We start from the raw sequence: 57,671 nt of genomic DNA on the forward strand, positions 1-57,671 counted from the left end.
GAAATGAACCATTGGGCTATTGATTTCTTATTCATGAAAAAATCCCCTAAATGTAAAAAAACAGGCTGACTATAATATCAAATATCTCCTATTGGGATATACTCTTAGATATTTTTGGCGACTCCGACGCAATTTAAATACCAATCCCGCATTATCTAAGTTGCTTAATTCTATTTTATTTAGCTTGGTTTTTATTATACCAGTTCCTGTGAGAATATATTTATACCAATCTAACTTCAAGATGCGTGTGATTTCTCCCCGCGAAGCGGGGAGAAATCAGGTTTCATATAGTGTTGTAAATTGCAACTTGAAGTTTAATGCGTATAAAGGAAGTCTATGTAAAACAGCATGGTTATATTAAATGTAAAAACAAACCTGTCTGAAAAGTACAGTTTTTGCAAAAAACATTGACTATTTCAAGACATAACTCTCCATATAAGCAAGAAAAAAGCAGGGTACACAAAATACCCTGCCCTAAACTCACTCTTTCTCTTTTCGTTGCTCTTGTTTCACCATGGCGCGATACCAACGTGGGTGATGTTTTTTCGCCCAGCCTCGTGTCACCCAACCCTCGACCATTGCCCGTACTGATCCCTTCACCCAAAACGCTGCATACGCATGGATGATAATCGTCAGGATCAGGCCAATGGCCGCCAATGAGTGGATCAGCAAAGCAACTCGAATCAATGGGATAGAAAAATACTCCGCAAAATACGGGCGCCAGATAATAATGCCGCTAATAAGCAACAGGAACAGACAAAGAGAGACTGACCAGTAAATACCTTTTTGGCCGAGATTATACTGCCCGATATCTCCCGCTTCCTCATTACGCAACACTTTGTGGATATTCTTCGCCCATTCGATGTCATCCCTGTCAATCAGGTTATGTTTGAAGTATCGGAAGAACATAAAAACAAACAGGAACAACATCACCGATCCCGCAAACGGGTGCAATATCCGTGACAGTTGCGGGGTGCCAAAGATATTCATCATCCAGTTCAGGGAGGGAAAGAAAAAACCTAACCCGCTGATGGCGGTAAACAGGAAGCAAATCACAACCGCCCAATGATTGACTCGCTCAACCGGGGAGTGGCGAATAATGATATCGTTGCGCTTTTTCATTTCTTCACTTCCTCATTGTTTGAATCCATATCGTTGAGTGCGCTCTCTTCCTCTTCTTTGGAAACGCGGTTCGGGCCAATACCCACGTAATGAAAAATGGAAGCCGCAAAAGTCGCGGCAAAACCGATTGCAGCCAATGGCTTCCAGATCCCTTTCCAAAACGTGACCGTCGGGCTGATTGCCGGATTATCCGGTAATCCATGATAAAGCTGGGGCTTGTTGGCATGGTGCAACACATACATGACATGGGTTCCACCGACGCCTTCAGGATCGTACAAACCGGCATTTTCATAACCACGCCCCTTAAGCTCTTCAACCCGGTCTGCCGCCAGTGTTTTCATATCCGACTTACTGCCAAAATGAATCGCACCGGTTGGGCAAGTTTTCACACAAGCTGGCTCCTGCCCGACACCAACACGGTCAACGCACAAAGTGCATTTGTAGGCGCGATTATCCTCTTTATTGATGCGGGGCACATTGAATGGGCAGCCCGCAATGCAATAACCACAGCCAATGCACTGTTCTGACTGAAAATCAACGATGCCATTGGCATACTGAATAATCGCCCCTTCCGCCGGACAAGCCTTCAAGCAACCGGGATCGGCACAATGCATACAGCCATCCTTGCGGATCAGCCATTCCAGCTTGCCATTCTCCTCCACTTCGGAAAATCGCATCACTGTCCATGACTTCGCGGTCAGATCGGCCGGATTATCATAAACACCAACGTTGTGCCCAACCTCATCACGAATATCGTTCCATTCGGAACAGGCCACCTGACACGCTTTGCAACCAATACAGGTTGTCACATCGATCAGTTTTGCCACTTCTTGCTGGTGATCCCGCACACGAGGTGCGGGCGTCAGTGAATCGGTGGCAGAGCGACGAATGATGTCTTGGGATTGCAATGACATAATTTTTCTCCCTTACACCTTTTCCACATTAACCAAGAATGCCTTGAATTCCGGTGTCTGCGTATTGGCATCACCGACAAACGGCGTCAGGGTATTCGCAAGGAAGCCTTTCTTCGCCGCGCCCTCAAAACCCCAGTGAATCGGAATACCGATGGTATCCACTTCACGGCCGTGAACATTCAAGGTGCGAATGCGTTTCGTCACCACGGCCTTGGCCTTGATATAACCACGACTGGAGCTGACTTTGACGGTATCTCCCTGTTTGATCCCCTTCTCTGCCGCCAACCGTTCACCCATTTCCACAAATTGTTCTGGTTGGGCAATGGCATTTAGCAATGCATGTTTTGTCCAGTAATGGAAATGCTCCGTCAGGCGGTAGGTGGTTCCTACATAGGGGAATTTATCGGCTTTACCCATAGACTCAAAATCACTTTTGAACACGCGGGCGGCCGGATTAGAAACCACATTCGGATGCAGCGGGTTGGTTCCCAACGGTGTTTCAAACGGCTCGTAATGCTCAGGGAACGGCCCTTCTGCCATTTTGTCGATGGCAAACAAGCGCCCCATTCCTTCTGGCTGCATGATAAATGGCCCGACATCCGTTCCCGGAGCCGCATTGCTGTAGTCTGGAATATCTGTCCCGCTCCATTTATCGCCATCCCAGGCAATCAACGGGCGTTTAGGGTCCCACGGATTGCCCTGCGGATCGGCAGAAGCACGGTTATACAGGATGCGGCGATTCAATGGCCACGCCCATGCCCAACCCAATGTATTACCCATACCGGATGGATCGGCATTATCACGGCGCGCCATCTGGTTACCTTCTGGCGTCCAACTTCCGGCAAAAATCCAGCAACCGCTGGCGGTTGTGCCATCATCACGCAATTGTGCGAAAGAAGATAATTGCTGGCCTTTTTTCACCCATACATGGCCATTTTCATCCAGCAAATCCGCCAAAGCTCGACCGTTATTTTCCTGGGCCACTTCTTCCGGTGTAGGAGCTTCGGGGGTGAAATAATCCCATGTCATGCTGAGGACTTGTTCTGGTACAGCGCCGCCTTCTTCGCGGTACAAATCCCGCAAGCGGTTGAAAATACCCGACAGAATTTCGCCATCCCCAATCGCTTCCCCTGGGGCATCAGCGCCTTTCCAGTGCCATTGCAACCAACGCGCTGAATTGACTATCGAGCCATTTTCTTCTGCAAAACAGCAGCATGGCAGGCGGAATACTTCAGTTTGAATGGTGGCAGGATCAACGTCATTGAACTCACCGTGATGTTGCCAGAAAGAGGATGTTTCGGTGTTAAGAGGATCAACCGTCACCAGGAATTTCAGCTTCGATAACGCCGCGACGACTTTGTTCTTGTTCGGGAATGAGGCTACCGGGTTGAAGCCCTGACAAATATAGCCGTTCACTTCCCCTTTCGACATCATTTCAAAATATTGCAGGACGTCGTAAGGCTTATCCCATTTCGGCAACAGATCGAAGCCCCAGTCATTCTCTTTACGGGCATTATCACCATAGAAGCTCTTCATCAGGCTGACAAAGAACTTAGGATAATTGCCCCAATAGTTGACCTGCCCTGCAACGGTGGCTTTTGGCGTGTTGGCCTGCAAATAGGTTTGCAAATTGGCCTGTTTCTCCGATGGCAAGGAGAGATACCCCGGCAGGCTTTGCGACAACAACCCTAAATCGGTCAACCCCTGAATATTGGAGTGACCACGCAGCGCGTTAATACCGCCACCGGCCATGCCCATATTACCGAGCAGTAACTGGATGATCGCCATCGTGCGGATATTTTGGGCGCCGGTGGAGTGTTGCGTCCAACCCAGTGCATACAAGAACGAAGCCGTTTTGTCTTTCGCACTGGTTTCAGCCAGATATTCACACACCTTGAGAAAATCTTCCTTCGGTGTACCACAAATATCAGTCACAACTTCCGGTGTATAACGGCTAACGTGGGCTTTCAGCAGATTCCAGACACAACGTGGATGGGTCAAGGTTTTGTCGCGTTTGGCAAAACCATTTTCATCCAACGCATAGTTCCATGTCGTCTTATCATACTGACGGTTTTCAGCATCATAACCGCTGAACAGGCCATCCTCGAATGAGAAATCATCCCGCACAATCAGGCTGGCATTGGTGTAAGCCTCAACATAGTCACGATTAATTTTTTCATGGGTGATCAGGTACAAAATCACCCCTGACAGGAAGACAATATCAGTACCGGAACGGATAGGCGTGTAGAAATCCGCCACGGATGCCGTACGGGTAAAACGGGGATCGATAACAATCAATTTAGCGTTGTTATGAATTTTGGCTTCCATCGCCCAACGGAAACCGACAGGATGTGCCTCAGCAGCATTCCCGCCCATCACGACAATCAGGTTCGCATTCTTAATATCCACCCAGTGGTTGGTCATCGCACCGCGACCAAATGTTGGAGCAAGACTTGCTACCGTTGGTCCGTGTCAGACACGCGCCTGGTTGTCTACGGCAAGCATGCCGAGAGCGCGACTAAATTTCTGTGATAAAAAACCGGTTTCGTTACTGGCCGCAGAAGCACACAGCATGCCCGTCGTCAGCCAGCGGTTAACCGTCACACCCGCTTGATTGGTTTTGATAAAATTGGCATCACGATCTTGTTTCATTAATCTCGCGATACGATCGAAGGCTTCATCCCAGCTTATTCGCTGCCATTGACTGGCGCCTGGCGCCCGATATTCTGGATAGAGCAGGCGACTTTTGCTGTGAATAAAATCCACCAACCCAGCGCCTTTAGGACATAGGGCACCACGATTTACAGGATGATCCGGGTCCCCTTCGATATGAAAAATAGTAGACTTGGCATTTTTGGCGCCATCACCAAGGCTGTACATTAATAATCCACAACCGACAGAGCAGTATGTACAGGTATTTCGGGTTTCACGCGCACGCAGCAATTTATAGTGACGTGTTTGTGCCATCGCGGCGGTTGGGGCAAACCCCAGCGCGGCTGCCGTCGTACCCGCCATACCGCCAGCGCAGATCTTAAAGAACTGTCTTCTGCTGACTTGCATGGGGATCTCCTCACTCACATTGCTCATTAACGCCCGCCTAACAGGAACTCTGCGGGTGTATTTGCTTCTTATCAAGATAGAACTGGATAATAACTTAATGAATCGTTTTTGATTCTGAATACTGTCTGTTATAAACCGTCCTATATCCACACAAACAGTATTATGAATCAATCTACTGGGGAATACACTAATGGATAATAAAAGGCCAGAAAATAAGTTAACTATGGCAAAAACCAACGGCGCTTTTCGTATCAATGTACAACAAAAGAACGTCAAACAAAGCGCACAATTGGGTGGTTTACAACCGGATTGGGTAGCCGAAGAAGTGCCTGTCGCATTAGTCTATAACGGTATTTCCCATGTCGTGATGATGGCCAGCCCGAAAGATCTCGACCATTTCGCCATCGGATTTTCTTTGTCGGAAGGGATCATTACATCGCCACAAGAAATTCGGGGTATTGATTCGAAAGTGAGTTGTCACGGGGGCATCGAACTCCACATTGAACTTGCCAGCCGCCGTTTTGCAGAATTGAAAGCGCGCCGACGCAGTATGGCTGGGAGGACGGGTTGCGGCATTTGCGGCACCGAGCAATTGGCAGAGATCTTTCATCCCATTGCGCCCCTGCCTTTCACGCAAACATTTTCTCTCTCTCACCTTGATGCCGCCCTTGCTCAATTACCCCAGGTTCAGGAAATTGGCGCTCTCACTGGCTGTACTCATGCGGCGGGTTGGATTGATCCTGAGGGAAAATTACTGGGTGGTTGTGAAGATATTGGCCGCCATGTTGCACTGGATAAGTTGCTGGGAATGCGGGCAAAAACGGGTTGGCAACAAGGTGCTGTGTTGGTTTCCAGCCGCGCCAGTTATGAGATGGTACAAAAATCGGCGACTTGTGGGGTAGAAATTTTATTTGCTGTTTCTGCCGCAACTTCATTAGCCATTGAAGTCGCACAAAAATGTAATCTAACGTTAATCGGGTTTTGCAAGCCGGGACGAGCCACCGTGTATACCCATCCTCAACGATGGGTGGATTAATTGAGATGGTGAAACCCTAAAATTCGTTTACTCATCAAAAAAATAATCTTTTTCAATACGTTAAATTATAGTTTCCGCAAAAAACAAAAATTAACAAATACAAAACATAACGACAACCTATAGTTTACAACTTTGTTTATCCAACATACATTTTATTTGCTATGCGTTTTTTAAGCACAGCTAACCCCAAAAGTTCAGGACGTTCTTATGGCAAAATAACAAGTATTCAATACTCAGTGAGGTTGAACATGAAACAGATCAGTATATTAATCGCTATATTAGGAGTTCTCGGATTTACTACACAGGCTCAAGCAAAAGTTGGGTATGGCATAAGCCAACAAGAAACTGATCCGCATCTTCTAATCGGAGAAGTCGATGGTGAACCCGCCCTGGGTATCTCCTCTTTACCTATAGTAGGGGGAAAATTATATACCGCCTCTCAACTGAAAAAGCTCGCCGAACAAGACAATAATGGCATCTATAATAAAAATTTTGATGGCTCACGTTTAAGTATCGAGAATCAGTACATCAGTATCGCTCAAGTTCCCGATGCGGAAGTTTATTTTGGCGAATGGGCACAAAAAACGCCCGATAAATCGGATGTTACCCATACTGTTTTTTATGTAGGCAAAGATGTTACAACCAATATGCCAAGCGGTGGTACTGCGACCTATATAGTAAAAGGCCTTAGCCAATATGATGGCTCAAATCTCCTTTCCGGTAAACTTGAGGCAAACTTTGATACCAATAAACTTGGTGGTTCACTGAGCAATAATTCACTCAGTATAGGCATTGATGCCAATATAAATGATGACGCCGGATTTTCGGGTAAAGCCACAGCCAACGGCAATATTAATGGAGTCACCGAAGGGAAATTTTATGGTGATTCTGCCTCTTCTATAGCAGGAATTGCCAAATTCGATAGTGACAGACGCAAAGATACGGCTTTCGGCGGTGCTAAAGAATAATGATTAATTTCCCAGAAAACAGTGTCATTTTTGGCACTGTTTTTCCATTCTCTTTTTGCCTTCCTTACCTTTTATTTCAATAAATTACTTTACGATTTACGTAACTTTAATTTACGTATGCAATAAAACTCAACAGATACAAAACATAATGACATCTTATTATTTACACTGATTTTCAACCAGTATACATTTCATTTGCTGTGTATTTTTTGTTCAAAACTTTCACCCAAAAAGTTCTGCTCGTTTTTATAACGGGATAATAAAGCATTCAATACCCTACGAGGCTACTTATGAAAAAGCGCAATATATTAATCGCTATGTTAAGCATTATTGGATTTACTACGCAGGTTCAGGCAAAAATTGAAGATGGCATAAGCCAGCAAGAAACCAACCCATACTTTCAATTCGAGAAAGAAAAGGGGGAAATTTACTTTGGGGAATGGGCACAAAAAACGTCTGATAAATCAGATATCTCCCACACCGTTTTGTACGCAGGCAAGGAGGTGGCAACCAAGCTGCCAGATAGCGGTAATGCAATCTATAATGTACGAGGCATTAGCCACGATGACCGTAACAATCCCCTCTCCGGTCATTTTGTCGCAGATTTTGGTAACTACGTATTGAGTGGCTCCATGAGCAATAATACACAAACTGTAGGTATTGAGGCCAAGATAAATGAGTACGGCAACTTTTTAGGTATAGCCAGATCCAACGGCCTTATTGGGCATACCTATGGAACATTATTATCTGGTGACAACATTAACTCTTTGAAAGGAGAGATCTTATATTATAGCGACAGAACAAAAGACACTGATTTCTATGGTGAAAGAATAAAATAATTAATTCCCCAGAAAACAGGGTCATTTTTGGCACTGTTTTCTCCTCATCTTCTTTATCCTATTTATTTTAAAAACTGTTTATTTCAAACTGTTTATTTCAAATAAATATAGCCATTATGAATTGAGTTTTGCTATGTCTGACAAACAAAAAGTGACTAAAAAGGAAAAAGTTCTAATACTCTTTATAATATTGCTGATCCCATTCCTTTCTCCGACAGTTTGTGCCAATGAAGATATTAGCCACAAGATTTGGCAAGAGGCACGAGACAATCAACAGAAAAATGAAATTCCAAATGTCATTTCTATAAAAGATGGCATCCCATTAGCCGTGACTCATGGGCAAGAACTTAAAATTGGGAACAATCTTAAGGAAATAGGCCAAGCACTGTACCTTGCCATTAACTATCGGCAATGGCAGGAAGTCAGACGTCTTCTACCGATTTATCAAAAAATTCCGGGATATGCTCCCTGGCTCATTGATTTTGCCCAAGGCAAGCTAGCCTATATTACAGGGAATTTGACGCTCGCTACCTCTTATTATCAAAAGATCTTACGGCAGAAACCGAATTTTACCCGTATCAAACTGGAGCTGGCTCGTGTCTATTTTGAAGATCGTAAGAACCAGGAATCCAAGCAATTATTCGAAGACATCAGGAAACAGCAACAGTTACCAGAAATGGTCTTGAAGAATATTAACCTGTATCTGGCAGCAATAACCTTAAGAAATAGCTGGCGCGGTTCGTTTTCATTGAGTTTCATCTATGACGACAATATCAATATGTCGCCAAATCAAAAACCGATCTGCCTGCTTTTTGAAGAGGGACAGTGCATAATCGAAAGGGGTGTACCGAAACCTATCAAAGCATGGGGTGATACTTACAACGCCACCTTAAGCCGACGTTACCAACTTGTCGGCCATCACGGCATTTTTGGGCGTGGCTTGATTTATGGAGAAAATTATCCCCATTACCATGACGATAACGAAAATATGTTCCTGCTGGTTAGTGGCTACAATTATAAAAGCAGACTTCATGATTTTTCCTTTGGTCCTTTGTTTGAATATCAACAGCGTGCAGGAAATACCGAATACCATGCCATTGGAGCACAGGCAGAATGGCAGTGGAATGTTACCGAACAAACCACCCTCAATGTTGAACTTAAGCATAAGAAATTGAGGTATCAGCCGCCTTATGACAGGAAAGACGGTGAACTTTCTTCATCCTATCTCAGCCTATCCCATGTCATCAATGACAAATTAATCTTGTTTGGTGGGGGTAATTGGAGCTATAAAAATAATCAACAACCAGCATCTCGCTATCAACAATGGGGAGTCAATGCAGGAATAGCCGGACAACTTTATCCCCAAATTAATGCTTCATTGGTGGCCTCGCTAAGGCAACAACGTTTTGGTGCTTACAGCCCACTATTGGGCGCCAGACGTCAAGATAGTGAACAGACTTATACTGCTACCGTTAAATTTCCTGCCGCTAAGATATGGGGAATGACCCCCTCTTTAATTTTCCGCCATCGGCACAATCGCAGTAATGTAAGCTGGCTGTACAATTATGATAAGAATGAAATACAGATACAGTTAGAAAAATATTTCTAATTTAATCCAGGCTATGGTACATCCATAAATTAGGCTCTATGTAATAAGCCATCTGCTTTTCAACATCGACGACCAATGGCACTAATCCCCCCGGAATGACATACTCCCCGCTTTGCGGAAACTTCATGCCTGTCCATTCCTGCCACTGTTCCAGCGTGCCATGAATATCCATAGAGCGAAGGGCAGGCTTGATGATTTTCGCCCCTAAACGATAATGGGTGCGAACCCACGGATCAAACGGCTCACCTTTGTCATTTTTCCAACCACAATATTCGATAAAATCTTGCAGGGGATATTGGCTTTTCAGGCTTGGTCTGACGGGCACGACCAGCCCCTGCAATCCTTCCTCTCTGGCTGTCTGTTTCAGGCTATTGAACAATAAGGCAGGAATATTTTGACCTCGGAACTCAGGACTCACTGTCACACCAAGGGCAGACACCATATTGGCTTGCACTTTTCCTTTGGCTGTTCCACCTGCGTCAAGTACAGCATCCCATCCCTCATCAGGCAATTGATCTAATGAGTGATTTTCCCAGGGAAAAGGAATTGAGGTCAGTAAGCCAATAAGGCGTTCTTCTTTCCCCTGCCGTAAAATGGCAAATTTTTGAAAGTGACTAAAACCAGGCTCATATAATTTATGCCAATGTTGTTCAGCGACTGCATCATAATTCATAAACAGAGGCCAATTATTACCAATAAGCTCCTCTATTTCATCATAAAGATCAGCCCTTTCCTCAGCAGACTGAATAACGATTTTTGCTTCCATAATAGGTCTCCCATTCGGTTTTTTTCAGTCAGATAGATAAAAACGAATATCCCCCACCCTTGCAGAGCGTGATTTCCTGCAACGCAGAAAATAAAAAGAGAGGTGAAAATTTATTTGATGGGTTCTTTGCTCGCAAATTTCATCATAAATTATTATTTTCCACAACAGGGCATGAACATTTCTCCACATCAAAAATAGGCATTAATTTTAATTATATAAATGGTTATACTAATCCAACTTCAAATTGCAGTTTACAAACCAATAAGCGTGTTTATATCTCCCCGCTGCGCGGGAAGATATAAGACGCATCTTGCAAAGCGAGTGATATATATAAGCCTATCAAATTAATTACATGCGAAATTTTTTCATGCTAATGATATTGTTAATAACAAAATAACCTCAGTAAATAAAATCTACTCATCTCACATTTTCAAAAAAAATCAGCGCGTTCAAACTTGCCCCAACTCCCAAAAAAATAAAATAAAAATCAATGAAATAAACAAATCCGATATCTAATAAACCCTATTATTACTGAAACAAATAATAATAATTATCATTTACATTATCATTTGAACGGTGTAAGTTTTTCTCGCGCAATAAATCTGGCCGTTTTTAAGATTGGGTAACGAGGGATCCCCCACTCCAAACGAGGATAATGATGAAAAAGTTCAACGTATTAATTGCTGCTTTAGGCACATTGGGATTTATGGCACAGGCTCAGGCAGAAGTGGGTTTTGGGCAGAGCCAAATAAGTTCACCATCATATATTAAGGTTGGTAAAACTGAAATAGGTTCAAATTCACATGGCGGTACGAGTGATGCCCCTGGCATTGGGGTCAGTTCAATTAATAATGCTCAACTCATCGGTTTTTCTGGCTTGACTCGCATGGCACAAGCGGACAGTAATGGGATCCATAACATCTCGAGAGCAGGTGCACCAGGCTCTCACGGCGGTATGGGAGTATTCCATTTCAGCAAAGTTGCCAATGCTGACGTTTACTTTGGTGAATGGTCAACTGGTAAAGCAGATGATGATACTCATACGGTTTACTATGCAGGCAAAGATATTACGACCAATATTCCAACCGACGGTACCGCAACTTATACAATAACAGGTATCAACCAGTACAGCGGTAACAATGCCCTGTCCGGTACATTTACCGCAGATTTTGGTGAGAAAACGCTGGTCGGTTCCATATCAAATACAGCTATGGAAATAAATATCGACGCGAATATCCAGTCTGATGCTCAATTTATAGGTTCTGCTACAACTGGCGGTCTTGAAGGAGAAACTCAAGGTCACTTCTTTGGCGACAGTGCATCCAGCTTAGCCGGATACGCCACATTTGAAGATGATAGATCTAAAGATACTGCTTTCGGTGGTTCTAAACAGTAATCCTTAATTTCTCAGAGAACAGTGCCGTTTTTGGCGCTGTTCTCTGTTTTATTTTTAATAACGTGAGCTTTGTGATCTGGTTTCCCCGATGTCTGACAATAGAATAATGCCGATATTATCAGTGGCACTGATGGCGCTATGCCTCTCCCTACCCGTTTATGCCGATGAAGATACTCCACGAACGATCTGGCAAGAGGCACAACATAATCAACAGGAAAATGAAACCAACCTGATTACGCCCGATCCTATTTTTGTCGAAAACACGTCATTGATTGTCATTAATGGGCAAACGTTTCAGGTCGAAAACAATATTAATGATATCGGCCAGGCGCTATTCCTGGCTATTAATAACCAACAATGGCCTGACGTCAGGCGCTTTCTCGCCGCCTACCTAAAATTACCTGAACACGATGTGATGTTGGTCAATTTTGCTCAGGGTGGGCTGGCACGTCTTGAGGGGGATTTAGATCTCGCCGCCTATTATTATCAGCAAATTCTAAATCAACAGCCTGATTTTCCCCGTATCGAACTGGAACTGGCCCGTGTCTATTTTGAGGATCATAAAAATCGGGAAGCCGAGCAACTGTTTACTGGATTGTATAAAGCACAGAAGCTACCCGAAATCGTGTTAAAAAATATTAACAGCTATCTGGAAGCAATAGACCTGAGAAACGGTTGGCGTGGCTCTTTCTCCGTTGGTTACGCTTATAACGATAACGTAAATATGTCTCCTGATCAGGAAACTATCTTTCGCTATTATAACCCCATAGAACAAGCGTTCTATCAAGGGCAGACACCAAAAGCCATCAAAGCATGGGGAATGTCTTATGACGCGACATTAAGTCGGCGCTATCAACTTGCCGGCCATCACGGCATTTTTGGTCGTGGCCTGATTTTTGGTGAAAACTATCGTGATTACCATGATGAGAACGAAAATACTTTTTTGCTGGTGGGTGGATACAGTTATAAAAATAAAAGCCATGATTTCTCTTTTGGCCCCTTGTTTGAATATAAGCAACGAGCAGGTGATACCTATTACCGCGCTACAGGCGCCAAAACAGAGTGGCGATGGGCATTCACTTCCCAAACCGCCGTTAATGTTGAAATTGAGCATAAACAACTCCGTCACCAGCAACTCCGGCGAAAAGATGGTGACCTTTCCTCAAGCTATCTCACCTTATCCCATGCCATTAACAAAAACTTTGTCTTGTTTGGCGGCGGCGATTGGCTCTATCGGGGCAACGATCAGTATGCTGTCGATCGCTATCAACAATGGGGAATTCGGGCAGGGATTGCCGGACAGATTTATCCCGGCATTAACGGTTCACTGTTTGCGACGCTGAAAGAACGCCGTTTTGGTGCTTACAGTCCGTCATTACGAGCCAGACGTCAGGATCATGAACAAATTTATATTGCTGTCATAAAAGTGCCTGCCGCTGAAATATGGGGCATGACACCTTCTTTCACTTTCCGTCACCGCCACAATCACAGCAATGTGGATTGGCTGTACAGCTATAACAAAAACGAAGTGCTAATCAGGCTGGAAAAATATTTTTGATCGAACTTATGTTTTTTTATTTGTGTGATGATAATCGATAAATCGAGGCAAGAGACATCAATGACATATCGAATTAAAACCCAGTTTACCCCTATCACAATGGCATTGTCGCTGACATTTTCATTGGCTGCACCGCCCTTGTTTGCTGAATCTAAACCTGCGGTCACAACGTCAAACAGCAAGACCGATCTCGGTAAGATCCATGTCTCGGATCACAGTGATAAAGATGAAGCTGGTTATGATGCGGTCTATGACAAAGATATCTCCACTATTTATATCGGTAAAGAACAGATAGAACGCTACAAGGGCACTTCTCCCGCCGATTTAATTAAAGGTGCCGTTGGCGTATATAGCGGTGATGCCCGCAATAGTGGTGCCTTAGATATCAATATCCGTGGCGTTCAGGGACAGGGACGCATTCCCGTCACCATTGATGGTACGGAACAGGCCATTACCGTCGGGCGGGGTTATCATGGCGCCAATAACCGCAACTACATCGATCCAAATCTAATCAGTAGCATTGAAATTGAAAAAGGTCCTTCACTGAGTCGTGGAATTAAAGGATCAATTGGCGGTGCCGTATCGATCAAAACCTTAACCATTGATGATGTGGTGCCGAAAGGGGAAACTTTCGGCATCAATACCAAACTGGAAACCAGCAGCAATTCGGTGAGAGAGCGCACACCGTCCTTATCATTGGGACAGGACTACCGCGATATTCCTAACTTTATCCAAAATAAGGTTGAAACCGATCCGGCGTTGCAAATTACGCCCCATTCATCAAAAGACAATAAACTGTTTGGCTTCAAAGATAATGCCTTCCGTTTCGCACTAGGAACACGGCAGGAATATTTTGATCTTATGCTGGCCTATGCATACCGTCGTCAGGGTAACTATTTTGCCGGAAAAGGTGGCGCCCATCGCTATGATGAACCCATTACGGAAAATGACAGGGAACTCATGAAAAATGTCCAGACAACACTGGATCCCTATCTGCCTTTTGCTGCCCGTATCTATCGCCCCGGCAATGAAGTTCCCAACACGTCCAGTGAAATGCGTTCTGTATTAATTAAAAATACTTGGCGTTTTACCGAAGATCAGGCGCTACAGTTGGGGTTCCGCAATACCCATATGGAATTTGGGGATATCATGCCTTCACGCCTGGGCTGGGTTAGGCCCGAAGAAAATAAAGTTCCTCAATGGCCATTAGCGAAAGTTCACCAGAAAGCAGCCAACCTGACCTATAAATGGCAGCCTGAGAATAATCCCTATGTTGACTTCGACATGAACTTATGGACAACTCGCACCACCAGCAATACCAACACCGCTGGCGGGTATCCTCGCACCCCCACCGATAGAGACTGGCGTTGGGAAGATGGTCTTGGGGACAGAAACACCAATATTGATGGCAGATTGGTCAATACCGCCATCACTCATTCCCAGAACAACCGCTGGGGTTTAGACCTCTCCAATAAATTTACCCTACACCCTCGTTTAGATCTGACCTTAATGGGGAATTTCCAACGGGAACGCCTCGATTCCAATGATGATTATAATTCAACCAGTCTATATTTCTTCCAGTCACCGGCGCGGAAAGGACAACGTCAGGAAATCAATCTCGCCTTTAACTTTAACTGGCGGCCAGCTTCATGGCTAGAGCTGAATGCTGGAGCCAAGCGCGTTTCTTATTGGTCTCAAGATGATTTGCTTAATGAACGGCGTGCCGCAAAAGATATCCTTTATCAAAAGCAGAGAGAAACCATCGGTCATAAGATGAGTTACTACCGAACACCAACAATAGAAGAGTCTGATTATGTCAAAAGATTGTATGGAAAAATAAGCAGAAAAGAACGTAAGGGTTTGAAAGAATTGATTATTAAATTAAAAGAAATGGGTTTAAACCGTTCCATCACTGTTCGTGATGGGCAAAAACGCGATATGGTTCAAAAAAAATTCACTTGGCTTTACGATCCCAACAATGGCAAGTTGAATAAAAGCGGTAACCCTTATTTCAATGGTCAACTGGATATGAATGAAAAGGTTATCGATCCAATCAGTGGCAAAGAAGTTTATCAATATGAGTACGGCGAAAAAGTTGACGCTAATGGCGTACTAGGCCCGGCTGTTGATGATCTTTGGGAGGCCGCGCCAAAACGTAAGGATCACGCTTGGGCACCGACTTTCTCTGCTACAGCCTATGTTACGGACAATTTCCGTATCTATACCCGCTATGCCGAAGCGGTAAGAATGCCCAGTATTTTTGAAGATACCGTCGGTTTTGCCGGCTCTACAACCCGCCAAATAGGGCATAAGTTCAAACCTGAGCGCGCCAAAACCGCGGAAGTGGGCTTAGTCTATGATGTCAGCCAATGGGTCAATGCTGAGCGCCATGCCGATATTAAACTTGCCTATTACAACACCACCATTGAAAATGTGTTCGACAGGGACAGTACCTATAAATTCTCCCAATTGGACAAACAAAAACTGGCCGGCCTGGAACTACAGGCACGTTATGATAACGGGAGTTTTTTTGCCGATATGGGGTTGGTCTATAACATGAAAAACAAGGTTTGTGACAATAATTCTGTTATGAGACTGGATTCCCAGAATCGTTATGGCATCCCAGAGTGTATTGATGGCGGTTTCCCTGGCGGTTTTTTACGCACCTCTATCCAACCTAAGTATTCAGCTAACCTGACTGTCGGCGGCCGCCTGTTTGATGAAAAACTGGAGTTAGGCAGCCGGATGCTCTATCACAGCAAGGCAGAAAACAAAGATGAAAAATGGCTGATGAATGCCTTACCAGACATTTATAAGGGACAATCCAATAACCCAATGCGCTGGAATCCGGTATTTACGGTTGATGCCTATATTAGCTATAAAATTACGCCCGCTATATCTATGGAGTTGACCGGTACAAACCTGACCAACCGTTATTATCTCGATCCGCTGACGCGTTCGATGCTCCCGGCACCGGGCAGAACGTTTAAACTCAGCCTGACCAGCCAGTTTTAACGGTTTGTTTTATTAGAGGCTTATTTATTAGAGGCTTATTTATTAGAGGATAGTATGACCAATACAGCCATATTCGATAATCCAGCCACTTGTTTTCCATTGATCCCCAGGAGGAGAGTGCTGGTTGGTATCCTAATCGCCATTTTATTGCATACCAGTCTGATATGGCTGTTTAACCGACACACTTCGTATGATGATGACACGGCACATCATATCAACAATAACGCTTCTACTACGGGGCTATCCATTACGATGGTTGCAGCCCCATCGCAGGAAAATAAGCCGGAGCCTGTTTCTCCTCTATCCCCACTTTTGACTGCACCGGAATCACCGACAAAACCGAAGCTCGTGCTGGATAAAGCTATACACCTTGAAAAGAAAGCAATAAAACCGCCGGAAACTCACCCAGCCCAAAAACGCCAAAAGCAGCGGAAAGAAATACAACAGGAAGTGGCAGATAAAAAATCGTCCCAATCACCGCAGGTACAGAAAGACAATCAGGTAGAGCAGGAAACGCACGGTAACGATCAGGCTAATTCAGAAAGCAGTATGAGCCGCGCGGCAACATCACAACCTTTAGTCGGGCAAGGAAATAGTGAAGTGGACAACTACTATGCAAGACTGCGGCAAGAAATTGAACGCCATAAACGCTATCCCCGCAAGGCAAAGAGGATGAAACAACAAGGTATTGTCACCGTTAGCTTTACCCTACTCGCTGACGGCACATTAACCGCTGCCAAGGTCGTTAATTCCTCCGGCAATAATATCCTGGATAATGCCGCACTTGATGCGATCAATCATGCCAATTCAGTTGGTTCTATACCCACGGGCACAGCGCCTAATGTGACACTGACACTTGATTTTACCTTGAGGTAAGTGCCACCTCGCTCCCAAAAGGGGCGAGGGTTGTGGAGAAAACATTTATCCCCGTCGTCTTTCAAATTGCCGCTTTGTTGGCGGCGCTGCATCTTGAAATCCATAGGGTATATACATTTTATAATCAACCTTATCCGTCAGAACACGCCAGATAATTCGGGTCAGTTTGTTGGCTAAAGCAACCACGGCTTTCATGGCACCACATCGGGTAATCATGGCTCTTAGCCACTCTCCTAAAAGATCATCCCGTTTTTGTACGCCCTGCATCACCGCGCGGACACCATGAATAATTAACGTTCGGATTTGTTCATTACCTGTTCCTCCCCAGAGCGGTTTTTGGTGAGCACCAAAACTTTGCTCCTGGAACAGGCAATTCGTCAATTCCTTATCCATAATTGAGGTTAGTTACTTATTAAAACCATAATATGATAAAAATTCGTTACGGATAAAAATAATCCATTAATTTATAATCATTTATACGCATTAAACTTCAAGTTGCAATTTACAACACTATATGAAACCTGATTTCTCCCCGCTTCGCGGGGAGAAATCACACGCATCTTGAAGTTAGATTGGTATAAATTCAAGATGCTGGTTTATCATGATATATAATTATTTAAAATCAATATAATAAAATTTAGGCATCATACATCTTCAGGTTTGTTGCGTATAAATACACGTTATTTTTAATAATCAGTTATAAGTAAAGAATTATTATTTATTTAACATTATCTATATGCAATGTTATTTCTCTGATTTTCATAAGGAGCTAATATGAGAAAAGTAATAGAAGTTGATGTGAAATCCCTAACAAGTAACCATCTCCGTTCACTATGCACTGGTGATGCATTAGCCATAAGAATACCTAATTTCGTTCAAACTTCCGTTATTGAGAGAGCAAAAGAACGATTATTTGTTCATCAGGATAAGGGAGCTCTCGGACATGCTAGAGAGTTTACTCGACTTGGTATAGCTTATGCTGAGATAAAGACAGACGAGGTAAGGAAAGAATATCATCAACAAGCAATAAAAAATATTCAACGGATACGTGATATATTTGGTGAATTAGCTTCACCAGTAGATTATTTCAGGACATTATTAGATGATATTTGGCCGGAAGGAGCACGTTTATTATCAGTTAAAAAACAAAAATGCTTTGTCGGTGTTTGCCGTTATCTTACTCCAAATGTTGATCTTGAACCTCATATTGATAGTTTAGAATGGACACTTCCTCCTGATACTGATTGGACATTACAATACCAACTTTCAGCCAATATCTACATGCAGGTTCCTGAACACGGTGGAGAGCTTGAAATGTGGGACATTCAACCTAGTACTTTAGAATATGAACGCCTAAAAGGAACACGGCATTATGGTATTAATCGCCACGATATGCCTATGCCTGATTTAATTATTAAACCACAAGTGCGTGATTTAATCATATTAAACCCTCGTTTTATACATGCCGTTCGACCAGTTAAAGAGCAAGATCGTATAACCCTTAGTTCTTTTATTGGAATTATATCTGAAAATGACCCATTAATTTATTGGAGTTGATAAATGTACAAAGTTTCATTACAAGCGCAAGGAAAATTTAAAGCTGATCATTATATAGATAAAACAGTGCTTCTACTTATCAGCGTGGGAAAAGAATATCATGAAGGAGAAAAACTTTCTGCAACAATAGATAAAATAAATCAATCCGGTTTTAGTAGATGTATAATTGCTATAGCAGATTCTTTACAACGACATAACTATAGTACAGGCACAGCTCGTGATAACTACCAGTACAGTTTGACAAAAGGAAATGAATGGCTTAAGAATAATGTAGAGACTCTGTCTAACTTAACAATACCTCATGAAATTATTCGCTGGGATGTCTATCTTAAACGTGAAGACTATAAATATTACTATAACCGTATTCTGAATGAATATTACTCTAATAAATACTATCGTTCATGCATTAATGAAACTATCAATGTATTTTCAGAAAGAAATAATATCAAATATGGAACAGCAGAATATGAAGGTACTTTTTATCGATCACTTTTTTACATACTAGAAGAATGTCCTGTCATTATGCCAATGTGGGCCAATGATGGCATTGACTTTATCATCTATCCAAAACAAATGACGGCGGCAATGAGTAAAACCAGAGAAATTTTTGTTGAAAAATCACATAATGAGTATGTTAACTGGCTTTCTTTAAAATTTAAGAAAAAATCGCAATTACTTATTAATATATACCCTATGGATTCCAAGATGCAGCGCAGCCAACAAAGCGGCAACTTGAAAGACGACAGGTATAGAACAAAAGGAGCTAGTTGATGAGTAAATCAGTTATTGCAACCCGAAAATATACCGGATTAATTGGAATATGTATTGCAAGTTTTCTTGGATGTATAGATCTCACCGTTGTGAATACTATTATTCCTGCCATTGGACGGGAATTTAATACCTCGTTGAGGGAAACACAATGGGTTACTTCTATATTTATGATAGCTCTTTCCGCCTTTATGGTCCCGGTCGGGACATTGGCTGATAGTCGCGGGCGCAAAAAAATATTATTGTGGGGATTAATTCTGTTTGGCACAGCATCATTACTGGTTGGCCTCGCAACAAATCTTGCCGCCATCACTACCTTTAGATTTATTCAAGGAATTGGTTGTGCCATTCTCTACACTGTTTCTGGGGCTATTATTTCTTACTTATTTGATGAACATGAACAAGGAAAAGCGCTTGGTATCTTATTTGGAGTTAATGGACTTGGGCTTGCAATAGGCCCAATTATCGGGGGTTTATTTGCAGGCATTATAGATTGGCGTTACGCATTCTTGATAAATATTCCTTTTATCATTATTAGTTTTATTCTATGTGCCTGGTCCATACCTGAATATAAAACCGAAAAAGTGAAAAAATTAGATATATTTGGTTGTGTTTTCTTGATCATTTTTCTAATAAGTTTAGTCAGTTATTTCTCTTTGGATGGAAATGCCCTGCAACAATGGAGTCTATTGGCTATTGCAGTTATAGCATTGTTGATCTTTATATGGCATGAGTTAAGAACACCAGAGCCAATTGTTGAATTCCATTTTTTCCGCAAAATGCGTTTTGTCTCTGCACTACTTGCAACATTTTTCCTTGCTTTTTTCTATTGCACAGTTCTGCTGACATTACCTATGTTTTTCGCAGGGCAATTGGGGAAAAATGATATCGAGATAGGTCTGTTCTTGCTCCCTGCCACCGTTATGTTTGCCTTAACTTCTCCCTGGGTCGGTAACCGCAGTGAAAAATTTGGCCCGCAACGAATCATTTTAGTTGGCTTGCTACTGTTTGTCGCCGCTGCCGCTTTCCTTGCACTCGCCTCAACACAGGTAAATGCCGGGTGGTTCATTGTCCCACTACTGTTATTTGGTATGGGATGGGGATCGATTCTTGGTCCATCAACATTAATTGCCCTGAATTCTCTGCCGCGTGCACAGGCTGCTGTTGCCATGGGAACTTCATGGACTATTCATAATGTAGGGGGAGCTTGTGGTATTGCTTTTGCTGTATTTGTGTTAGCTCGCTTCAATACATTGATCCAAGGTTATCAAGCCCTGATGTTATTTTTGGCTGGATTTGCATTAGTCTTTACTTTTATCTGTTATTTTCTCAATCGAAAATAATCCCAGTGGCTCATTATGGAAAAATAAAGCGTTACCAGATTAATGATAAAGCGCTGGTATTTTATCCAGCGCCTTGCTTTAATCAGATTTTCTTCACACAGTAGTAGAAGAGCCTCCGCAAGCGGACTTTATTTTTTGCAATCTTACTTCCCAATACAAAAACTGGAAAAAATCCGGCCAAGTAAATCATCGGAAGTGAATTCACCGGTGATTTCACTCAATGCTTGCTGTGCCAACCGTAATTCTTCTGCCAACAATTCTCCTGAACGGGCAAAAACGAGCTGTTGATGGCCTTCCTGCAAATGTTCCGCCGCCGTGTTTAATGCCTGCAAATGACGACGACGGGCAAGGAAACCGCCTTCTGTATTGCCGTTAAAGCCCATCGTCTCTTTTAGATGATCGCGCAGAAAATCGACACCTTGTCCATCACGGGCTGAAAGACGGATTAATGTATAACCCTTGATTTCTGCAAAGCCCGTTGCTTCCCCTGTCATATCGGTCTTATTACGAATGACGGTAATAGGCAGCGATTCCGGTAACTTAGCCATAAACTCCGGCCAGATTTGGGCAGGTTCAACGGCATCCGTTGTCGTACTGTCGACCATAAACAGCACCCGATCCGCCTGCTCGATTTCCTGCCATGCCCGCTCAATGCCGATACGTTCTACCTCATCACTGGCTTCGCGTAATCCTGCGGTATCAATCACATGCAGTGGCATCCCATCAATATGGATATGTTCACGCAAAACATCGCGCGTTGTGCCCGCAATATCAGTCACAATCGCCGCTTCACGGCCAGCCAATGCATTGAGCAAGCTGGATTTACCCGCATTCGGACGCCCGGCAATCACAACTTTCATGCCTTCACGTAACAAACTGCCCTGACGTGCCTGTGAACGAACGTGCCCCAGTTCTGCGATAACTTCATCCAACTTGGCTTCTATCTTGCCATCAGAAAGAAAATCAATCTCTTCATCAGGAAAATCAATCGCGGCTTCAACGTAAATCCGCAGGTTAGTTAGCGCTTCCACCATTTGATGAACTTGGTTGGAGAACGCACCTTGCAAAGAATTCATCGCAGAACGTGCCGCCTGTTCGGAGCTGGCGTCAATCAAATCCGCAATGGCTTCTGCCTGCGCTAAGTCGAGCTTATCGTTGAGGAACGCCCGTTCAGAGAACTCGCCAGGGTTGGCAATGCGTACACCGGAAATGGTCAAAATACGCTTTAACAGCAAATCCAGAATGACTGGACCTCCGTGCCCTTGAAGCTCCAGAACATCTTCCCCCGTAAATGAGTTAGGGCCAGGGAAGTAAAGCGCAATGCCTTGATCAAGTACAGAGCCATCTGCGTCACGGAAAGGCAGGTAATCAGCATAACGAGGTTTTGGGAGTTTGCCCAATACCACCTCAGCAACGTCTGCCGATTTAGGGCCAGAAATACGCAGAATGCCTACACCGCCTCGTCCCGGAGGCGTGGCCTGAGCGACTATCGTATCGGTGGTATTCATGAAATTCTCTCTTTTGACCTATATTCGTTATCTTTCAAAACTAAAATAATAAAGGCGGCCAATGACCGCCTTCCCGTTAAATTTTAAAAAGGAGTTCTTAAAAAAGAACTACTTCTTATCGCGAGTATGCAAACCACGTTTTTCCAGACCGCGATAAATCACTTGCTGCTGGATAATAGTCACCAAGTTACTGACGATATAGTACAGCACCAGACCAGATGGGAACCACAGGAAGAAGATCGTAAACACGACAGGCATATAGGTCATGATCTTCTGCTGCATTGGGTCAGTCACCGTAGTGGGTGACATTTTCTGGATAAAGAACATGGTCGCCCCCATCAGCAATGGCAGGATGTAATAAGGGTCTTGAGCAGACAAGTCCTTAATCCAACCGATAAATGGGGCATGACGCAATTCAACAGAACCCATCAACATGTAATACAGCGCCAGGAAGATTGGCATCTGAATAACCAGAGGCAGACAGCCACCCAATGGATTCACTTTCTCTGTCTTGTACAACGCCATCATTTCCTGGCTCATGCGCTGGCGGTCATCACCAATACGCTCACGCATCGCCGTGATTTTTGGCTGCAACAGACGCATTTTCGCCATTGAGGTATATTGCGCTTTAGTCAGCGGGTACATGATACCGCGCACGATAAAGGTGATCGCAATAATGGAGAAACCCCAGTTACCTATGAATTCATGCAGGAATTTCAGCAACTTGAATAACGGCTGAGAAATAAACCACAACCAGCCGTAATCAACGGTCAGATCGAGATGTGGTGCAACTGCCGCCATTTTGTCCTGAATTTCAGGGCCAATCCACAGGGTAGAAGAGATATTTTGCTGGCTATTTGCAGCAATATTGATGTTTTCACCCTTGTACCCGATGATCGCCATATTTTGGTTTTTCAGGTCAATGGTATAGAAAGTACTGGTTTTGCCTTCTCCCGGAACCCACGCAGTGGCGAAATATTGCTGGAGCATCGCTATCCAGCCGCCTTTTGTCGTCACGGAAAGCGCTTTACTTTCAATATCATCAAACTTGTATTTTTCGTATTTTGCTTCATCAGAAGAGTAAGCCGCACCACGATAAGTATGCAGAGCAAAGTTGCTGCTGGCAGTATCACGGTGTTTTGGTAGCTCAATGCTCTGCTTCAACTGACCGAAAAACGCCATCTGCAATGGCTTATCAGTGACGTTATTAATGTTGTAATCAACAGAAACCGTATAGTCACCCCGTTTTAGAACGAAGGTTTTGACATAAACAACGCCATCCGGCGCGGTATAAGTCATTGGAATACGCAATTCATTCTGACCATCAGCCAAAACAAAGCTATTCTGAGTGGTGTGATAAAGTGGGCGTTCAGCTTGATTATCTGGACCATTAGTACCCGTTAACCCGCTTTGAGCCTGATAGGTGAATTCAGGGGTTGTTTCCAACAATTTGAACGGAGTTTTGGAACCGAGTGTATCAGGATAGGCCAGCAAATCAGCCTCCTCGATATCACCGCCACGAACATTGATATGCAATGAAAGCACATCCGTTTTCACGGTGATCAGTTTACCTTGCCCACTGCTTGTTTCGTTACTCAGCGTAGTATTTGTTTGCTGCGTGATCTGGGTCGTTGGTTGTGGGTTTTTATCACTCTCCCACGCTTGCCAGATCAAGAACGAAACAAACAGCAAAGCGATGAGAAGAAGATTGCGTTGCGAATCCATCGTTAATGTTCTCTGTTATCGTCGTTTTTTCTAGGTGGGACAGGATCATCACCACCTTCGTGTAAAGGGTGGCATTTTAATATGCGTTTCACTGTTAACCAACTGCCTTTTATCAATCCAAACCTGCTCAATGCCTCTATACCATAGTGGGAGCAGGTAGGATTGAAACGACAACGAGGCCCCAGCAGTGGACTAATCACTAACTGATAGCCTCTGATCAAAGCAATCAGGAGGCGCGAGCCAAGCGACAGTGACGACGCCATAATTTGCCCAAAGCTTCCGTTAGCTCACGGTTATCAAGCTCAGCGACCCCTTTCCTCACCAAAACCACAAAATCCATTGGAGGCAATTCATGTTGGTTTAAACGAAAACTTTCACGAGCGAGTCGCTTGATACGATTACGCTCATGAGCGCGTTTAACATTTTTTTTGGCGACGGTTAGACCGATGCGGGGATGCCCCAGCTCATTCAAGCGCCCAAGAATCGTTATCTCTGCGGAGCTTGCCCGTTGCGGCTGCTGGAAAACATAAGTGAAACGCTCGGGAGTTAACAAACGTAACTCCCTCGGAAAAGCGAGCTTAACCACTTGGTATGGTTAGCTTTATTACTTAGAAACGGTCAAACGAGAACGGCCTTTCGCACGACGGCGAGCCAGAACCTGACGACCATTTTTAGTGGCCATACGAGAACGGAAACCGTGAGTACGGTTACGCTTCAGTACGGATGGTTGAAAAGTGCGTTTCATAGCGATTTCTACCTAGCTTAAAATTTGTTTACTGATTCAGCAAATGCGTTGGCGACCAGTGAGAATAAGTAGACACCGATGCCTCAGTCGCAACATCAATATAGAGAAAGAGGCAGGATTGTAATAAAATGTACTACCCCAAGTCAATCCAAGATGACGCGAGCCTAACCGCCTTTCTGTCGGATTTTTTTACTTCAATCAACCGCTAACAGATAGGGTCAGACTTTTTGCTACCCGAAGTGCTTATCCCAAATCCTCACCAGACATAACCGGAAAAATCGTTGGCATAACACGTAGGGTGCAAGATTATACGGACTGTGTAGTAAAGCGCAAGGATCATACACAGATCATTGTGTTTTACGTGCGCGAACATAACATTATTTCTCCATTGAATTTCAAACGCGAGTTAAATGAGGTTTGCTATATGCCATGATTACACTACAGTATCTCTTACAGGCCTTTATATTCTGCAAGTACCAATTAGCGTGGTGATCTCCCTGTGGATAAAAAGCGTCAAAGCTGTGTAAAAGAATGAGGATTTGTGTCGTCTTTTGCGTTATGATCGTTGATCCCGATCTCTCGATATGCAGATTATGTGGATCTTTGGGGGAGCGATGATGTTAAAAAATCGCCACAAGGTACGTGCTATCTTCCTCACCGATGGGGAATAACGCCTTGTGCCCAGTATAACGTATCTTTTATTTCGGTTTCTTTTATTGGTCTTGTTTTAGGGGAGTTCGCCGTGTCACTTTCGCTTTGGCAGCAATGTCTTGCCCGATTGCAGGATGAGTTACCTGCCACAGAATTCAGTATGTGGATACGACCCCTTCAGGCAGAACTGAGTGATAACACTTTGGCTCTCTATGCCCCCAACCGTTTTGTGTTGGATTGGGTAAGGGAAAAATATATTAATAATATCAATTTGTTATTAAATGATTTCTGTGGTCCTGAAGTACCGTTACTGCGTTTTGAAGTAGGGAATAAGCCTGTTTCACCAAATCGGTCTACCTCTCAGAGAATCATTGCCGATATGCCGGTGGCTACTGCACCGTCCAATTCATCAGTACGCCCAAGCTGGGACAATGCAAAAGCCCAGCCTGAATTATCCTATCGTTCCAATGTTAATCCCAAGCATACGTTCGATAACTTTGTCGAAGGTAAATCCAACCAGCTCGCCAGAGCGGCTGCCAGACAAGTGGCAGATAATCCAGGAGGGGCATACAATCCTCTGTTCCTCTATGGCGGAACCGGATTGGGTAAAACCCACCTTTTGCACGCGGTCGGCAATAGCATTATGGCACGTAAGGCTAATGCAAAAGTCGTTTACATGCACTCTGAACGCTTCGTTCAGGATATGGTAAAAGCATTACAAAACAATGCCATAGAAGAATTCAAACGTTATTATCGCTCAGTGGATGCCTTGCTGATCGATGATATTCAGTTTTTTGCCAATAAAGAGCGATCCCAAGAAGAATTCTTTCACACGTTCAATGCACTGTTAGAAGGAAATCAACAGATTATTCTGACATCAGATCGCTATCCGAAAGAGATAAATGGCGTCGAAGATCGGTTAAAATCTCGTTTTGGCTGGGGATTGACCGTTGCTATTGAGCCGCCGGAGCTGGAAACTCGCGTTGCCATTCTGATGAAGAAGGCTGACGAGAATCAAATCCAGTTACCCGGGGAAGTCGCTTTCTTTATTGCTAAACGCCTGCGATCTAACGTTCGTGAACTCGAAGGCGCTTTGAATCGCGTCATCGCCAATGCTAATTTTACCGGCCGTGCGATTACTATTGATTTTGTACGCGAAGCATTACGTGATCTATTGGCTCTACAAGAAAAGCTGGTAACCATTGATAATATCCAGAAAACTGTCGCTGAATATTACAAAATCAAGGTTGCTGATCTGCTTTCCAAGCGCCGTTCACGCTCTGTTGCCCGTCCGAGACAAATGGCAATGGCGCTAGCAAAAGAGCTGACAAACCACAGCTTGCCTGAAATCGGGGATGCCTTTGGTGGACGTGACCATACAACCGTACTTCATGCTTGTAGAAAAATCGAACAACTGCGTGAAGAGAGTCATGACATCAAAGAAGATTTTTCTAACTTAATCAGAACATTATCTTCCTAGCGCTATGAAATTTATCATTGAACGTGAGCAATTATTAAAACCTTTGCAGCAGGTTAGCAGCCCCTTGGGAGGTCGTCCCACTTTGCCTATTTTAGGCAATTTATTGTTGCAGGTAACAGAAGGTTCCCTGCTGCTAACGGGCACTGATTTAGAAATGGAGATGAGGGCGCGGGTTACACTTACCCAGCCACATGAACAAGGTGCAACCACTGTCCCGGCACGTAAGTTCTTTGATATCTGGCGCGGATTGCCTGATGGCGCAGAAATCAGCGTAGAACTGGATGGCGATCGCATTCTCGTCCGTTCTGGCCGCAGCCGTTTTTCACTCTCGACTTTACCCGCTTCAGATTTTCCCAATCTTGATGACTGGCAGAGCGAGGTCGAATTTTCGCTGCCCCAGGCCACACTGAAACGCCTGATCGAATCCACGCAATTTTCCATGGCGCATCAGGATGTTCGCTATTATTTGAATGGCATGTTATTTGAAACAGAAGGCGAAGAGCTGCGTACCATCGCCACAGACGGGCACCGTTTAGCCGTTTGTTCCATGAATATTGGGCAAAATCTGCCTTCCCATTCCGTGATCGTCCCTCGCAAGGGAGTCATTGAGTTAATGCGTCTGCTCGATGGCGGAGACAACCCGCTACAATTGCAGATTGGCAGCAACAACATTCGTGCCCATGTTGGTGATTTTACCTTCACCTCGAAGTTGGTTGACGGCCGTTTTCCCGACTACCGCCGCGTATTGCCAAAAAATCCCGATAAGATATTGGAAGCCAACTGTGACATGCTTAAGCAAGCATTTTCGCGGGCAGCGATTTTGTCCAATGAAAAATTCCGTGGCGTTCGCATCTACTTAAGCGAGAACCAACTTAGAATTACCGCCAATAATCCTGAACAGGAAGAGGCAGAAGAAATTGTTGATGTCAGTTACCCAGGCACTGAAATGGAAATTGGCTTTAATGTCAGCTACATATTGGATGTCTTAAACGCCTTGAAATGTGAGCAAGTGAGTCTCCTGCTAACGGATGCCACATCCAGCGTAAAAATTGAGAATTCAGCTAGTCAGGCTGCGACTTATGTCGTGATGCCAATGCGCCTGTAACAAATTTAACTCATAGATATGATTCTCTCGCGTTTGCTGATCCGTGATTTCCGCAATATCGCGGATGCTGACCTGCCATTGGCGACCGGTTTTAATTTTCTGGTTGGGCCAAATGGTAGTGGCAAAACAAGTATACTGGAAGCCATTTACACATTAGGCCATGGCCGTGCTTTTCGCAGTATTCAGGCAGGCAGGGTAATTCGCCATGATTGCGAAGAATTCATTCTGCATGGGCGGCTTGATCAGCAATCCGAACGTACGTTATCGGTAGGCTTAAGTAAAAACCGCCTGGGCGATAGCAAAGTCAGGATAGATGGCAGTGATGGGCATAGGATTGCTGAGTTGGCGAAAATACTGCCCATGCAACTCATCACGCCAGAAGGTTTCACGTTACTCAATGGTGGCCCAAAATATCGTCGAGCCTTTATTGATTGGGGCTGTTTTCATAACGAGCCTCGCTTTTTTACTGCCTGGGCCAACCTGAAAAGGCTACTTAAGCAACGGAATGCGGCATTGCGACAAGTCTCCCGCTATAGCCAAATCCAGCATTGGGATCGAGAGCTTGCCCCTCTGGCAACTGAAATTAGTCAATGGCGAGCTGAATATATTGCAGGAATATCCGAAGACATAGAAAAAACCTGCAAACAATTTTTACCTGAATTCACACTCAGTATCAGCTTCCAGCAAGGTTGGGACAAAGAGAGTGAATATGCACAACTGCTCGCGCGGCAGTTTGAGCGCGACAGATCGCTAACCTATACCGCTTCCGGCCCGCATAAAGCCGATCTGCGGATCAGAGCGGACGGTACACCAGTAGAAGATATGCTGTCCCGTGGTCAGTTGAAGTTACTGATGTGTGCTTTGAGGTTAGCACAGGGTGAATATTTCACCCGACAGAGCGGGCAAAAATGCCTGTATCTGCTTGATGATTTTGCCTCAGAACTGGATGCCGGCCGTCGTCAGCTATTAGCCGAGCGTCTAAAATCTACGCAAGCCCAAGTGTTTGTCAGTGCAATCACGGCCGGGCAAGTTACAGACATGATTGATGTAAATAGCAGGATGTTTCGCGTAGAACATGGCAAAATAGAGGTTCAACCACAGGATTAAGATGAGCGAGAAACGTTGATGTCGAATACATATGACTCCTCAAGTATCAAGGTATTAAAAGGGCTGGATGCCGTCCGTAAACGTCCAGGCATGTATATCGGTGATACCGATGATGGTACTGGCCTACACCACATGGTCTTCGAGGTTGTTGATAACGCTATCGACGAAGCCCTCGCAGGTCATTGTGACAAAATAGTTGTCACAATCCACGCAGATAATTCCGTTTCTGTGCAGGATGATGGCCGCGGTATTCCTACCGGCATACACGAAGAAGAAGGTGTTTCAGCAGCAGAAGTCATCATGACCGTGCTGCATGCGGGGGGTAAATTCGATGATAACTCCTATAAAGTTTCCGGTGGGCTGCATGGTGTGGGGGTTTCTGTTGTTAATGCCTTATCGGAAAAACTGGAACTGACTATCCGCCGTGACGGTAAGGTTCATGAACAGACCTATCGTTTGGGCGTGCCACAGTCACCATTGAAAGTCGTCGGTGATACTGAGCAGACAGGAACCACTGTCCGTTTCTGGCCAAGTATGGATACCTTTAAGGTGAATACTGAGTTTGAATACGATATTCTGGCAAAGCGTCTGCGTGAATTATCATTCCTCAACTCCGGTGTTTCCATTCGTTTAATCGACAAACGTACCAGTGCCGAAGATCACTTCCATTATGAAGGGGGGATCAAAGCGTTTGTTGAATTCCTAAGCCGCAATAAAAACCCAATTCACCCAAATGTCTTCTATTTCTGTACTGAAAAAGACGGTATTAATGTTGAAATTTCCATGCAATGGAATGACGGTTTTCAGGAAAACATTTACTGCTTCACCAACAACATTCCTCAGCGCGATGGAGGAGCCCACCTGGTGGGGTTCCGTGCTGCAATGACCCGTACCCTCAATAGCTACATGGACAAAGAGGGTTACAACAAAAAATCCAAAGTCAGCGCCACCGGTGATGATGCCCGTGAAGGTTTGATTGCGGTCATTTCCGTTAAAGTACCTGATCCTAAATTCTCTTCCCAGACCAAAGAAAAGCTGGTTTCTTCCGAAGTGAAGACCGTGGTCGAAACGCTGATGAATGAGAAACTGGTAGAATACCTGCTGGAAAACCCGAACGATGCGAAAACCGTCGTCAGCAAAATCATTGATGCAGCTCGTGCGCGTGAAGCCGCCCGTAAAGCCCGTGAAATGACCCGCCGCAAGGGGGCAATGGATCTGGCTGGATTACCCGGCAAACTGGCTGACTGCCAAGAGCGCGATCCGGCCCTGTCTGAACTCTATTTAGTGGAGGGTGATTCTGCGGGTGGTTCAGCAAAACAAGGCCGTAACCGTAAGAACCAGGCTATCCTGCCATTGAAAGGTAAGATCCTGAACGTTGAGAAAGCGCGCTTTGATAAGATGCTCTCCTCACAGGAAGTGGCCACCTTGATCACCGCTTTGGGTTGCGGCATTGGCCGTGATGAATACAACCCCGATAAGCTGCGTTATCACAGCATTATCATCATGACCGACGCCGACGTTGATGGTTCACACATCCGTACCCTGTTGCTGACCTTCTTCTATCGCCAGATGCCAGAAATCATCGAACGTGGCTATGTCTACATTGCCCAGCCACCGCTGTATAAGGTGAAGAAAGGCAAACAAGAGCAGTACATCAAAGATGACGATGCAATGGAAACCTACCTGATGTCCATCGCATTGGATGGCGCAGCATTGTATACCAATCCACATGCCCCAGCCCTGAAAGGTGAAGCACTGGAAAAGTTGGTGACTGAATTCAATACCACCCAGAAAATCATCCGTCGCATGGAGCGTATGTATCCGCTGGCTCTGTTAACCAACCTGATTTACCATCCAAAACTGGTTGAGGATGCGCTAAACGATCAAGCAAAAGTGGAAGAATGGGTCAGTGCGCTGGCTATTCGCCTGAATGACAAAGAGCAAAATGCCAGCACTTACAGCTATAAAATCCATGAGAACCGTGAACGCCAGATTTTCGAGCCAATTCTGTGCATTCGTACGCATGGCGTTGATACCAACTACAATCTGGATTTTGATTTTATCCACGGTGGCGAATATCGTCGCATCACTAAACTGGGTGAATTGATCGGGAATTTGATTGAAGAAGATGCATACATCGAACGTGGCGAACGTCGTCAAGTCGTCAGCAGCTTTGAACAGTCTCTGGAATGGCTGACCAAAGAGTCACGCCGTGGTCTTTCCGTCCAACGCTATAAAGGTCTGGGAGAAATGAACCCTGATCAGTTGTGGGAAACGACCATGAACCCAGAAACCCGTCGTATGATGCGTGTCACAGTGAAAGATGCGATTGCAACAGACCAACTGTTCACAACCCTGATGGGGGATGCGGTTGAACCTCGCCGGGCATTTATTGAAGAAAATGCCCTGAAAGCGGCGAATATTGATATTTAATATTCCTTACCCCACCATAAAAAACCTCATACAGATCCCTGTATGGGGTTTCATTTCCCGACCACTCAATATGTCATTATTATTCTATTCATGACCATAATCAGGGCAAAAATAAAACTAACAGCATATTGCTATAATTCATAAAAAAGACAATAAATTAAAAAACATTACAAAACAAATAAAAAATATAACCTTCCAATAGACAAAGAAAATATTTCATTTATTCTACATAAGTCGCTATCCTTACAGCAGACTACCTCCGCCAACACACAAAACATAAAAAAACAAATCATCTACTTTCACCACAAGACAACGTATTTAAAATCGAAGAGATTTCATTATGCTAAAACGATCCGCCTCTTTTAATAATAGTCATATACGCAAAACTCATAATAGCGATATAAAAAAAACTGATTCTTTGTCTCGCTCAACATCTTTTCATGCTTTACCACCTAAGTCTATTTTGAATATAGACGTTAATTACAAAAACCCCATTTTGATCAGAAAATATAAATTAGCAATCAGAGAAACAGATCTCAACAAGGGGTTAGCAGCAACCAATCAACTTTATACATCAATCATAACCGACGGATGGATTAGCCACATTAATGATATGACTAAAAGAGAAAAAGAGATATACAAAAAACAAGAAAAAACACGTGAAGATTTATGGGATATGAGATGCTGCATAACACATAATCTTTTGAATAAGCTAAAAAATCATTTAAATCGACTTAATAAAATGGAGGCGACTCAAAACTACACTTTTTTCGTTGGTTACAATAATACGAAACCTATCGGGGTCATGCTAATTAGAAAATATCATACTCGAAGTAGCGGAGTAAAAGCGATCTCGGACTACCCTGAGATAAATTACCTTATAACCCATCCTAGCATCCAGAATTATTCCTATTTACTGATGGAAAAAGCCGTTAATATGTCCTATCAAATGGGTTATCTCGGAAAATTACAACTCATAATTGCAACAGATGAACTCGCTCCAAACGTTTATGAAAGGATGGGATTTATTCGTATAAAAGAGCTTGATAATACGAAGATGATATTAGACCCTAATGGAAACAAGGCTTGGATCTTCTCTCCGGCTCATGGGGGTTATCGATTTACAGGAGCTTGCTAAAATTAACGATAATAAAAAGTATTCAATGAAAAATGACAAAAACTCAAACCGCCAATTTATCCATCCAATTGGCGGTCTATTTCAGCAAATCCAATAACGACCAGATACTTTCTACAGCAAGATACGCAACATACGGCGCAAAGGCTCTGCCGCTCCCCACAGCAACTGATCACCCACCGTAAAGGCGGATAAGAATTTCGGCCCCATATTCAACTTCCTCAGGCGTCCTACTGGCGTATTTAACGTGCCTGTCACCGCTGCCGGTGTTAACTCACGTATTGTCAGCTCACGATCATTGGGAATAACGCGAACCCAGTCATTATGGGAAGCTAACAGCGTTTCGATTTCAGGGATCGGAATATCTTTTTTCAATTTCAGGGTAAAAGCCTGACTATGGCAGCGCAATGCCCCAATACGGACACACAGGCCGTCAATCGGGATCACATTATTGCCCGTGTTCAGGATCTTGTTAGCTTCTGCCTGGCCTTTCCACTCTTCGCGGCTCTGCCCGTTTTCCAGTTGCTTATCAATCCACGGGATCAAGCTCCCCGCTAAAGGAACGCCAAATTGATCCGTCGGTAATGCACCACTGCGGGTAAAATCCGTTACCCGTTTTTCAATATCCAAAATTGCGGAAGCGGGGTTTTGTAGCTCCTCAGCAACCTGATTATGCAGCATCCCCATTTGCACCAGCAGTTCACGCATATGACGAGCACCGCCACCAGAAGCCGCCTGATAGGTCGATACTGACGCCCACTCAATCAAATTATTGGCAAACAAACCGCCTAATGACATCAGCATCAGGCTGACAGTACAGTTCCCGCCAACAAAGGTTTTAATACCTTTATTCAGGCTATTTTGAATATGTTGATGGTTAACCGGATCAAGAATAATGACAGCATCATCATTCATACGCAGTGAAGAAGCGGCATCGATCCAATATCCCTGCCAGCCGGTAGCTCTCAGCTTAGGATAGATTTCATGGGTGTAATCCCCGCCCTGACAGCTAATAATAATATCCAGCGCACTTAACGCCTCAATATCAAAAGCATCCTGCAAGGTGCCTGATTTTCCTGCGCGATTTATTGTAAACTGCGGGGCAGGAAGCCCGTGTTGGGACGTTGTGAAAAAGACCGGATTTATTGCATCAAAATCCCGCTCTTCTACCATCCGTTGCATCAATACTGAGCCGACCATCCCCCGCCAGCCGATAAAACCTACACTCTTACTCATATTACCCTGCCTTAAAAGATGTTCATCAGATACCCCTGATATCATAAAACTGACAAAATATAGCAAAAGGTGCAAGTTTATTTATGAGCTATGGCACTAGCATTTCTGAGGCGATGCGTTGTCCATTCTTAAACCCTATTGAGGTATGTCCTACCATATCTATACTAGAATTATTTATCGGTTTTCCCTACTCCCCCCACAACGCATTCATCGGCACTGCATAAGTATTTGGTATTTGATTTATCGGTAAGCAGTTATTACCGGTATAAAGCAATATGCCACCCTGCCAATTTGTACTGCTTATGCCATTGATGAGCCCGCTCTTCTGTCCGGGTATTGGGTTCTGGATAACCACCTTGTACCACAACCTCCGCTATTCCCTCTAGTTGAGCTTGCTCTCCCTTGTACCCATTAACTATTATATTAAGGATGATGGTAACTGACTATTTGCTGATTATTGTAGCGACTATTTGCTTGTTTTACATGCTAAGGCCATGAATGATTACAAATTATTTATTTATTAATATATATTTTTCCTTTCCCCCCCCGTTTCACGTCCTGTAAATCGCCACAAAAAACCATAAAAAAATCCGGCTATGAATAACATAACCGGATTGAGAAGGCTTCAATTTTTACGTATGTTCAGCAAGTATCTTAAAAATTAACCTTACTCCACCGTCACCGACTTCGCCAAATTCCTCGGCTGATCCACATCCGTCCCTTTGATCAATGCAACGTGGTAAGACAACAATTGCAGTGGCACGGTATAGAAGATCGGGGCGATCAACTCTTCCACGTGTGGCAGGGAGATGATCTTCATGTTTTCACTGTTGGTGAAACCCGCATCTTGATCAGCAAAGACATACAACAAACCGCCGCGGGCACGCACTTCTTCGATATTGGATTTCAATTTTTCCAGTAGTTCGTTGTTCGGTGCAACGATAATCACCGGCATATCCGCATCGATCAGTGCCAACGGGCCATGTTTCAATTCACCGGCAGCATAGGCTTCTGCGTGAATATAAGAGATCTCTTTTAGTTTCAGTGCACCTTCAACCGCGATCGGGTATTGATCGCCACGCCCTAAGAACAATGCATGATGTTTTTCAGAAAAATCTTCCGCCAACGATTCAATCAGCTTATCTTTGGACAACATGCTTTCAATACGGCTTGGCAAGGCATGTAGCGCGTGAACAATATCTTGTTCCAATGCTGTATCCGCGCTCTTCAGGCGTCCCATGTAAGCCACCAGCATCAGCAATACAGTGAGCTGAGTCGTAAAGGCCTTGGTGGATGCCACACCGATTTCTGCCCCGGCTTTGGTCATCAGGGCAAATTCAGATTCACGCACCAAAGAGGAACCCGCAACGTTACAGATGGTCAACGAAGTCAGATAGCCCAGCTCCCTGGATAAACGCAAAGCTGCCAAGGTATCAGCCGTTTCACCAGATTGGGACAAGGTGATCAGCAGGCTTCCTTTACGGCGCGCTGGCTTGCGGTAACGGAATTCAGAAGCAATTTCAACGTCACATGGAATACCTGCCAGTGATTCGAACCAGTAGCGCGAAACCATTCCCGCATTGTAGGAGGTGCCACAAGCAACGATTTGGATATGTTCAACCTGAGACAGCAGTTCCGCAGCATTAGCACCCAGCTCTGACAGATTTACCTGCCCATTGCTCAAACGACCTTCCAAGGTGTTTTTAATCGCCATTGGCTGTTCGTAAATCTCTTTTTGCATGTAGTGACGGTATACACCTTTATCACCCGCATCGTACTGAATGTTGGATTCAATTTGCTCGCGTTCAACCGCTTCGCCTTGTGCATCAAAGATACGAACGGTACGGCGAGTGATTTCTGCGATATCACCCTCTTCCAGATAGATAAAACGACGGGTAACCGGCAATAATGCTAATTGGTCAGAGGCAAGGAAGTTTTCTCCCACCCCTAATCCAATGACCAATGGGCTGCCAGAGCGCGCAGCAATCAATACATCAGGATGACGGCTATCCATAATGACGGCACCATAAGCGCCGCGTAATTGTGGAATAACACGCTGAATCACTTCCAGCAGTGAACCGCCTTGTTGCTGTTCCCAGTGAACAAGATGAGCAATGGTTTCGGTATCGGTATCAGAAGAGAAAGTATAGCCACGCGTTTTTAATTCTTCGCGCAGTTCTTCGTAGTTTTCAATAATGCCGTTATGCACAACCGCAATATGTTCAGAAACGTGAGGATGGGCATTGCGTTCGTTGGGTTCACCATGAGTCGCCCAACGAGTATGGGCAATCCCCGTTCCACCAATGACAGGCTGTTTGTCTGCTTCATCAGCCAGCATCTGCACTTTACCCACTTCCCGCAGGCGAGTCATACGGTTTTCGCTATCAACGACAGCCATGCCCGCAGAGTCATAACCACGGTACTCCAGGCGACGAAGACCTTCGATCAATATTTCTGCAATATCTCGTTGTGCTACTGCACCAACAATTCCACACATTTTGTTTTATTCCTAAAAACAGGGCGATAAAGCCCTTTTATGTCGCCAACCTGATTGTGTTCCGGCTTTGCCGTCCCCGAGCTTTGTAGAAGTGGGGATTTTTATTATGGGTAGATCTTAATTATTTTTTCTTCACTGGACGCTGCCAGTTTTTTATATGAGTTTGCTTGACGCGGCTGATAACCAGTTCGTTCTCAGCAATGTCTTTTGTGACTGTGGTTCCGGCACCAATCGTCGCGCCTTTCTCTACCGTAACAGGTGCAACCAGTTGGGTATCAGAACCGACAAAAACATCATCACCAATGATGGTCTTAAATTTATTCGCCCCATCATAGTTACAAGTGATCGTTCCCGCACCAATATTTACATTATTGCCAATCTCAGCATCACCAATATACGTCAGGTGACCAGCCTTAGAGCCTTTGCCAAGCAAGGCTTTTTTCATTTCAACGAAATTGCCAACGTGGGCTTTTTCCGCCAATTTGGAGCCTGGGCGTAAACGGGCAAAAGGCCCAATAGTACATTCCGTCGCAATTTCAGAATCTTCGATCACCGTGTAAGGACTGATGACAGTTCCATCACCAATAACGCAATTTACCAGGATACAGCCAGAGCCGATCTGCACGTTATTTCCCAGTGTGACATGGCCTTTAATAATGACATTGGTATCAATCACGACATCACGGCCATGCTCTAAGGTTCCACGCAAATCAAAACGGGCAGGATCTAACAACATGACGCCCGCCAGCAGGAGTTTTTCCGCTTGTTCAGTTTGGTAAATACGCTCCAGAGCGGAAAGTTGCAGGCGATTGTTAACCCCTTCCATCTCACTTAAACGGCTTGGGTGGACTGCCTTGATTTGACGGCCTTCTTTGTGTGCCAGCGCAATAACATCAGTCAGGTAATATTCACCCTGTGCGTTGTTGTTTTCCAACTTGGATAACCAACGTTTCAAATCACCTCCATTAGCCACCAAAATACCGGTGTTAATTTCGTTGATTTTGCGCTGCTCTTCCGTTGCATCTTTCTGTTCGATAATGCCCGTTACTTCATCATTTTCACGAATGATACGACCATAGCCGGTTGGATTATCCAAGATTGCCGTTAATAAACCAATTCCACCCTCTGGCTTAGCTTCAATCAAACGCTCCAGGGTATCTTTGCCAATCAAAGGCACATCACCGTACAGGATCAGAATATCTTCATCATCGGCAAAATGGGGAGCCGCTTGCTGCATGGCATGACCCGTACCAAGCTGTTCAGCTTGAAATACCCAGTTTAGATCTTGGTTGGGAAGTACGCGTTTCATCAAATCACCACCATGCCCATAAACCAGATGAACATTGTGGGCGCCCAACTCCATTGCAGTATCAATAACATGCTGAACCATCGGCTTACCGGCCAGCAAGTGCAGAACTTTAGGAAGAGCGGAATACATGCGGGTTCCCTTGCCTGCGGCAAGGATCACAACACTTTTTGTATCGACACTATTTGCATTGTCATTATTTGCAATGATAGACATAAGAAACCTGACAATTCCAATTTTAAGTATGAAAGTAAACCTGTTCGCGAAATAAATTGCTACATATTTCGCAATACAAAAAAGCCAGTTAGCTTTCACCAACTGGCTTTTTCCCTAACTGCCTATACCCTTTCTTTCAAGTTGCAATGCCATTGGACGCAATTCAAAATTTATCGGGTACTTATTACATCATTTTTTTTGTCAGTTCGATAACGCGAAGTTTCGCGATCGCTTTCGACAATTCAGCAGATGCCTGAGCATAATCAACATCGCCGTGAGAATTACGGATGTGTTCTTCTGCCTTGCGCTTAGCTTCAAGCACTTTAGCTTCATCCAAATCCTTACCACGGATCGCTGTATCGGCCAGTACGATAACGCCGTTTGGTTGAACTTCAAGAATACCCCCTGACAGGTAGATAAACTCTTCTTCACCAAACTGCTTAACAATACGTATCATGCCCGGTTTTATGGCAGTAAGTAGTGGTGTGTGTTGAGGATAAATCCCCAGCTCACCTTCACTACCTGTCACCTGAATTTTCTGTACCAGCCCTTCAAACATCTGTTTTTCAGCACTGACCACGTTCAGGGAGAACGTCATTGCAGCCATATCAACCTCCCGTCAGCCGTATTAAAGCGTTTTCGCTTTTTCCACAGCTTCTTCGATGGTGCCAACCATGTAGAACGCCTGCTCTGGCAGGTGGTCATAATCACCGTTCAGGATGCCTTTGAAGCCACGGATAGTGTCTTTCAGAGAAACGAACTTACCTGGTGCGCCGGTGAAGACTTCTGCAACGAAGAATGGCTGAGACAAGAAGCGCTGGATCTTACGGGCACGTGCCACAACCAGTTTGTCGTCTTCAGACAGTTCGTCCATACCCAGAATCGCGATGATGTCTTTCAGTTCCTGATAACGTTGCAGGATAGACTGAACACCACGAGCCACATCATAATGCTCCTGACCAACAACCAGAGGGTCAAGCTGACGGCTGGTTGAATCCAGCGGGTCAACAGCAGGGTAAATACCCAAAGATGCGATCTGACGGCTCAATACGACGGTTGCATCCAAGTGAGCAAAGGTTGTCGCAGGTGATGGGTCAGTCAAGTCATCCGCAGGAACGTAAACTGCCTGTACGGAAGTGATGGAGCCAGTTTTGGTTGAGGTGATACGCTCTTGCAGGGCACCCATCTCTTCCGCCAATGTTGGCTGATAACCTACCGCAGATGGCATACGACCCAACAATGCAGATACTTCTGTCCCTGCCAGGGTATAACGGTAAATGTTATCAACGAACAGCAGAACGTCACGGCCTTCATCACGGAATTTTTCCGCCATCGTCAAACCAGTCAATGCAACACGCAGACGGTTTCCTGGTGGCTCATTCATCTGACCATATACCAGAGATACTTTATCCAGTACGTTTGAATCCGTCATTTCATGATAGAAGTCGTTACCTTCACGAGTACGCTCACCCACACCGGCAAATACCGAGTAACCTGAGTGCTCGATCGCGATGTTACGGATCAGCTCCATCATGTTAACAGTCTTACCGACACCCGCACCACCAAACAGACCGACTTTACCCCCTTTGGCGAATGGGCAAATCAAGTCCATCACTTTGATACCGGTTTCCAACAGGTCTTGAGAGTTGGATAACTCCTCATAGGTTGGTGCTGTACGGTGAATTGACCAGCGCTCTTCTTCGCCGATCTCACCTTTCATGTCAATGGGATCGCCCAATACGTTCATGATACGGCCCAGTGTCGCTTTGCCCACAGGGACTTCGATTGGGTGCCCTAAATCAGTCACGTCTAAATTACGGCGCAGGCCATCGGAGGAACCCATTGCGATACAACGAACGATACCACCACCTAGCTGTTGCTGAACTTCCAGCACCAGTTTTTCTTCACCGTTTTTAACCTCAAGGGCATCGTATACTTTTGGTACGTTGTCCTGAGGGAATTCGACGTCCACCACGGCGCCGATTACCTGGATAATCTTTCCAGTAGCCATCTTGAATCCTCTACGTAATTCGTAAACCTAGCTGTTAAACCGCAGAAGCACCCGAAACGATTTCGGTGAGTTCCTGAGTGATGCTGGCCTGACGAGCTTTGTTGTAAACCAACTGCAACTCTTTGATCAGGTTGCCACCGTTATCGGTCGCGGCTTTCATCGCTACCATTCGCGCGGCCTGTTCACTAGCCAGGTTTTCAACGACGCCCTGATAAACTTGCGATTCTATATAGCGGCGCAGCAGGGTATCCAACAGCGCCTTAGGATCAGGTTCATACAGATAGTCCCAAGACTTCTTCTTCAGTGTCTCATCATCTCCGGCTGGCAGAGGCAATAACTGAGTGATCGTCGGAACCTGAGACATTGTATTAAGGAACTTGTTTGTCACTATATACAGTTTATCCAGACGCCCTTCGTCATATGCTTGCATCATGACGTGGACTGGCCCGATCAGTTCGGATAATGATGGGTTATCTCCCATCCCTGTTACCTGAGCAACAATGTTGCCGCCAACAGAAGAAAAGAAAGAAACCCCTTTTGACCCAATAAGCGCCAAATCAACCTGGACGTTTTTTTCGGACCAGTCTTTCATTTCTATCAGCAATTTTTTGAACAAGTTAATGTTCAAACCGCCACATAAACCACGGTCAGTCGAAACAACCACGTACCCAACACGCTTCACTTCGCGCTCTTGAAGGTATGGATGTTTGTATTCCAGATTACCTAACGCAAGGTGTCCAATCACATTGCGAATGGTTTCTGCATAAGGACGGCTGGCTGCCATGCGATCCTGCGTTTTACGCATTTTGGACGCGGCGACCATCTCCATCGCTTTAGTGATTTTTTGCGTGTTTTGCACACTGGCGATTTTGGTACGTATCTCTTTTGCGCCGGCCATTTCTGCTTCTCCGAATTCAACCAGACGGCCCAAGTTTTTTCATTAAATAGCATTAAACTGGGCCGAATAGTGTTACCAGGACTGAGTCGCCTTGAAGGATTCCAACAGAGCTTTCAGCTTCGCTTCGATCTCTCCATTGTAATCACCAGACTGGTCAATCTCTTTCAGAATATCAGCATGTTCACGGTTAGCATACGCCAACAGTGCAGCTTCGAAACTGACCACTTTTGCGATTTCGATATCGCCCAGATAACCACGTTCAGCAGCAAACAGAGACAGGGCCTGCTGTGCAACGGACATCGGCTGATATTGTTTCTGTTTCAACAACTCAGTCACTTTCTGACCATGCTCCAACTGCTTACGCGTTGCATCATCCAGATCAGAAGCAAACTGGGAGAATGCCGCCAGTTCACGGTACTGAGCCAGAGCGGTACGAATACCACCAGACAGTTTTTTGATGATCTTCGTCTGGGCTGCACCACCTACACGGGATACGGAAATCCCTGGGTTAACCGCTGGACGGATACCTGAGTTGAACAGAGAAGATTCAAGAAAGATCTGACCATCAGTGATGGAGATAACGTTTGTTGGTACGAACGCAGAAACGTCACCCGCCTGAGTTTCGATGATTGGCAGTGCAGTCAGAGAACCGGTTTTCCCCTTCACTTCACCATGGGTGAATTTTTCAACGTATTCAGCGTTAACACGCGCTGCACGCTCCAGCAAACGGGAGTGCAGATAGAAAACGTCACCAGGGTACGCTTCACGTCCAGGTGGACGACGCAGCAACAGGGAAACCTGACGGTATGCTACAGCCTGTTTAGACAAATCATCGTAAACAATCAGTGCATCTTCACCACGATCACGGAAATATTCACCCATCGCACAACCAGAGTAGGGTGCCAGATATTGCAGAGCCGCAGATTCAGACGCGGATGCAACAACAATGATGGTGTTTTCCAGTGCGCCATGTTCTTCCAGTTTACGAACAACGTTAGCAATGGTAGAGGCTTTCTGGCCAATCGCAACATAAACACATTTGATACCAGAATCACGCTGATTGATGATCGCATCGATAGCCAGAGCGGTTTTACCGGTCTGACGGTCGCCGATGATCAACTCACGCTGGCCGCGGCCGATTGGGATCATGGCATCAACGGATTTGTAACCTGTCTGCACCGGCTGGTCAACGGATTGACGCTCGATAACCCCTGGCGCGATAACTTCTATCGGTGAGAAGCCATCGTTCTCAACAGCACCTTTGCCGTCAATAGGTTCACCCAGTGTGTTAACAACACGACCCAGTAAACCACGACCAACAGGTACTTCCAAAATACGACCAGTACACTTGACTTTCATGCCTTCGGCCAAGTCAGCATACGGGCCCATCACAACCGCACCTACAGAGTCGCGCTCCAGGTTCAGTGCAATTGCGTAACGGTTGCCAGGCAGAGAAAGCATTTCACCCTGCATGACATCGGCTAAACCGTGGATACGAATGATACCGTCGTTAACGGAAACAATCGTACCTTCATTGTGAGCTTCGCTCACGACATTGAACTGAGCAATACGCTGTTTGATCAGTTCGCTGATTTCGGTGGAATTCAGTTGCATATGCTCCAGTCCCCTTAAGACTGCAAGACGTCTGTTAAACGATCCAGACGGCCACGAATACTGCCATCGATCACCATGTCACCTGCACGGATAACCACACCGGCAATAACAGACTTGTCAATTTTGCAATTCAGCTTCACTTTGCGTGACAGACGTTTTTCCATCGCCGCAGAAATTTTAGCCTGCTGCTGCTCATTCAGTTCGGTTGCAGAAATCACTTCAACTTCGATAGTCGATTCAAGTGACGCACGTAATTGGATAAATTGTCGGAAGACTTCTGGCAGTACCAGCAAGCGACCATTTTCTGCCATTACACGAATAAAGTTCTGAGCATGCTCATCAACCTGCTCACCACAAAGGGTGATAAAGGTTTTGGCTAACGTTTCCGGTGCTAATGAACCGGAAAGCAGCTCACCAACCTGCTCATTGCGAGTGACTTCAGCAATGAACGCCAGCATGTTCTGCCAGTGTTCGAGAGATTGGTGCTCTACAGCAAAGTCAAAAGCTGCTTTGGCGTAGGGGCGAGCTACCGTAGCAAATTCAGACATGCCCCTCCCTCCTTACAGTTCAGCGACCAGTTTATCAACGATGTCGCTGTTAGCAGCTTCATCCACGGAACGTTCGATGATTTTCTCGGCACCTGCGATAGCCAGCATCGCAACTTGTTTACGTAACTCTTCACGAGCGCGCTTACGTTCAGCTTCAATTTCAGCATGAGCTTGCTCTACAATTCTGTTACGTTCCAGCTCTGCTTCTGCTTTAGCATCATCAATAATTTGGGCTTTTTGTTTATTAGCCTGCTCAATGATAACTTGCGCATCAGCTTTCGCTTTTTTCAGTTGGTCGGTCGCATTGGCTTGCGCTAAGTCCAAGTTCTTTTTGGCACGTTCTGCTGAAGACAAACCGTCAGCAATCTCTTTCTGACGTTTTTCAATGGCCGCCATGATTGGTGGCCATACAAACTTCATGCAGAACAAAACAAACAGGACAAACGCGAAAGCTTGGCCGAGGATTGTTGCGTTAATATTCACGACACAATACCTCTATTTCAATTAATAAATTGGCGTAATTTTAAGTTCTGCTATTTTATTAACCGCCAACAGCGAACATCATAAACAAGCCCAGGCCCACAGCAATCATCGGGATAGCATCAACCAGGCCCATGACGATAAAGAACTGCGTACGTAGCAGAGGGATCAGATCAGGTTGGCGAGCAGCGCCTTCCAGGAATTTCCCCCCTAGGATGCCGATACCGATCGCAGCACCAATAGCCGCCAAACCCATCAGAATAGCGGCAGCTATGTACAGCAGATCCATGTTTATATCCATGACAGTCTCCAGTTTGTTTCAAGTTAAAACACAATTATTGATTGATAAAAATTAATGCTCTTCAGATGCCATCGACAGATAAACAATCGTCAGAACCATGAAAATAAAGGCTTGTAACGTAATAATTAGTATGTGGAAAATCGCCCAAGGCAGGCTGAGTAACCACTGTGCTCCCCACGGTAGAAGAGCCGCAATAAGAATAAAGATCAATTCGCCGGCGTACATATTACCAAACAGTCGCAGACCGAGTGATATAGGTTTAGACAGCAAGCTGACCCCTTCCAAGATTAAGTTAATTGGAATAAACAGTGGATGATTGAAAGGCTGCAATGTCAGCTCCTTCGCAAAACCACGAATTCCTTTTATCTTAATGCTATAGAACAGAATGAGGACAAAGACACCGAGGGCCATCGACAAAGTGACACTGACGTCTGCGGTTGGAACTATACGCAGAGCAGGCAAGCCGAAGAAGTGTTCTCCGATTAAAGGAATAAGATCGATTGGCAGCAAGTCCAATGCATTCATGAGTAACACCCAAACGAACACAGTCAAAGCCAGAGGAGCTATCACTTTGCTCTTACCGTGATACATATCACGAACGGTATTATCAACGAAACCGATTATCATTTCTACCGCAGTCTGAAATTTCCCCGGCACGCCATCAGTGGCGCGAACCGCGACTCTTCTGAATACAAATAGAAACAACATCCCTAATACGATGGAGAAAAAAAGCGAGTCGATATTCAATGTCCAGAACGTCGCTTCATAACCACTAGCGTGGGGATTGACCAACTCAAAGGTACGCAAGTCCAACTGAAGATGCTTCAGGTGATGACTTATGTACTCCGAAGTTGAAACTTCTCCTGATGCAGACATGATGCTTTTTACCCTTTTGTTGTTAAAAACGCTAACCGTTCATTACGGCAGGTGCGATGATCTGCACAATCAGCACCGCTAAATAGGCCACACCAAGTGGTGCAAATGCCGCCTTGAACACGCCTAAAGCGACTATCAGCACGGTTATCGTGATGATAACCTTAACCCCTTCGCTAATTGCGAAAAACCATGCAATCCGTACTGGGACACCTTCTTCTTTTGCCTTTTGAAAGCGGCTAAGCAGCATAAAAACGACATTTGGTAGCCAACATGCCAGCCCACCGGCAAAAGCAGAAGCCCCCCACTCTATGCTTTTGGTACAAAAAGCTACACTGAGAATAACAAAAGTCATTAACTGCAAAAATAACAGCTTCAGTGCCATTCTACCGTTGTAAAGGGATACAGACATGACTTTTGTTTTCTCCCCGTGGTACACCATCACATATCAGGTTTTGCTGAGTGTTGTATAAAACTGGCTTTGCTTAAGAGTGTCAAGTGACAAAAACGTGCAAATTATACGGGCAGCTAAAATGAATTCAATCCATAAGTAGCGAAAAAGTGAATAATTATTTAAATTTCTAACTTTGATGCTAGATCGCTCACAAATACCATTTAATATTCTGCAATGACTCATGGTATAACTTCAAAATTAAACGTGACATACATCACATTAGTTGAAAATCATTAACGATACTTATCATTAAAAGTGTGATGAAAATCTTTTATTTTTTTCACATAAAATCAACTAATTAATATTACACCTGTAAAGTTTTATCTGCTATATCATTAAAAAAGTTTAAATGATTATTTTACCCACTTTCTCTAAAGTTTATTTATAAAGAAAATCGATAGCTATCTTTGAAAAAGAGAAATTCTACCAATATAAAAACAACGTTGGTTTTCTGTGAATCATCAGTAAATAAAGTTGAATCCATGGAAGGGAATAATTAGTCACGCCTGTTACATCTTAAGTGTAGTTGACGTCACTAATTATTTAGATTTTTATTGATAAATAACAAAGTTAGTTTGACTTAAGTATCACCAAATGACGCTGTTCATCTAACTTCGCAACCTGGAGAGGAATGACCGTATCAAGCACAATTCCCGTTGGCAATTGAGCCAATTCGTCTTTCGACAATACCCCTTTCAAGGCATAAAAACGCCCTTCCAGGGGCTTGGGGAGATGACTGCACCATGACAACATATCTTGCAACGAAGCAAATGCGCGGCTAATCACCCCATCAAAAAGGGGTTCAGGAATAAATTCTTCAACCCGGCTCTGTACAGGCTCAATATTGTTCAAACCTAATTCATGTTGAACCTGACGCAAAAAGCGAACCCGTTTTCCCAAACTATCCAATAACGTGAAATGGGAATCAGGGCGCACAATTGCCAATGGGATGCCTGGCAAGCCAGGCCCTGTTCCCACATCAATAAATCGTGTTCCATGCAAAAATGGATTAACGACAATGCTATCCATAATATGCCGAACCAGCATCTGTTCCGGCTCACGGATCGATGTCAGGTTGTAAGCCTTGTTCCACTTATGCAGCATGTCAACATAGGCAACGAGCTGCTGTTTTTGTTCCAGCGATAACGCAATGTCAGCTTTCGCCAGTAGTGATTCCAATTTGTTAAGCAAAATCTGTCCCCTTAAGCGCTACGACGTAATAGACCTTGTTTTTTCAGCCATACCAGCAAAATAGAAATTGCTGCCGGAGTGATGCCTGAAATACGTGAAGCCTGACCAATTGAACTTGGTTTATGGTCATTCAGTTTTGCAATAACTTCATTGGAAAGTCCGCTCACTTGTTGATAATCCAAATCAACCGGCAATGCAGTATTCTCATTACGTAACTGTTTTTCGATTTCTTCTTGCTGACGAGCAATGTAGCCTTCGTATTTCACCTGAATTTCCACTTGATCCGCAGCTTGCGGCTCTGTCAGTCCAGGGGCAAAACGGGGCAATGATGTCAACAATCCATAATTTAGCTCAGGGCGGCGCAGTAAATCTTCACCATTGGCTTCTTTTGACAACGGTGATTTCAACATCCGGTTGATATCGTCTAAATTATCAGAGTGAGGATGTACCCAGATATTGCGTAAGCGCTGGCGTTCCTGCTCGATCATTTCGAATTTGCGGCAATAATGTTCCCAACGAAGATCATCAACCAAGCCAAGTTTGCGCCCTTGTTCAGTCAGACGAAGATCGGCATTGTCTTCACGCAACATTAAACGGTATTCAGCACGGGATGTGAACATGCGGTAAGGTTCTTTAGTGCCGAGTGTGCACAGATCATCGACCAATACGCCAATATAAGCCTGATCACGGCGTGGGAACCAACCTTCTTCGCCATTGGCATAGCGTGCAGCGTTGAGGCCAGCCAGTAGCCCTTGTGCGGCCGCTTCTTCGTATCCTGTGGTGCCATTGATCTGACCTGCAAAGAACAGACCATGAATAAATTTACTTTCCAGTGTTTGTTTTAAATCACGTGGATCGAAGAAGTCATATTCGATCGCATAACCAGGACGAATGATACGGGCATTCTCCATGCCTTTCATGGAGTGAACGATTTGCATTTGAACATCAAATGGCAGACTGGTCGAAATACCATTTGGATAGATTTCGTTACTGGTTAATCCCTCTGGCTCTAAGAAGATCTGGTGAGCGTTACGATCCGCAAAACGCATGACTTTGTCTTCAATGGAAGGGCAGTAACGAGGGCCGATCCCTTCGATGATCCCTGCGTACATTGGGCTGCGATCCAAATTATTACGGATCACTTCATGGGTTTTTTCATTGGTATGCGTAATATAACACGGGATCTGTCGTGGGTGTTGATCAATATTGCCCATGAATGAAAATACAGGTGTCGGATTATCGCCAAGTTGTTGTTCAAGCTGGCTAAAATCAATAGTCCGTGCATCAATGCGAGGTGGTGTACCTGTTTTCAGACGAGCGACGCGCAAAGGCAGTTCACGTAAGCGGTGAGATAATGAGATCGCCGGAGGATCCCCTGCTCGTCCTCCACTGTAGTTTTCCAATCCGATATGAATTTTCCCATCAAGGAAGGTTCCTACCGTCAGAACGACAGATTTAGCTTTGAATTTCAATCCCATACGGGTAACAACACCGGTAACCGTGTCATTTTCAACAATGAGATCTTCAACTGGCTGTTGGAAGATCATTAAGTTAGGTTGATTTTCCAGTGCTGTTCTTACAGCTTGTCGGTAAAGTACTCGATCCGCTTGTGCTCGCGTTGCCCGAACAGCCGGACCTTTGCTGGCATTGAGTGTTCTGAACTGAATACCAGCCTGATCCGCCGCTTTTGCCATTAAGCCGCCAAGTGCATCGATCTCTTTTACCAGATGCCCTTTACCGATCCCACCAATGGCTGGATTACATGACATCTGGCCCAAAGTATCAATATTGTGAGTCAGTAGTAAGGTTTGACGCCCCATACGTGCGGAGGCCATCGCCGCTTCAGTACCGGCATGACCCCCACCGATAATGATGACGTCAAAGTGCTCTGGATAAAACATGTGCGAACCTTCAATAGTGAGAATGCTTCGTAGCATTGGGGAGAGAATTCTACTCAAGTTTTGACCTCAGACCAAGAGGCGAGAGATCATCATTATTTAAAATAAGATCTTTTTATTTAAAGATCTCTTTATTGGATCTTTTATTAGGATCGCGATCTTCTGTGGATAAGTGAATTTTCCATATAAAGATCATGACGCTGTAAAGGATCATTTGCTGTGAATGATCCGTGATCCAACACAGTATAAGCTGGGATCTAAATGCCTACTTATACACAGCCGTTCAATTGAAACTGACTTATTAAATGGATAACTACGGGTTAACCCCTGCTTTTCAGATAAGTTATCCACAGTTGATCGTTATATTTTTAATCAGATCAGAGTAACTTTGCCCACTCTTTAACCCATTCTTCGGCTGGATCTTCTGGAATTTCGTGTTGCAGGATGTCGATTTCCAATCGATCGCCGATCCGTTTTGCTCCGTGATCCTCTAATAAACGTTCCAGTGATCTTATCGCACCACAGAATGTGTCATATTCAGAACTACCGATACCCACTGCGCCAAATGTGATATGACAGAGATCCGGTTGTTGTTGTGCGATCTCATCTGCCAAAGGTTGGAGGTTATCCGGTAAGTCCCCAGCCCCGTGCGTTGAGGTAACCGCAAGCCATAACCCTTCACGTGGAAGATCTTCCAATGAAGGGCCATGCAGTATCTCTGTCGAAAAGCCACCATTTTCTAAGATCTCAGCCATATGTTCTGCGACATATTCGGCGCTACCCATTGTGCTGCCGCTGATTAAGGTTATTGTACCCATCATGATCCTTGCTAAGTTAAAGAACAACTATTGTACGCTGTGAATCTATTGGGATCTACTTGTGGATAATGTGGTTAACGGGTTTTTCGCTTTAAGGTTTTATTGTTCTCATTATCGGGTTTTGTAGGGAGATCAACGTTTCTGTTGACTGGATTTCGTCAATCGTCTGGATCTTGTTGATAAGTACGTCCTGAAGGGCTTCAATGGATCGGCACATGACTTTAATGAAAATGCTGTAGTGCCCTGTGGTGTAATAAACTTCAACAACTTCATCAAGCATATCGAGTTTCTTTAATGCTGCCGGATAGTCTTTGGCGCTTTTCAATATGATGCCGATAAAACAGCACACATCGAACCCCAGTTGTTTGGCGCTGATATCAACCCGGGTTCCTGTGATGATCCCGGATTGTTTCATTTTTTCTACGCGAACATGGATTGTTCCTGGGCTTACTGCGAATTTTTTGGCTAATTCTGCGTAAGGTGTACGCGCGTTTTCCATTAAAGCGTGAAGTATGTCACGGTCTAAATTGTCGATCTGATAAATTTCTGCCATTTTCAACCCCTGTTTTTGAATAATATTCATTTTTATAGTGTAAAAATTATCGTTTATAAATCTTATACAATATTTTTATTATCAGATATTGAATTTGTACCTCATTTTGTTGCTTAATCTATATCAACAGGACACAGGGCCACTAAAAATTTTGAGAACAGCATCATGAAAACATCCTTTATTGAAAAGCAACAGCAGATTAGTTTTGTAAAATCATACTTTTCCCGTCTGTTAGAGAAAAAACTTGGCTTAATTGAAGTTCAAGGGCCTATCTTGAGTCGTCTTGGTGATGGTACTCAGGACAACTTATCTGGTCATGAAAAAGCCGTTCAGGTGAAGGTGAAAACTTTGCCGGACGACACCTTTGAAGTCGTTCATTCTCTGGCGAAATGGAAACGTAAGACATTAGGTCGCTTTGGTTTTCAGGCTGAACAGGGGTTATATACCCACATGAAGGCTCTGCGTCCTGATGAAGATCGCTTGACCCCTATCCACTCTGTCTTTGTTGATCAGTGGGATTGGGAGAAAGTGATGGGTGAAGGTCAACGTTCACTCGATTATTTAAAACAGACAGTAGGTAAAATCTACGAAGCAATAAAAGAAACACAACAAGCAGTAAGTAAGGAATTTGGTCTGGCACCGTTCCTGCCAGATCAAATTCACTTTCTTCACAGCGAAGAGCTTCTGAAACGTTACCCTGATCTGGATGCTAAAGGTCGTGAGCGTGAAGCGGCCAAAGAATTTGGCGCAATTTTCCTGATGGGCATTGGTGGTAAATTGTCTGATGAACAGGCACATGATGTACGCGCCCCGGATTATGACGACTGGACGACACCGAACAGTGATGGTTTCTTTGGCCTGAACGGTGACATTATTGTCTGGAACCCTGTTTTGCAGGATGCTTTTGAAATTTCTTCAATGGGTATCCGTGTTGATGCAGAAACGCTGAAACGTCAGCTTGCATTGACGGGGGATGAAGATCGCTTGCAATACGATTGGCACCAAGCGTTAATCAAAGGCGATATGCCACAATCTATCGGTGGTGGTATTGGGCAATCCCGTTTGGTGATGTTGCTGCTGCAAATGGCACATATCGGTCAAGTTCAGTGCGGTGTCTGGTCACCTGAAATTATTGAATCCGTTGAAGGTGTGTTGTAAGTTTTAATTTCGCCACCTTCTTCGTAATCGGCTTGTAATCCCGGTATCAAAGCGCCAGATATGATCAAATATCTGCATAATACCGGGCTTTCCATAATGGGAAAGGGAGACCGCATGGAAGCGGTGTTGTTGATGCTGTTGCAGATTTTTTATCTGATGGATTAGGGAGCCTGGCAAGCGCTGGGCAATGAAATCTGAAATAACAACAGCATCAGCATCTTCCCAGATATTTTCGGTCATTTTTTCAACCGTTGCATTTAAACAAGAGGCCAGATCGGTTCCTCCCTTAAATGTTTGTCCCAGAAAATGCATGGCTTGAGTCAGCCCATCCGGTGATGTTAGGTCATAATGGATAAGCTGTGTCGAGAACAACATAATATGGCAATGACGATTATCCGCTAGTGCAATGCGCATCAAAGCTAGGCAAAATGCTTTTGCACACAGCTCATTAAATCCTCCCATTGAGCCTGAAGTATCGACACAAACAATAAAGGGGCCACGAGGCTGTTTTTCATTGTGGTGATGTGTAATAGGTTTGAGCGTCGTTTTTGGTTGCCAGTCATCCCCTTGCAGACGATAGGAGAGTAATTTTTTCTCCACCAGCCGCCGGTAAAATTCGTATTCCAACTCTTCAATACCCAGCATAACCATCTCTGTGGGCAATAACCTTAAGATATCGTCACTTTGTCTAATTCCACTCATTTGCTCAGGTATGATATCCGGTACTCTTTCAAGTCGGGTAATGGGTTCTAAGACAGGGCTTTCTTGAGGAATTGATTTAGCGGCTTGGCTGCGGCCAAGTAATTGTGCCAGCTTTTCCAACTCAGGTTGTTGTCTGAGAAAGTCAGCATAGAGAGTAAAGCATTGTATATTTTGGGTGGTCAGGTGAAGTTGACCTTGAGTCATATCCCACAATCGACCTGCAGCGTGATCGTTGTGATCAAATATGGGATCAAGGGTGCCACTTAGGGGCAATCGCGTTTGGATCTCTGCGAGAAGTTGTTCTTTTTCTTGATCTAATAACGCCTTGTTAAATGTTGTTGCTCGCAGGATCAGGCTAAGGCGCCAGCGTTGGATAAACAACATCTGTTCTGAATGGGTGTGCTCAGATAACGCCTTGGACAGCATGTCAGCTTCTTTGGCAAAAGGGGATTTGATCTGTTGAAGTTTCTCTACAATATCAGGTAACTGTTGATAGAAATCTGTCGTATTAATGGATTGCATGTGTTGGTATAACTGAAACTCTTCGGCTAATGGGGCAGGGATCCGCGTCTCTTTTATTCTTTGCCGTAATGTCTGCTTCCATGAAGGGAGATCTTTTAGCAATGCGTTCTTAAGCCTTGGGAACTTTCCGAAGAAAATAACTAACTGGGGAGTCCCTAACAGTGCCAAAATGATCTCTTCGATCAGTTCGCTTTCATTGATGGAAAGTAAAAGATCGAGTGTCGCTAGAGTCAACATATCGCTATTCCATTTTTGATCTCAACTGCTTCTGTTTTTCAGTTAATGGCAAAAAACTCTGTTCAATGTTGGCAAGCCAATGTTCTTCGATAAATAAACAGGGTTGATGATGACTAAACAGATTGTGTTGTTGCTGAATTTCATCGTTGATAGATGCCAATTTCTCATGCCATTCAGTATTGGGGTTCTTTGAGCTACCAGACAGGCAAAGAACGGCATTGTTACGGCTGATATCTAACACTTCAAGCTGGTGCTTTTCGTTGACTTCTGTCGCAATGGCTTGCGGGAAACCGATACCATTTAAGCGAGCGGACAATTCCGCAGAGTTATTTTTTAGGGTGTTTTCCAGTAATTTTTTATCTATTTCGATGAAATTAACCTCCATATCATGCAGGTGCAATGAAGGATGTAAAAACAGAGTCAGATTTTCATCGGGGAGATCTTCGGGCAGTGAATAGAGCGCCTTACGGCTAAACAGAGAAGTTTTGGTGACTAATTGTAGGGGATGATGGTCACTTTCATTCTGGTTGGATTGTACCCATTGCTGGTATAGCTTCTCCATTTTCTGCCCAAGGGCGTGTTGTAGATAAGCCTGCTCTGTCAGTAAGACATGCAAGAATTGGGACAAAAGTTTTAAGGTGTTCAAGTCGTTCCATAGGCAATCTTGTAATAGCACGAGATCCAGCGGAGATATTTCATTTCTGCCACTGAAAAAAGCGCTTGCTTGCAGTAAACGGATAGATTTTTTCCAGCGGCGATCTGAAATATCGGCCGTATTCCCAGTCGCATTTATCTGTTGGCGTAGTTGATAAATCAGCTCGAAGATATGATCTGACAGGGATACCTGATTGATTTTGTCTTGCCATTGATGAAACTCGTCATCGGTAATTTGAATATGAGCAGGCACAGGATTGCCATTTTCATTGTTGCGGTCAGTCAGCAAGGCTCGAAAATTTTTCTTTTCCTGGATCTTGTCTAGCCAGATTCGGATTAACATGCGGTCGTAGAGCGCTTCCAGACCACTATCATTGTCAGGGAGTTCATTGGAGGCCGTAACCAGTAAACGCATTGGTAACGCTTCTTCTTGGTTGCCATTTCTGAACTTCTTTTCATTGATTGCGGTGAGTAACGTATTCAAAATGGCGGAGCCTGCTTTCCAAATTTCATCCAAGAAAACAATTTCAGCTTCAGGTAAATAACCTTCGGTGAGGCGTTGGTAACGCCCTTCATCTTTAAGAGCTTGAATGGAAAGCGGGCCGAAGATCTCTTCAGGTGTGGAAAAGCGGGTCATCAGATATTCAAAAGCGCGGGCGTTCTGAAAGGCAAACTTGAGCCGACGCGCAATAAGACTCTTGGCTATGCCTGGTGGCCCAAGAAGAAAAACATTCTCCCCACATAAGGCGGCTAGCAGGCACAGGCGAATGGTCTGTCTTCTTTCATAGAGACCGCTTTCCAGATATTGCCCTAGCAGAGTTATTTTCTCGACCAATTGCATATTATTTACACCACACCTTTGATAGTTACCTTCCTTTATTTATAGGTAAAATTCACTCTATGCAAAGATTTTGATGACAATTTATTGCGCTTCAGAGGCTTGGTTTAAAAAATCGATTCAGCATAACCTATTCAATAAGTTAGTTTTTTCCTTTACTTGTCATCTTCTTAAACGTTTCTATGATGATCACATTTTTATAGCAATCATGTTGTCTTTGATAGTGAACTTTATATGATAACTCGCTAGCGAAACGTTTCGCTAAAAGGCCTAATAAAAATGAAAAAAGGCGTTTTATTATTTAGCCGTTATTTCTTGTTTGGGGCACACTGATCACATCATGATCAGTGATACGGGGTTGCTTATCCCGTCTTCCATCCAGAGAATTGATTTAGCGCTAACCCAGGGAACACCAATCTGTTATCTGTTTTTGATGTTATTGTTTAGGAAGTACAAGTTGAAGTGGCCATTTTGGCCGCTGAAATTTTCTGAGGTTACTATGGAGCCATTACTGGAATTAAAGGGGATCGATAAAGCTTTTCCTGGAGTAAAAGCATTGTCAGGAGCCGCACTACGCGTTTATTCCGGAAAAGTGATGGCATTGGTCGGCGAAAATGGTGCCGGCAAATCTACGATGATGAAAGTCTTGACCGGCATTTATACAAAAGATGCTGGCACGATCCGCTATCTTGGACAGGATGTGGCTTTCTCTGGTCCCAAATCCTCTCAGGGATCTGGTATTGGCATTATTCATCAAGAGCTAAACCTTATCTCTCAATTAACGATTGCTGAAAACATTTTTTTGGGGCGTGAATTCGTCAATAAACTGGGCGTCATCAACTGGAAAAAAATGTATGAAGAAGCTGATAATTTGCTAAAGCGTCTAAATATCCGCTACAGCAGCCATCGGCTTGTTTCTGAATTGTCCATTGGTGAGCAGCAAATGGTCGAAATCGCCAAGGTGCTGAGTTTTCAATCCAAAGTCATCATTATGGATGAACCTACAGATTCCTTGACTGATACCGAAACTGAATCCTTATTTCATGTCATACGGGAATTAAAAGCGCAAGGATGTGGCATTGTTTATATTTCTCATCGCTTGAAAGAGCTTTTTAAAATTTGTGATGATGTGACGATATTGCGTGATGGGCAATTTATTGGTGAACAATCCATTAATACTTTGGATGAAGAGCGATTGATCGAAATGATGGTAGGGCGCAAGCTTGGTGAGCAATATCCTCGCTTGGTTCTACCGCGTGGTAAAAAGCGGTTAGAAATTAAAAACCTGTCTGGTTCTGGGATCAAAAATGTCAGTTTTTCCCTGTTTAGCGGAGAAATACTAGGAATTTCAGGGTTAATGGGCGCCGGTCGTACTGAACTGATGAAGGTGATTTACGGAGCTTTACCAAAAATTGAAGGTCAGATCTTGCTGGATGGAAAACCTCTGACTATCCGAAGCCCGCAGGATGGGCTAACTAATGGCATTGTCTATATTTCGGAAGACCGGAAGCGTGATGGATTAGTTTTGGGAATGTCGGTCAAAGAGAATATGTCCCTAACCGCATTACGTTATTTCAGCCGAAATTTTTGTCTTTTGCATCACTATGCAGAACAAAAATCCGTTGTCGATTTCATTAAGTTATTCAATATAAAAACCCCCTCAATGGAACAAACTATAAGCCTGCTTTCCGGTGGTAATCAGCAGAAAGTTGCGATTGCCCGTGGATTGATGACTCGTCCAAAGGTTTTGATCCTTGATGAACCAACCCGTGGTGTAGATGTTGGGGCTAAAAAGGAAATCTACCAGCTTATCAATCAGTTTAAAAAAGAGGGCTTAAGCATTATTTTGGTTTCTTCTGAAATGCCTGAAATAATGGGAATGAGTGACCGTATTCTGGTTATGCATGAAGGTAGTATCAGTGGGGAGTTCAATGCAAATAGCGTTTCTCAGGAAGCGTTGATGGCTGCGGCTGTTGGTAAGCAACACAATCTATAGGTACACAATCCACAGGAACATAATCTATCAACAAACAAAAACGGTGCAATGGTAAGGATAATGGATATGAATTTTAGTGCGGCGCCCGCTTCCCGACGTTGGTTTACGAAAACATGGTTGATGGAGCAGAAATCACTTATTGCGCTCCTATTTTTGATTGCTGTTGTTTCCTCTCTTAGTTCCAATTTTTTCACATTAAATAACCTGTTCAACATTCTCCAGCAAACTTCTGTCAACGCTATTGTGGCAGTGGGAATGACGTTGGTTATCCTGACATCGGGAATTGATCTATCTGTTGGCTCCTTGCTGGCTTTGACAGGTGCTGTTGCAGCGTCAATGGTAGGAGCAGATATTAATGCCTTAGTCGCTGTTGCTGGGACGTTAGCATTGGGGGCTGCAATTGGTGCCTGTACTGGTGTGATTGTTGCAAAAGGCAAGGTTCAGGCTTTTATTGCGACATTGGTGATGATGTTATTACTGCGCGGAGTGACCAGGGTTTATACCGACGGGAGTCCAATTAATACCGGTTTCAGTGATAATGCGGATCTATTTGGCTGGTTCGGTATCGGCCGTCTATTGGGAATACCGGCTCCAGTGTGGATTATGTTGCTTACTTTTGCTGTTGCATGGTTCATCCTCTACCATACGCGTCTTGGTCGTTATATTTACGCTTTAGGTGGAAATGAACTTGCAACACGTTTATCAGGTATTAACGTTGATAAAATAAAAATAATCGTTTATTCCTTATGTGGCCTGTTGGCTGCACTGGCCAGTATTATCGAAGTTGCCCGATTATCTTCTGCTCAACCAATGGCAGGGAGTGGTTATGAGTTAGATGCTATTGCTGCCGTTGTACTGGGAGGAACCAGTCTGGCAGGAGGTAAGGGACGGATTATTGGCACGCTGATTGGTGCACTGATTTTAGGCTTTTTAAACAATGGATTGAACTTATTAGGTATTTCTTCCAATTACCAGATGATAGTCAAGGCAGTTGTTATTTTGTTGGCTGTCTTGGTTGATAACAAAAGCAGTAAATAACCTTCCCCACCCTACAGGAAAAAATAATATGAAAATGAAAAAGCTGGCAACTATTTTCTCCGCCATGGCATTGAGTGCCACTATAAGTGTTAATGCACTGGCGAAAGATAGTATTGCATTGGTTATTTCAACCTTGAATAACCCCTTCTTTGTCACAATGAAAGATAGTGCACAAAAAGAGGCTGATAAGCTGGGATATAACTTGATTGTACTTGATTCACAAGATAATCCAGCAAAAGAGTTGGCCAATGTTCAAGATTTGACGGTTCGTGGTACTAAATTGATGTTGATTAATCCGACGGATTCAGATGCCGTTGGTAATGCAGTCAGCATGGCAAATAAAGCGAATATTCCTGTGATTACACTGGATCGTATAGCGAATAAAGGTAATGTTATCAGTCATATTGCTTCTGACAGCCGTTTAGGCGCCAAAATGGCTGCTGATTTTATCGCTAGAAAATTAGGTAATAATATCAAGGTTATTCAATTAGAAGGTATTCCAGGAACTTCAGGTGCACGTGAACGTGGTGAAGGTTTTGGTCAGGCAGCCCAAAAACACAAATTCAATATGTTGGCGAGTCAGTCTGCTGATTTTGATCGCACAAAAGGGATGAATGTCATGCAAAACTTGCTGACAGCTCATCCGTCAGTACAAGCCGTTTTCGCTCAAAATGATGAAATGGCGCTTGGTGCATTGCGAGCATTGCAAACGGCGGGTAGAGAAGATGTGCTGGTTGTTGGATTTGATGGTACAGATGAGGGTATTAAGGCCGTACAAAGTGGTAAATTAGGTGCCACAATTGCACAGCGCCCAGACCAGATTGGCATCATTGGCGTACAAACCGCCGATAAGGTTCTAAAAGGTGAAAAAGTGGATGCCACTATTCCAGTGGAGTTGGAATTAGTTATCAAAAAA

The 57,671-nt window shown here is 44.3% G+C and carries 48 protein-coding genes and 1 pseudogene (1 of these 49 running past the window's edge); 21 read left to right on the forward strand and 28 right to left on the reverse strand.

All coding sequences use genetic code 11. The annotated features are described in order from the left end of the window. Window positions 1–480 precede the first annotated feature (480 nt). From fdoI to fdnG, 3 genes are read right to left on the reverse strand one after another with little or no spacing between them, the layout of a single operon-like run. Window positions 481–1,122: a formate dehydrogenase cytochrome b556 subunit gene (fdoI, locus tag Xkoz_RS05805; RefSeq protein WP_099141278.1), complete on the reverse strand. Its 642-nt coding sequence runs from the start codon at window positions 1,120–1,122 to the stop codon at window positions 481–483. Beyond that, the gene (gene fdxH, locus Xkoz_RS05810; protein WP_099141279.1) at window positions 1,119–2,036 is read right to left on the reverse strand and encodes a formate dehydrogenase subunit beta; all 918 of its coding nucleotides are present in this window, start codon (window positions 2,034–2,036) and stop codon (window positions 1,119–1,121) included. Before fdxH ends, fdoI begins: the two co-directional genes overlap by 4 nt. Window positions 2,037–2,048: 12 nt before the next feature. Next, complete coding sequence (gene fdnG, locus Xkoz_RS05815) at window positions 2,049–5,096, reverse strand: formate dehydrogenase-N subunit alpha (RefSeq protein WP_099141280.1); 3,048 nt, start codon at window positions 5,094–5,096, stop codon at window positions 2,049–2,051. Window positions 5,097–5,286: 190 nt separating this feature from the next. Here fdnG and fdhD point away from each other — a divergent pair, with 190 nt between their 5' ends. The 4 genes from fdhD (at window position 5,287) to Xkoz_RS05835 (ending at window position 9,548) form a co-directional block, all read left to right on the forward strand. After that, window positions 5,287–6,132: a formate dehydrogenase accessory sulfurtransferase FdhD gene (gene fdhD, locus Xkoz_RS05820; protein ID WP_099141281.1), complete on the forward strand. Its 846-nt coding sequence runs from the start codon at window positions 5,287–5,289 to the stop codon at window positions 6,130–6,132. Between the two features lie 248 nt (window positions 6,133–6,380). Continuing rightward, window positions 6,381–7,100, forward strand: coding sequence for a Slam-dependent surface lipoprotein (locus tag Xkoz_RS05825; RefSeq protein WP_099141282.1), 720 nt, complete (start codon window positions 6,381–6,383; stop codon window positions 7,098–7,100). Window positions 7,101–7,390: 290 nt separating this feature from the next. Next, window positions 7,391–7,939 (forward strand): HupA family protein, encoded by a 549-nt coding sequence (locus tag Xkoz_RS05830; protein ID WP_099141283.1) that lies wholly within the window; start codon window positions 7,391–7,393, stop codon window positions 7,937–7,939. Window positions 7,940–8,072: 133 nt separating this feature from the next. Continuing rightward, a complete protein-coding gene (locus Xkoz_RS05835) occupies window positions 8,073–9,548 on the forward strand; it encodes a surface lipoprotein assembly modifier (RefSeq protein ID WP_099141284.1) in 1,476 nt (491 codons plus the stop codon). 1 nt (window position 9,549) lies between these two features. Here Xkoz_RS05835 and Xkoz_RS05840 read toward each other — a convergent pair whose 3' ends face one another. Then, complete coding sequence (locus Xkoz_RS05840) at window positions 9,550–10,314, reverse strand: GNAT family N-acetyltransferase (RefSeq protein ID WP_099141285.1); 765 nt, start codon at window positions 10,312–10,314, stop codon at window positions 9,550–9,552. Between the two features lie 658 nt (window positions 10,315–10,972). Here Xkoz_RS05840 and Xkoz_RS05845 point away from each other — a divergent pair. From Xkoz_RS05845 to Xkoz_RS05860, 4 genes are all read left to right on the forward strand, one after another. Continuing rightward, window positions 10,973–11,710: a Slam-dependent surface lipoprotein gene (locus Xkoz_RS05845; protein ID WP_099141286.1), complete on the forward strand. Its 738-nt coding sequence runs from the start codon at window positions 10,973–10,975 to the stop codon at window positions 11,708–11,710. Between the two features lie 88 nt (window positions 11,711–11,798). Further along, window positions 11,799–13,268 (forward strand): surface lipoprotein assembly modifier, encoded by a 1,470-nt coding sequence (locus Xkoz_RS05850; protein ID WP_099141287.1) that lies wholly within the window; start codon window positions 11,799–11,801, stop codon window positions 13,266–13,268. Between the two features lie 60 nt (window positions 13,269–13,328). Further along, on the forward strand, window positions 13,329–16,283 hold the full coding sequence (locus Xkoz_RS05855; RefSeq protein WP_099141288.1) for a TonB-dependent receptor domain-containing protein: 2,955 nt from the start codon (window positions 13,329–13,331) through the stop codon (window positions 16,281–16,283). A gap of 54 nt (window positions 16,284–16,337) precedes the next feature. After that, window positions 16,338–17,159, forward strand: coding sequence for an energy transducer TonB (locus Xkoz_RS05860; protein ID WP_099141289.1), 822 nt, complete (start codon window positions 16,338–16,340; stop codon window positions 17,157–17,159). 45 nt (window positions 17,160–17,204) lie between these two features. Here Xkoz_RS05860 and Xkoz_RS05865 read toward each other — a convergent pair whose 3' ends face one another. After that, window positions 17,205–17,552 (reverse strand): hypothetical protein, encoded by a 348-nt coding sequence (locus tag Xkoz_RS05865; protein WP_099141290.1) that lies wholly within the window; start codon window positions 17,550–17,552, stop codon window positions 17,205–17,207. A 381-nt stretch (window positions 17,553–17,933) separates the two neighbouring features. Here Xkoz_RS05865 and Xkoz_RS05870 point away from each other — a divergent pair, with 381 nt between their 5' ends. Genes Xkoz_RS05870 through Xkoz_RS05880 form a run of 3 tightly spaced genes read left to right on the forward strand, consistent with a single transcriptional unit; the run spans window position 17,934 to window position 20,827 of the window. Next, window positions 17,934–18,716, forward strand: coding sequence for a 2OG-Fe(II) oxygenase (locus Xkoz_RS05870; protein ID WP_099141291.1), 783 nt, complete (start codon window positions 17,934–17,936; stop codon window positions 18,714–18,716). A 3-nt stretch (window positions 18,717–18,719) separates the two neighbouring features. Beyond that, complete coding sequence (locus Xkoz_RS05875) at window positions 18,720–19,487, forward strand: hypothetical protein (protein ID WP_099141292.1); 768 nt, start codon at window positions 18,720–18,722, stop codon at window positions 19,485–19,487. Next, window positions 19,487–20,827, forward strand: coding sequence for an MFS transporter (locus Xkoz_RS05880; protein ID WP_099141293.1), 1,341 nt, complete (start codon window positions 19,487–19,489; stop codon window positions 20,825–20,827). The genes Xkoz_RS05875 and Xkoz_RS05880 overlap by 1 nt, the downstream gene beginning before the upstream one ends. Window positions 20,828–20,970: 143 nt before the next feature. On the opposite strand, the gene mnmE is transcribed toward Xkoz_RS05880, so the two are convergent. The 5 genes from mnmE to rpmH form a co-directional block, all read right to left on the reverse strand. Beyond that, window positions 20,971–22,335 (reverse strand): tRNA uridine-5-carboxymethylaminomethyl(34) synthesis GTPase MnmE, encoded by a 1,365-nt coding sequence (gene mnmE / locus Xkoz_RS05885; RefSeq protein WP_099141294.1) that lies wholly within the window; start codon window positions 22,333–22,335, stop codon window positions 20,971–20,973. A gap of 108 nt (window positions 22,336–22,443) precedes the next feature. After that, complete coding sequence (yidC, locus tag Xkoz_RS05890; RefSeq protein WP_099141295.1) at window positions 22,444–24,060, reverse strand: membrane protein insertase YidC; 1,617 nt, start codon at window positions 24,058–24,060, stop codon at window positions 22,444–22,446. A 2-nt stretch (window positions 24,061–24,062) separates the two neighbouring features. Further along, complete coding sequence (yidD, locus tag Xkoz_RS05895; RefSeq protein ID WP_099141296.1) at window positions 24,063–24,323, reverse strand: membrane protein insertion efficiency factor YidD; 261 nt, start codon at window positions 24,321–24,323, stop codon at window positions 24,063–24,065. Then, window positions 24,287–24,646, reverse strand: coding sequence for a ribonuclease P protein component (gene rnpA, locus Xkoz_RS05900; protein WP_099141297.1), 360 nt, complete (start codon window positions 24,644–24,646; stop codon window positions 24,287–24,289). The genes yidD and rnpA overlap by 37 nt, the downstream gene beginning before the upstream one ends. An 18-nt stretch (window positions 24,647–24,664) precedes the next feature. Further along, window positions 24,665–24,805, reverse strand: a complete 141-nt coding sequence (gene rpmH / locus Xkoz_RS05905) for a 50S ribosomal protein L34 (protein WP_099141298.1) — start codon at window positions 24,803–24,805, stop codon at window positions 24,665–24,667. Window positions 24,806–25,547: 742 nt separating this feature from the next. On the opposite strand from rpmH, the gene dnaA reads away from it, so the two are divergent. The 5 genes from dnaA (at window position 25,548) to Xkoz_RS05930 (ending at window position 32,719) form a co-directional block, all read left to right on the forward strand. Then, entirely contained in the window at window positions 25,548–26,936 is a 1,389-nt protein-coding gene (gene dnaA / locus Xkoz_RS05910; RefSeq protein ID WP_099141299.1) for a chromosomal replication initiator protein DnaA, read from the forward strand. Window positions 26,937–26,940: 4 nt separating this feature from the next. Then, window positions 26,941–28,041, forward strand: coding sequence for a DNA polymerase III subunit beta (dnaN, locus tag Xkoz_RS05915; RefSeq protein ID WP_099141300.1), 1,101 nt, complete (start codon window positions 26,941–26,943; stop codon window positions 28,039–28,041). 18 nt (window positions 28,042–28,059) lie between these two features. Then, on the forward strand, window positions 28,060–29,148 hold the full coding sequence (recF, locus tag Xkoz_RS05920) for a DNA replication/repair protein RecF (RefSeq protein ID WP_099141301.1): 1,089 nt from the start codon (window positions 28,060–28,062) through the stop codon (window positions 29,146–29,148). Window positions 29,149–29,166: 18 nt separating this feature from the next. Further along, window positions 29,167–31,581, forward strand: a complete 2,415-nt coding sequence (gene gyrB, locus Xkoz_RS05925; RefSeq protein WP_099141302.1) for a DNA topoisomerase (ATP-hydrolyzing) subunit B — start codon at window positions 29,167–29,169, stop codon at window positions 31,579–31,581. Window positions 31,582–31,921: 340 nt separating this feature from the next. After that, window positions 31,922–32,719 (forward strand): GNAT family protein, encoded by a 798-nt coding sequence (locus Xkoz_RS05930; RefSeq protein ID WP_099141303.1) that lies wholly within the window; start codon window positions 31,922–31,924, stop codon window positions 32,717–32,719. 111 nt (window positions 32,720–32,830) lie between these two features. Here Xkoz_RS05930 and asd read toward each other — a convergent pair whose 3' ends face one another. The 16 genes from asd to asnC all read right to left on the reverse strand — a co-directional run bounded on the left by asd (window position 32,831) and on the right by asnC (window position 49,610). Beyond that, a complete protein-coding gene (gene asd, locus Xkoz_RS05935) occupies window positions 32,831–33,952 on the reverse strand; it encodes an aspartate-semialdehyde dehydrogenase (RefSeq protein ID WP_099141304.1) in 1,122 nt (373 codons plus the stop codon). 667 nt (window positions 33,953–34,619) lie between these two features. Further along, window positions 34,620–36,449: a glutamine--fructose-6-phosphate transaminase (isomerizing) gene (gene glmS / locus Xkoz_RS05945; RefSeq protein ID WP_099141306.1), complete on the reverse strand. Its 1,830-nt coding sequence runs from the start codon at window positions 36,447–36,449 to the stop codon at window positions 34,620–34,622. Window positions 36,450–36,570: 121 nt separating this feature from the next. Further along, window positions 36,571–37,971 carry a bifunctional UDP-N-acetylglucosamine diphosphorylase/glucosamine-1-phosphate N-acetyltransferase GlmU gene (glmU, locus tag Xkoz_RS05950; RefSeq protein ID WP_099141307.1) on the reverse strand — a complete coding sequence of 467 codons (1,401 nt, stop codon included), beginning with the start codon at window positions 37,969–37,971 and terminating at the stop codon, window positions 36,571–36,573. 184 nt (window positions 37,972–38,155) lie between these two features. Continuing rightward, the gene (locus tag Xkoz_RS05955) at window positions 38,156–38,578 is read right to left on the reverse strand and encodes a F0F1 ATP synthase subunit epsilon (RefSeq protein ID WP_045967700.1); all 423 of its coding nucleotides are present in this window, start codon (window positions 38,576–38,578) and stop codon (window positions 38,156–38,158) included. A gap of 21 nt (window positions 38,579–38,599) precedes the next feature. Beyond that, window positions 38,600–39,982 (reverse strand): F0F1 ATP synthase subunit beta, encoded by a 1,383-nt coding sequence (gene atpD / locus Xkoz_RS05960; RefSeq protein WP_099141308.1) that lies wholly within the window; start codon window positions 39,980–39,982, stop codon window positions 38,600–38,602. 34 nt (window positions 39,983–40,016) lie between these two features. Next, window positions 40,017–40,880, reverse strand: a complete 864-nt coding sequence (gene atpG, locus Xkoz_RS05965; RefSeq protein WP_099141410.1) for a F0F1 ATP synthase subunit gamma — start codon at window positions 40,878–40,880, stop codon at window positions 40,017–40,019. A gap of 72 nt (window positions 40,881–40,952) precedes the next feature. After that, a complete protein-coding gene (atpA, locus tag Xkoz_RS05970; protein ID WP_099141309.1) occupies window positions 40,953–42,494 on the reverse strand; it encodes a F0F1 ATP synthase subunit alpha in 1,542 nt (513 codons plus the stop codon). A 14-nt stretch (window positions 42,495–42,508) separates the two neighbouring features. Then, entirely contained in the window at window positions 42,509–43,042 is a 534-nt protein-coding gene (gene atpH / locus Xkoz_RS05975; protein ID WP_099141310.1) for a F0F1 ATP synthase subunit delta, read from the reverse strand. A 12-nt stretch (window positions 43,043–43,054) separates the two neighbouring features. Continuing rightward, window positions 43,055–43,525, reverse strand: coding sequence for a F0F1 ATP synthase subunit B (gene atpF / locus Xkoz_RS05980; protein ID WP_099141311.1), 471 nt, complete (start codon window positions 43,523–43,525; stop codon window positions 43,055–43,057). A gap of 58 nt (window positions 43,526–43,583) precedes the next feature. Next, complete coding sequence (gene atpE / locus Xkoz_RS05985; RefSeq protein ID WP_045967711.1) at window positions 43,584–43,823, reverse strand: F0F1 ATP synthase subunit C; 240 nt, start codon at window positions 43,821–43,823, stop codon at window positions 43,584–43,586. A 51-nt stretch (window positions 43,824–43,874) separates the two neighbouring features. After that, window positions 43,875–44,699 (reverse strand): F0F1 ATP synthase subunit A, encoded by an 825-nt coding sequence (atpB, locus tag Xkoz_RS05990; RefSeq protein WP_099141312.1) that lies wholly within the window; start codon window positions 44,697–44,699, stop codon window positions 43,875–43,877. Between the two features lie 31 nt (window positions 44,700–44,730). Continuing rightward, window positions 44,731–45,108, reverse strand: a complete 378-nt coding sequence (gene atpI, locus Xkoz_RS05995; protein ID WP_099141313.1) for a F0F1 ATP synthase subunit I — start codon at window positions 45,106–45,108, stop codon at window positions 44,731–44,733. A 612-nt stretch (window positions 45,109–45,720) separates the two neighbouring features. Beyond that, window positions 45,721–46,341: a 16S rRNA (guanine(527)-N(7))-methyltransferase RsmG gene (rsmG, locus tag Xkoz_RS06000; protein WP_099141314.1), complete on the reverse strand. Its 621-nt coding sequence runs from the start codon at window positions 46,339–46,341 to the stop codon at window positions 45,721–45,723. An 11-nt stretch (window positions 46,342–46,352) separates the two neighbouring features. After that, window positions 46,353–48,242, reverse strand: a complete 1,890-nt coding sequence (mnmG, locus tag Xkoz_RS06005) for a tRNA uridine-5-carboxymethylaminomethyl(34) synthesis enzyme MnmG (RefSeq protein ID WP_099141315.1) — start codon at window positions 48,240–48,242, stop codon at window positions 46,353–46,355. Window positions 48,243–48,616: 374 nt separating this feature from the next. Further along, the gene (gene mioC, locus Xkoz_RS06010; protein WP_099141316.1) at window positions 48,617–49,057 is read right to left on the reverse strand and encodes an FMN-binding protein MioC; all 441 of its coding nucleotides are present in this window, start codon (window positions 49,055–49,057) and stop codon (window positions 48,617–48,619) included. A 91-nt stretch (window positions 49,058–49,148) separates the two neighbouring features. Next, entirely contained in the window at window positions 49,149–49,610 is a 462-nt protein-coding gene (asnC, locus tag Xkoz_RS06015; RefSeq protein ID WP_074018962.1) for a transcriptional regulator AsnC, read from the reverse strand. A 165-nt stretch (window positions 49,611–49,775) separates the two neighbouring features. Here asnC and asnA point away from each other — a divergent pair, with 165 nt between their 5' ends. Then, entirely contained in the window at window positions 49,776–50,768 is a 993-nt protein-coding gene (gene asnA / locus Xkoz_RS06020) for an aspartate--ammonia ligase (RefSeq protein ID WP_099141317.1), read from the forward strand. Between the two features lie 3 nt (window positions 50,769–50,771). Here asnA and viaA read toward each other — a convergent pair whose 3' ends face one another. Together viaA and ravA are read right to left on the reverse strand one after the other, a co-directional pair. Then, a complete protein-coding gene (gene viaA / locus Xkoz_RS06025) occupies window positions 50,772–52,229 on the reverse strand; it encodes an ATPase RavA stimulator ViaA (RefSeq protein WP_099141318.1) in 1,458 nt (485 codons plus the stop codon). Window positions 52,230–52,233: 4 nt separating this feature from the next. Continuing rightward, on the reverse strand, window positions 52,234–53,724 hold the full coding sequence (gene ravA, locus Xkoz_RS06030) for an ATPase RavA (protein ID WP_099141319.1): 1,491 nt from the start codon (window positions 53,722–53,724) through the stop codon (window positions 52,234–52,236). Window positions 53,725–54,031: 307 nt separating this feature from the next. Between ravA and Xkoz_RS25550 the strand changes: the two are divergent. The 4 genes and pseudogenes from Xkoz_RS25550 to rbsB form a co-directional block, all read left to right on the forward strand. Beyond that, window positions 54,032–54,133, forward strand: a pseudogene (locus tag Xkoz_RS25550) (RbsD/FucU domain-containing protein); the annotation flags it as partial. 87 nt (window positions 54,134–54,220) lie between these two features. Continuing rightward, window positions 54,221–55,717 carry a ribose ABC transporter ATP-binding protein RbsA gene (gene rbsA, locus Xkoz_RS06035; RefSeq protein WP_244183414.1) on the forward strand — a complete coding sequence of 499 codons (1,497 nt, stop codon included), beginning with the start codon at window positions 54,221–54,223 and terminating at the stop codon, window positions 55,715–55,717. Between the two features lie 66 nt (window positions 55,718–55,783). Beyond that, window positions 55,784–56,755, forward strand: coding sequence for a ribose ABC transporter permease (gene rbsC / locus Xkoz_RS06040; RefSeq protein ID WP_099141411.1), 972 nt, complete (start codon window positions 55,784–55,786; stop codon window positions 56,753–56,755). Window positions 56,756–56,783: 28 nt separating this feature from the next. Continuing rightward, a protein-coding gene (gene rbsB / locus Xkoz_RS06045) for a ribose ABC transporter substrate-binding protein RbsB (protein ID WP_099141321.1) crosses the window boundary here: on the forward strand, window positions 56,784–57,671 show its 5' portion. The gene runs 3 nt beyond the window's last position; only the first 888 of its 891 coding nucleotides appear in the window; it begins with the start codon at window positions 56,784–56,786; its stop codon lies off the right edge, out of view.

This window comes from Xenorhabdus kozodoii, from assembly GCF_002632875.1.
GTDB classification, from domain to species: Bacteria; Pseudomonadota; Gammaproteobacteria; order Enterobacterales; family Enterobacteriaceae; genus Xenorhabdus; species Xenorhabdus kozodoii.

What these genes read in the sequence shown, in the direction of transcription:
- fdoI (WP_099141278.1), bottom strand. Translation starts at nt 1,122, where the DNA reads ATGAAAAAGCGCAACGATATCATTATTCGCCACTCCCCGGTTGAGCGA.
- fdxH (WP_099141279.1), bottom strand. Translation starts at nt 2,036, where the DNA reads ATGTCATTGCAATCCCAAGACATCATTCGTCGCTCTGCCACCGATTCA.
- fdhD (WP_099141281.1), top strand. Translation starts at nt 5,287, where the DNA reads ATGGATAATAAAAGGCCAGAAAATAAGTTAACTATGGCAAAAACCAAC.
- Xkoz_RS05825 (WP_099141282.1), top strand. Translation starts at nt 6,381, where the DNA reads ATGAAACAGATCAGTATATTAATCGCTATATTAGGAGTTCTCGGATTT.
- Xkoz_RS05830 (WP_099141283.1), top strand. Translation starts at nt 7,391, where the DNA reads ATGAAAAAGCGCAATATATTAATCGCTATGTTAAGCATTATTGGATTT.
- Xkoz_RS05835 (WP_099141284.1), top strand. Translation starts at nt 8,073, where the DNA reads ATGTCTGACAAACAAAAAGTGACTAAAAAGGAAAAAGTTCTAATACTC.
- Xkoz_RS05840 (WP_099141285.1), bottom strand. Translation starts at nt 10,314, where the DNA reads ATGGAAGCAAAAATCGTTATTCAGTCTGCTGAGGAAAGGGCTGATCTT.
- Xkoz_RS05845 (WP_099141286.1), top strand. Translation starts at nt 10,973, where the DNA reads ATGAAAAAGTTCAACGTATTAATTGCTGCTTTAGGCACATTGGGATTT.
- Xkoz_RS05850 (WP_099141287.1), top strand. Translation starts at nt 11,799, where the DNA reads ATGTCTGACAATAGAATAATGCCGATATTATCAGTGGCACTGATGGCG.
- Xkoz_RS05855 (WP_099141288.1), top strand. Translation starts at nt 13,329, where the DNA reads ATGACATATCGAATTAAAACCCAGTTTACCCCTATCACAATGGCATTG.
- Xkoz_RS05860 (WP_099141289.1), top strand. Translation starts at nt 16,338, where the DNA reads ATGACCAATACAGCCATATTCGATAATCCAGCCACTTGTTTTCCATTG.
- Xkoz_RS05865 (WP_099141290.1), bottom strand. Translation starts at nt 17,552, where the DNA reads ATGGATAAGGAATTGACGAATTGCCTGTTCCAGGAGCAAAGTTTTGGT.
- Xkoz_RS05870 (WP_099141291.1), top strand. Translation starts at nt 17,934, where the DNA reads ATGAGAAAAGTAATAGAAGTTGATGTGAAATCCCTAACAAGTAACCAT.
- Xkoz_RS05875 (WP_099141292.1), top strand. Translation starts at nt 18,720, where the DNA reads ATGTACAAAGTTTCATTACAAGCGCAAGGAAAATTTAAAGCTGATCAT.
- Xkoz_RS05880 (WP_099141293.1), top strand. Translation starts at nt 19,487, where the DNA reads ATGAGTAAATCAGTTATTGCAACCCGAAAATATACCGGATTAATTGGA.
- mnmE (WP_099141294.1), bottom strand. Translation starts at nt 22,335, where the DNA reads ATGAATACCACCGATACGATAGTCGCTCAGGCCACGCCTCCGGGACGA.
- yidC (WP_099141295.1), bottom strand. Translation starts at nt 24,060, where the DNA reads ATGGATTCGCAACGCAATCTTCTTCTCATCGCTTTGCTGTTTGTTTCG.
- yidD (WP_099141296.1), bottom strand. Translation starts at nt 24,323, where the DNA reads ATGGCGTCGTCACTGTCGCTTGGCTCGCGCCTCCTGATTGCTTTGATC.
- rpmH (WP_099141298.1), bottom strand. Translation starts at nt 24,805, where the DNA reads ATGAAACGCACTTTTCAACCATCCGTACTGAAGCGTAACCGTACTCAC.
- dnaN (WP_099141300.1), top strand. Translation starts at nt 26,941, where the DNA reads ATGAAATTTATCATTGAACGTGAGCAATTATTAAAACCTTTGCAGCAG.
- recF (WP_099141301.1), top strand. Translation starts at nt 28,060, where the DNA reads ATGATTCTCTCGCGTTTGCTGATCCGTGATTTCCGCAATATCGCGGAT.
- gyrB (WP_099141302.1), top strand. Translation starts at nt 29,167, where the DNA reads ATGTCGAATACATATGACTCCTCAAGTATCAAGGTATTAAAAGGGCTG.
- Xkoz_RS05930 (WP_099141303.1), top strand. Translation starts at nt 31,922, where the DNA reads ATGCTAAAACGATCCGCCTCTTTTAATAATAGTCATATACGCAAAACT.
- asd (WP_099141304.1), bottom strand. Translation starts at nt 33,952, where the DNA reads ATGAGTAAGAGTGTAGGTTTTATCGGCTGGCGGGGGATGGTCGGCTCA.
- glmS (WP_099141306.1), bottom strand. Translation starts at nt 36,449, where the DNA reads ATGTGTGGAATTGTTGGTGCAGTAGCACAACGAGATATTGCAGAAATA.
- glmU (WP_099141307.1), bottom strand. Translation starts at nt 37,971, where the DNA reads ATGTCTATCATTGCAAATAATGACAATGCAAATAGTGTCGATACAAAA.
- Xkoz_RS05955 (WP_045967700.1), bottom strand. Translation starts at nt 38,578, where the DNA reads ATGGCTGCAATGACGTTCTCCCTGAACGTGGTCAGTGCTGAAAAACAG.
- atpD (WP_099141308.1), bottom strand. Translation starts at nt 39,982, where the DNA reads ATGGCTACTGGAAAGATTATCCAGGTAATCGGCGCCGTGGTGGACGTC.
- atpG (WP_099141410.1), bottom strand. Translation starts at nt 40,880, where the DNA reads ATGGCCGGCGCAAAAGAGATACGTACCAAAATCGCCAGTGTGCAAAAC.
- atpA (WP_099141309.1), bottom strand. Translation starts at nt 42,494, where the DNA reads ATGCAACTGAATTCCACCGAAATCAGCGAACTGATCAAACAGCGTATT.
- atpH (WP_099141310.1), bottom strand. Translation starts at nt 43,042, where the DNA reads ATGTCTGAATTTGCTACGGTAGCTCGCCCCTACGCCAAAGCAGCTTTT.
- atpE (WP_045967711.1), bottom strand. Translation starts at nt 43,823, where the DNA reads ATGGATATAAACATGGATCTGCTGTACATAGCTGCCGCTATTCTGATG.
- atpB (WP_099141312.1), bottom strand. Translation starts at nt 44,699, where the DNA reads ATGTCTGCATCAGGAGAAGTTTCAACTTCGGAGTACATAAGTCATCAC.
- atpI (WP_099141313.1), bottom strand. Translation starts at nt 45,108, where the DNA reads ATGTCTGTATCCCTTTACAACGGTAGAATGGCACTGAAGCTGTTATTT.
- mnmG (WP_099141315.1), bottom strand. Translation starts at nt 48,242, where the DNA reads ATGTTTTATCCAGAGCACTTTGACGTCATCATTATCGGTGGGGGTCAT.
- mioC (WP_099141316.1), bottom strand. Translation starts at nt 49,057, where the DNA reads ATGGGTACAATAACCTTAATCAGCGGCAGCACAATGGGTAGCGCCGAA.
- asnC (WP_074018962.1), bottom strand. Translation starts at nt 49,610, where the DNA reads ATGGCAGAAATTTATCAGATCGACAATTTAGACCGTGACATACTTCAC.
- asnA (WP_099141317.1), top strand. Translation starts at nt 49,776, where the DNA reads ATGAAAACATCCTTTATTGAAAAGCAACAGCAGATTAGTTTTGTAAAA.
- viaA (WP_099141318.1), bottom strand. Translation starts at nt 52,229, where the DNA reads ATGTTGACTCTAGCGACACTCGATCTTTTACTTTCCATCAATGAAAGC.
- ravA (WP_099141319.1), bottom strand. Translation starts at nt 53,724, where the DNA reads ATGCAATTGGTCGAGAAAATAACTCTGCTAGGGCAATATCTGGAAAGC.
- rbsA (WP_244183414.1), top strand. Translation starts at nt 54,221, where the DNA reads ATGGAGCCATTACTGGAATTAAAGGGGATCGATAAAGCTTTTCCTGGA.
- rbsC (WP_099141411.1), top strand. Translation starts at nt 55,784, where the DNA reads ATGAATTTTAGTGCGGCGCCCGCTTCCCGACGTTGGTTTACGAAAACA.